Source organism: Cyanobium sp. CH-040 (assembly GCF_024346135.1).
In the GTDB taxonomy this organism is placed as follows: domain Bacteria; phylum Cyanobacteriota; class Cyanobacteriia; order PCC-6307; family Cyanobiaceae; genus NIES-981.
Window position 1 is genome coordinate 1 of the sequence record NZ_JAGQCJ010000017.1, and the last position, 53,763, is coordinate 53,763.

Here is a 53,763-nt window from a genome sequence, read left to right on the forward strand (position 1 = left end):
CCTTCTGCTGCGCCGTGAACCGGCGCCGGGTTCTGGTGGGGTTGGTCATCGATGGACAGTCTGGTGGTCATGGCGTGACCCCTATGGACCTGTCCTCATAATTGGGGGAACCCCACTCCTCTAGATCTGCGCACAGCCAGCGTTCACTCCCGGCAGCCGCTGCCTATCAAAGTCCCGCTGGGCGAGAAAGACGTCCCGCTGGAAGAGAAAAGTGAGCACTCCCCGCACTACGGTCTATTGCGAACGATTCCTATTTGCAGATGGAACCGGGACGTGTGCTGAGTGGTTCTTCCGGAGTGCTGTCGAAGACGCGGATGTTCAGATTGTTGATGGCGGCTGGACTGCTGGGCGCGGTCGCGGCGGTTCCGGTCCATGCGCGAACCGATGAAGCAACAGCGCAGGTGCCGGAGGACGGGGTCCGGGCCCCAGGAGTCGCCTGGACGCGGAAGGATTGGCTGGCTCAGAACGAAACCGCAAGAGCTGTCATCACTGGCGTGCAGGTGAGTGAAACCCCTGAGGGGTTGACGGTTGAGCTGGTGAGCGATCGCACCCTGACGGCAGGCCCGACGCGGGTCGAGGGCAACGCTCTGGTCACTGATATCCCCAATGCAGTGCTGAACCTCGACAATCAGGATGCCGCAGAGCAGTTTGCTCCTGCCGAGGGCATTGCGTTGGTGCAAGTCACCGGCATGCCGGATGGAAGTGTGCGGCTCTCCATTACCGGAACCGAAGGACCACCCACAGCCCAAGTCATCTCAACAGCAGGAAATCTGGTCCTGAGCCTGCGACCAGGCATGGCCCAGGCGAGCAGGGATGAAGACGCCATCCAGATTGGTGTAACTGGCCAAGGAGATGACGGCTATCAGGTACCAGACGCCAGTGTGGGTAGCAGGACTCCTACACCGCTCCGAAATCTGCCCTTTTCTGTGCAGGTCGTACCCCAACGACTTCTGCAGGATCGGGATGTTCAAGGCCTCAATGAAGCCCTTCGTACAGTTGTCGGTGTCATACCTGACAATTCCTCACAGTCCGCATTTCAGAGCTTCACGATCCGCGGATTTTCGGGACGAGACATCCTGCGCAATGGGTTGCGCGATGACACAAACATTACCACTCGCAGTCCCATACCCAATATTGAGCGCATTGAGGTGTTGCAAGGGCCTGCCGGAGCGTTATTCGGCCAGGGATCCCCGGGCGGAACCGTTAACATCATCACCAAGAAGCCGCTAGCGACCCCACACTATATTGTAGAAGGGACAATTGGTAACTTCGAAACATACGAAGGGTCAATCGATTTCACTGGACCCATTGATCGCGATGGGAACCTGCTGTATCGCTTTATCGCTGGGGCACGGACTTCCGATACATTCATCGACTTCTTTGATACCCGCAGCTACCTGATCGCTCCCTCGATCTCTTGGCAGATCAGCCCCAATACCCGCCTCACGGTTGAGGGTGAATATTCAGTCGCTGAGTCACCGAACGACCGCGGCTTACCCGCCGCGGGTACGGTTCTACCTAACGTGAATGGACGGCTTCCCCGTAGCCGCTTTATTGGCGAACCTGATGACAAGCTTGACAAAAACAATCGCGACAATCTTCGTCTCGGCTACATCCTTGACCACCAGTTCAACTCTGACTGGAAGTTTCAAAACTCCTTTCGCGTCAGCTTTTTGAACTCACCGCAGAATTCTCTTTTTCCTACCAACCTGTTGGATGATCAGCGCACGCTAGAACGCGGTCTCTTCAGTACCAGCGACCAGTCCCAGGATAACTGGGCGATCGATACAAATGTGGTCGGTCGCTTCAAGACAGGCAGCGTTGGTCATCGAGTGCTGCTGGGACTTGATTATAACCGCGACTTTTACTCGGCCAGCAGCAGGGAATTCACACTCGACCCTATTGATATTTTTGATCCAGTGTATGGGCAGACACGACGCAGACTAGTTGAGAGCTTTCCGAAGGATACTTTTCTCACCGAGAACATTGGTGTGTACTTGCAAGATCAGATTGACTTGCTACCCCAGCTCAAACTGCTGATCGGTGGTCGAGTGGATTGGGCCAGGCAGCGATTCGAGTTTGGCGACGGGTCAAATGAATCACAGGAAGACGTAGCCTTTAGCCCTAGGCTGGGAGTGGTATACCAACCCAGTGATGTGCATGCGTTTTATGCCAGCTACAGCCGCTCATTTTTACAAAATGTAGGCTCGACATTTGATGATTCCACTTTTGAACCCGAGCGAGGAACTCAATACGAGGTTGGGGTTAAGTCAGACTGGATCAAAGGACGCCTTTCCACAACCTTAGCCTTATATGAAATTACCCGCTCGAACGTGCTTACTGAGGATCCTCTGAATCCGAACTTTTCTGTACAGACCGGAGAACAGCGCAGTCGGGGAGTCGAGCTCACTGCAACAGGAACCATTCTGCCTGGTTGGAACATTGTAGCAGGCTATGCCTACACCGATGCCGAAGTTAGCGACGACAACACGATCCGGGTCGGCAATCAGCTCAACAACGTTCCAGAGAACGCCGCTAGTCTGTGGACAACCTATGAAATACAGGAGGGATCGCTCCAGGGCCTGGGCTTTGGACTCGGCCTATTTTATGTGGGTGAACGGCAGGGCGACTTGGAGAATTCCTTCCAGCTGCCCGGGTATACCCGCACGGATATTTCACTTTTCTACAAGCGAGAGCAGTTCCGAATTGGCCTGAACATTGAGAATATCTTTGATACTAGATACTTTGAGTCCAGCCAGAGTGATCTCCGCGTTTCCTACGGTGCCCCGCTAACAGTCAGAGCTACGGTCTCTTGGAAGTTCTAGGTGCATAAGACCTAAAGGTTATGGACTTCTTGCCCTCGATCTGTAAATCACGGGGCCAACAGATCTTCTGCGTGTTGGTCGGTGCTCTGATAGCAGCCTTGATTCAGAGCTGTATTAGTTCAATCGACAGAACAACTGCAACGCCAGCAGCACTGGACCCCAATTGTCGCATGGTTCGTCACGCGCTTGGAGTGACCTGCGTGCCGACTCAACCGCAGCGTGTCATTACTCTCAGCGTGCCCAGTCTGGGAAATGCACTCGCCTTGGGCGTCACACCCGTCGCCAGCATTATCTACTCCGACAACCCGCCAGAATACCTCGCACAGCATCTAGATTCTATCCAGATACTAGGCAATCAAGAACAGCCGAGCCTGGAAAAGATCGCCTCTCTAAAGCCTGATCTAATCATCGGCCTTAAGTATTCCATTCAACCCATATACAGTCAGCTCACCCGTATTGCACCCACTGTCGCCGACCATTGGACCGGTTATTCTTCCTGGCGAAGACATTTTGACTTCGTAACTATTGTGTTGGGCAGGACAGACTTAGCCCAGCAAGTCTGGAGGCGATATTATCAACGCATTGAGTCTCTAAAGGCGACCCTCCAAAAGAGTGGGCATTATCCAGAAGTCTCCTTTGCCCACACTTGTTGTGGAACGATTGACGTTGATGTTGTCAATTCATTTAATGGCAGTATCATGGCTGATGTAGGTATCCGCCGACCAACGCTACAAGCTGTCCCTGTTGATGGGGGTTTGGTCAGGCTATCTCGGGAGCGGTTGATGGACATTGATGGCGACGTGTTGTTTGTTGCCGCCAATGGACCTGAAGCGGCGCAGACCATCACCAAACTGAAGCACAATCCCTTATGGCAGGAGCTGAGGGCTGTTCAAAGTGGTCATGTTTACCCCGTGCATTATCCCACCTGGAGAGGCGGCAATCCCCTGGCAGCTGACGCGGTAATCGATGATTTATTCACCTATCTCACTAATCCCGAATCACCGTCGTGATCGACTTCCTCAGCGACCACTAAGCACTTCCTGGCATTCACAATGCAATCAGGCTGGTTCCTTTGGCAATTGAGATTAGTGATTGCAGGTGTTGCGGCGTGCGTTCTGATATCAGCATGTATGTCGCCAAACCCCCCAAGTCAATCTCTTCAAGCAACTCTATACATGGGTGATTGTCGGGACGTGCAGCATGAACTGGGAACCACGGAAATCTGTGGTCATCCTCAGAGAATTGCAGTGCTCAGCCCGCACACCCTTGATGTTGTTCTGTCCTTGGGAGCACAACCTGCTGCTTATGCGGAGAGCAAAGCCCTGAGTGTTGGCCGGTTTGAGAATCCAGGAGAGCAAATACCTTACCTGGGGAATCGCATCACAACACGGCCTGTCAACCTTGGTGACCGAAAAAGTCCTTCGCTTGAAAAGCTGATTCTGCTCCAGCCTGATCTCATTCTCGGTGAGGACTGGTTGGCGGGCCATAACTATAAGCTATTGTCAAGTATCGCTCCCACCTTGCTATTCAGCGATTATCGAAACGGGATTCAGCATTGGCGCAACACTATCGAGGGTATTGCCAACGCCCTGGGACGCGATCAGGCCATTGACGAAGTGAATGCTGAGCTTGCACAAGAGTTTGAAGCAACCCGTCAATCACTCGCCCCAGTGGTCGAGGAGTTCCCCAGAGTCCTGATTCTGTCCGTCAACACCGCCATGACTGACCTGGCTATCGCTGCCGATAGCACTGTTGGGACTTTGCTGGAACAGATCGGTTTTGAGCTCGTCTTCCCGCAGACGACGCTCAATGCCGGATCGCGATGGCTGCAATCGTCGGTTGAAGTCTTGCCAACTCTCGAAGCTGACATCGCCATCATCATAGGCTGGCATCCCTCAGAGTTCTTCAGTCCGCTGGCAGAACTGAAAAGAAACTGGAGCAAGAATCCACTATTGAAGAACATTCCTGCCGCCAAGGAAAATCGTCTGTTCTTTGTGGACTATCAGCTCTGGGGCAGCAACATCCGGGGCCCAATCACCGATCAGCTGATTCTGCAGAGACTGCCTGAACTCTTCTCCCCCCTCATTCCTGGTTGACCGAAACCATGTCAAAAGCCACTCTCCTGATCTGTCGTTCATGCCATGGAGCGGAACAACGACTTCCTGAGCAAGCCGCCGACGGTGCTGCATTGTGCGAGCGGATCCAGAACCTGTACCACACCCGGATGGGCCAGCATGAACTGGAGATTCGCGGCGTGAATTGCCTGTGGACTTGCGCCCATCCCTGCTCCATGGCGTTGATGGCAGACGGAAAGCCAAGCTATCTGCTGGCCAAAGTGATCATCCAAGATGGCACCCTTGATGACGTTGCCGACGCCGCTCTGCAATTGAGCGCGTTCTTTCTCGACAGCAAAAGCGGCAACATTCCCTGGCAGCAGTTTCCAGACCTATTAACGACTGATTCTGTTGCGCGCATTCCGACTTCAGACTGGAACAGCGCAGACGACGATTCCTGAGGCAGTCGACTAAGCCTGTGCGTACGTTTACCGTGATCTGGTTTGGTCAGCTCGTCTCGACCATCGGCAGCTACATGACGGATTTTGTGCTGACCCTCTGGGCCTGGGATGCCACAGGTTCGGCAACGTCCCTGGCAATGATGGGATTCTATTCTCAAATGCCTCGCATTCCCATCACGTTGTTTGCGGGCCTCATTGTCGATCGCTTCAACCGCAAGCATCTGATGTTGGCAGGAGATTCAGTTGCTGCCCTTGTTGCCATTGCGATTGGCTGGCTTTACTTCGCCAAATGTCTTTCCATGTGGCACCTTTACGGTGCGGTGATGCTCAGCGGCAGCTTCGGTCAGATTCAGAGTCTGGCCTACGAAACCTCACTCTCCGGCCTCGTGCCGCCAGACAAGCTCACGCGGGCAAACAGCATGAACTCAGCTGTCCACTACGGTGCCGCCATCGTTGCGCCAGCCCTGGCAGGCTTGCTCCATCCGCACATCGGCCTGCTGGGGATCCTGGGATTGGATCTTGTGAGCTTTGGCGTTGCAGTCGCTACCCTGCTGGTCCGATTCATCCCCCAGCCTTCTACAGCAGCCGGCAGGAACCGTGACCCCCTGATGGCCAAACTGGCCTTTGGCTTTCGCGAAGTCTGGCGACAGCCCACGTTACGTGCCTTGCTTCTGATCAGCACCCTGTTCTGTTTTTTCCACGACATGGGCGGTGCCATCTATGAGCCAATGATTCTGGCCCGCTCCACCGGCTGTGCCCTGGTGCTGGCCAGCACCGCCACGGCAGCGGGCATCGGCGGCGTGGCTGGGGCCATCCTGCTCAGCGTCTGGGGTGGCCCCAGCCGAAAGGTCAACGGCATGCTGGCCGGATTCATCGGAGCAGGGCTGAGCAAGACCGTATTCGGCATGGGTGTATCGCCCCAGGTCTGGGTCCCGGCCCAGTTTTGTTCGTCGCTCCACTTTCCTCTGTTGGGCAGCTCTGAAAGCGCAATCTGGATGACCCAGATCCACCCAGCTCAGCAGGGACGAGTCTTTGCCGCCAACGCCCTTGTGTTACAGGTCGTGAGCGCTGGAGCCGCTTTGATTGCTGGCCCCCTGGCCGAGCGAGTTCTTGACCCAGCCCTGCTTCCCAGCAGTCCATTAGCCAACCTGCTCGGTGGCATGGCAGGCACTGGGCCTGGTGCTGGCATGGCGCTTCTCTTTGTCCTTGCTGCCCTGTCCATGGCGGGTATTGGCCTGGGTGGCTATTCGTTGGTATCTCTGAAGCAGCTCAAATCTTAGTTGTCTGGGTTTCAGTTCCATCCCATCAGCATCAATGAGTAGCTTATGGACGATTGGCCAGCACGTATCGCCGAGACTACAGATCTTCTGGCACAACTCTGTCCCGCGGGAGGGCCCAATCTGAGCGGGCTCGGAGGCGACAGATGACACTGTGCATCCCAAGCCACTTACGCACGGCCCGCCGCCTCGAGGCGAGGCCGATCAGGCCTTGATGGCGGCGCGGGAGATGCGCTGCGCCGCTTCCCGGCCGCCGAACAGGTTGCGCGCGGCCGGACCCAGCTGCAACGCGGCTAGGCCCCCCATCAGGTGCACGTTGGTCCCCGGCCAGCGCAGGTCACCGCGCAGCACGGGCCAGTCCTCCACCAGTTCGATCGGACGCTGACGGTGCAGCTGACGGAGCAGCAGCTGGTGGCTCACGCCCAGCCGGTGGCCGGTCGCCAGCCAGATCCGATTCACCTCCAGACGGCTGCCATCGCTGCAGTCCAGCGCCCACTGGCGGCCACACCAGCGTGCCTCCCGTACCTCACAGTGCTCATGAATCTGCAGCCGGCCCCGCTCCCGTTCCTGCCGCAGGGCCATGGCCAGCTGCGGGGTGATCGAGCCCCCGCCGCGAGCCTCCAGCACCTGCTGCCGGCGCCGCTGCCAGCAGGGTTCGAGGCGGAAGGCCTTGAGGTGTTTCGGACCCAGCCAGCCCGGATCGGCGTCAAAGAGCTTGCTGCGCAGCTCGCCCCGGCACAGCAGGCTCACGCGGGCACCTCGACGGATCGCGCCCAGAGCCAGATGGGCACTGGTGAGGCCGCCGCCCACCAGCAGGATGTGCTGCCCCTGGAGCCCCCGGCAGGCGGCCAGATCGATCGCGTGGCTGTGCTGCAGAGCCTCCGCGGGGTAGGCCCCCGTGATCCGCTGCACCCAGGTGGGCAGCGCGGGCTCACCCGGCCCCGTGGCGATAACCAGCCGCCTGGCCTGGATCCGTGATCCGTCGCTCAGGCCCAGCCGCAGCGATCCGGGACGACGGTCCGCGTCCAGGTGGATCTCCTCCACCGAAACCGGCTGCACCTGCCCGGCGAGCTGAAAGTCCTCCACCACGGTGTGGCAGAACGCGCCGAACAGGGCCGTGTGCGGCAGACCGTAGGGCTCCTCCAGCTCGCGGCTGCGCTGCCGTTGCTGGGCAAAGCGGCGCAGGGCATCGGGGTTGGGATGGGGATGGTGCGGCGACGGCGAGCGCAGGCAGGCGATCTCCAGGCGCTGCATCTGCCGGTGCCAGCGGTTCATCCAGCCGCCGCTGGGATCGAGGATCCGCAGACGCTGGCGCCAGCGGGGTCGCTTCTGCAGCAGCAGGCAGGCCAGGCTCAGGGCCTGGGGCCCGGCCCCGGCGATCACCAGCTCAGCCATGGGCTGGCGGCTCTGGGCGTGGTGACGGGGACCTGCGTCATGGATCGGGCGACCGGAGAGGGGGTGATCGGGGAGGGGCGACCGGGCCCTGCAGGGCAAGCACCCGGAGACACTACCAAGAACGGTTCTCATTCCGAATCATCCCCTGGCTGCTGCCGGCGCCCGTCATCCGGGAGGAGGTGTCCGCCTCCTCCATCGGTGAGCTCAGCAGCCAGAGATCAAGGGCGGCGGCGGTGGTGACGGCTTCCGTCGCCATCGCCGATCGCCTCACCCTGCGGCATCACCATGACTGGATCGAGGCGTTTCCGGTGCAGCGCCAGACCGTGGCGTAGTCCCAGGCCGTGGCGCAGTCACAGACGTCCCCATGCGCTGGGCGCCATCGACGGGTCCGGCCATGCTTCAGGCTCCGACCCCGCCTGCCGTGCCCCGTCACCTGGGCAGTGCCGCTCTGGCTGCTGCTCTGATCAGCCGTGCCATGTCCCCGCCGGTCCTGGCCGCTCCGTGGAAAGACTGCGCCTTCAACGACCAGCCGATCCGCTGCCGCGACAGCCACGCCGCCGATGGCACGGTGCGCATCGTCTGGGAGGACGGCAGGGCCACGACCTACACGCTGGTGAAGGAAGGCTCCCCCGTCTCGATCCTGCGGGATTCCCTGGGCGGCATCTGGGAGCGGGAGGCGCTGATCCAGGGCAACGCCGTGTTCACCAACCCCGCCAACGGCAACCGGATCTTCGTGCCGCTGCGCTGATGCGGCGATGCCCCAGCCCCTGCTGGTACGGGTGTACGCATGGTTCCGCCGCCACAGCGGCGTCAGCTGCATCCCCCCTGCTCACCCACCGCTGCCGGGGCTTCACTGCAACAGCAGCAGCAGGCGGTTTCCCTCCGGATCGAGCAACCAGGCTTCCGCCCCGAAGGAGTCCCGGCGAGCCGGGTCCAGCAGCGTTGCCCCCAGGCCCAGCGCCTGCGAGATCCAGTCCTCCAGAGCCCTTATGGGGTCGGCTCCAGCCGAGGTTCGCTGCAGGCAGAGCGCCAGCCGCCCCTGCTGCCGGGGCTGGGGCCTGCTGCGGGCGGGGGCATAGAGCTCCAGGACCCCACCGGCCGGCCAGGGCAGCCGCCAGTGGGCGGAACTCAACCCAGGCTGGGGGTCCACCTCGAGTAGAGCGCCATAGAACCGGGCCAGAGCCCCCGGATCGTCCGCGGCCAGCACGATCGAGCCCGTCATCGCCATCGCCGCCACCAGGGCCTGCGGGACGGCTCGCCATGGCGGCTGGGCGGCTCCGGGCCAGCAACGGGGGGATGGGGATCCGGCATCAGGATCAGCACTCCCGTTGGGGCCTGATCCCAGTCTGGGCTGTCCCGGCCACACCGCGCAGGTGGGCGGTGCATCGGCTTGAACGTGGACCACGGCCTCGCGCATGCACGCAGCTGGCTCGGTTTTCCATGTCGCTTGATATCGTCGCTTGACATCCGGCTCCATCTCCGGGCTGCCCTGAGCTCTGCGGGGGCGTCGTGGCTGTCCTGGTTAACGTCCAGGGGGCCGATGCAGGAGCAAGGGGCATGAGGGTCATGCCCCTGCGACTCAGACCCGGCGACGACCTGCGTCTGGCGCTCGAGGACTGGATGGGCCGGCGGCCCGAGCAGGCCGGCTGCCTGATCAGCGGCATCGGCAGCCTCTCGGTGGCCCGGCTGCGGCTGGCCGGCCGGCAGAAGAGCACCACCCTGAGCGGGGAGCTGGAGATCCTGAACCTGGCCGGCACACTCTCGCCGGATGGGGCCCACCTGCACATCGCCGTCGCCGACCACGCCGGAGCGGTGACCGGCGGCCATCTCTGCGCCGGTTCGCGGGTGCGCACCACCGCCGAGCTGGTGGTGGGCCTGCTGCCGGAGTGGGAGTTCCGGCGCGTGCTGGATCCAGCCACCGGCTGCGCCGAACTGCAGATCCGCCCGGCACCGGACGGCGGCGGCCGGGGGGAGAACCGCTGATGCCGGAGAGGCGCTGGCCGCCCCATCGCCCGTACCCGCTCGACAGCGGCGATGACGAGCCCCTGGTGGACCCCGGCCGCAGCCTGGTGCTGCGCCTGCTGGCCCTGCTGGGGGCGTTCTCCTTTCTGATGATCGGCCTCAGCAGCCTGGTGCCGTTGCTCCGGCCACCCCCGCCCCCGCCCCTGCCCGATCAGCGCGATGGCCCGGTCGTCTGACAGCGCGTCACCGTCTTCGGCACCTCACGGGTGCGCGCCGGCGGCGGAGCCGGGCCGGAGGAGGTGGAGGAGGACCTGGCTGAGCAGCCCACATGAAGCAACGACCCAGCCATCAGCCCAGGCTGCCGACGCTGCGGCGGAACCGGGCCAGGGCGATCAGAAAGAACAGGCTGCCGATCGACAGCAGGATCAGGAACTCCGGCCAGAGCGTCGCCAGCCCGGCACCGCGGTAGAGGATTCCCTGGCCGAGCATCACGTAGTGGGTGTTGGGAGCCAGGAGCATCAGCAATTGCACCCACGCCGGCATGCTCTCGCGCGGCGTGATCGAGCCCGAGAGCATCTGCAGCGGCAGCAACACCATCAGCAGCAACAGGCCGAACTGAGGCATCGAGCGCGCCAGGGTGGCGATCAGGATGCCCATCGAGGTGGTGGCGAACAGGTGCACTCCGGTGCCCAGCAGGAACAGGGGCAGCGAACCGGCCAGCGGCACCTGCAGCACGCCCTGCACCACCACCACCAGGGAGCCGGCGGCGGCCAGCAGCACCACCAGCCCCATCGACCAGGCCTTGGCCAGCATGATCTCGAGCGGCGTCACGGGCATGGCCAGCAGATGTTCGAGGGTGCCCCGGTCGCGCTCCCGCACCAGGGCGGCGCCACTGAGCACCAGCGACAGCATCGTGACCTGGTTGATCACCTGCATGATCGAGCCGAACCACACCTTGCTCAGCCCGGGGTTGAAGCGGGCCCGGCTCACCAGCTGCACCGCCGCCGCCGGCGGATCCTGCTCGCCACCGAGGAACCTGCGCACCTCCCGCTGCACGATCGCCTGCACGTAGGTGCTGCCGCTGAAGGCCTGGCCGATCCTGGTGGCATCCACGTTGAGCTGCACCACGGGCTGCCGGCCGGCCAGCACATCGCGCTGGAACTGGGGCGGGATGTCGAGTCCGAAGGTGTCCTGGCCCAGTTCCAGACGCCGCTCCATCCCGGCTGCATCCACCAGCTGAGGCGCCTGGAAGTAGGGCGGCAGGAAGGCCCCGGCGATCCGCATCGACAGCGGCGACCGGTCTTCATCCACGATCGCGATCGGCGTGTGGCGCAGGGTTTCGGGTGAGGCCCGCGTCCCCGCCACCACGGACACCGTGAAGGCGATCAGGATCAGCACCAGCAGGAACCGCTCGCGCAGCAGGCTGCGCAGCTCCTTGAGCCCCAGGTCGCGCACATGAGCAAGGCGCAGGGGCAGCCGGATCATGCGCTCCGCTCCGTCTGCGGCAGCGCCAGCACTGCCAGGATCTGCAGCAGCGGCCCGGCGATCAGCAGCGGCAGCATGGCCGGCCACAGGTCCGCCAGGCCCAGGCCCTTGCTGAAGATCCCCTGGCAGAGGATCAGAAAGTGGCTGGTGGGGTACACCCGCCCGATCACTGCCCCCAGACCGGTGAGCGAGCTCACCGGATCGATCAGACCGGAGAACGACACCGCCGGCAGGAAGGTGAGCAGGGTGGTGCCGAAGATCGCCGCCAGCTGACTGCCCATGAAGGAGGAGATCAGCATCCCGAACGCCGTGGAGGCGTTGACGTAGAGCAGGGCCCCGAGGCAGGCGCCCAGGAGGCTGCCGCGCAGTGGCACCGCCAGCACGGTGGTGGCCACCAGGGTGAGCAGCAGGAAGTTGGCCACCCCCAGGGCCAGGTAAGGCAGCTGCTTGCCGAGCAGAAACTCCAGCCGGGTGAGCGGGGTCACCGTGAGGTTCACCAGCGTGCCCTGCTCCTTCTCCCGCACCACCGAGAGACTGGTGAGCATCGCCGGGATCAGCATCAGCAGCAGCGGGATCATCGCCGGCACCATGGCCGTGATGCTGCGCAGTTCGGGGTTGTAGAGGAAGCGGGTCTCGACCCTGACGGCTTCGGCGTCCGCCGTCGGCAGCGGCTGCTGCAGCGCCTGCTCGGCCAGCCAGCGGGCGTGCAGGCCCTCCATGTAACTCCGGGCCGTCTCCGCCCGCTGGGGCATGGCGCCATCGAGCACCATCCCCAGGCTGGCCGACTCGCCGCGCTTGAGGGAACGGCCGAAGTGGGGGGGGATCTCCAGCGCCAGGCTGAGCCGGCCGCTGGTCAGACGGCGGTCCAGATCGCTGGGAGAGGTGATCGGCGGCTGTTGATGGAAGTAACGGGAGCCGGCGATGGCGGCCACGTAGTCGCGGCTCAGGCTGGTGCGATCGCGGTCGAGCACCGCGAAGGGCAGGTTCTCCACGTCGAAGCTGATGCCGGCGCCCATCACCACCATCAGCAGCACGCTGCCCAGCAGGGCCAGCACGGCGCGCAGGGAATCCCGGCGCAGTTCCAGCACCTCCCGCCGGGCGGTCCAGCCCAGCCGCCGAAGGCTGAACGGCGCCGGCGCCGGCAGGGTGGACGCCAGCGGCGGCAGGGCGAGCCTGGCTGCAGCAGACGTGCGGGCCGGCTCCACCGCCTCTTCCAGCACCGCGATGAAGGCCTCTTCCAGCGTGCGACAGCCCCGGCGGCGGATCAGGTCCAGCGGCGGGGCGGTGACCAGCACCCGGCCGGCGTGCATCAGCGAGACGCGGTCACAGCGGGCCGCTTCCTGGATCGCGTGGGTGGAGAGGAAGATGGTGACCTCCTCCTGGCGTGACAGGCGGATCAGCTCGCTCCAGAAGGCATCCCGGGCCAGCGGATCCACCCCAGCCGTGGGCTCATCGAGGATCAGAACCTCCGGCCGGTGGATCAGGGCCACGGCCAGCGACAGCCGCTGCCGCAGGCCCAGCGGCAGGGTCTCGGGCAGGCGGTCGGCCACCGCCTCCAGCCCGAAGCGCTGCTGAAGCTCGGCCACGCGGCGGCTGAGCTCCTGCGGCGGCACGCCGAACAGGCGGCCATGCAGCCGCAGGTTCTGCCCCACCGTGAGCTCCTGGTAGAGCGAGAAGCTCTGCGCCATGTAGCCCACCCGGCGGCGGGCTGTGAGATCGCGCTCATCCACCGGCCGGCCGAACAGCCGGGCCTGTCCCGCCGTGGGCGGCAGCAGGCCGGTGAGCATCTTCATGGTGGTGGTCTTGCCGCAGCCGTTCGAGCCCAGGAAGCCGAAGATCTCACCGCGCTGGATGCGCAGATCGACGCCGTCCACGGCCGTGAACCCGTCGAAGCGCCGCGTCAGCCCCTGCGCCTCGATCACCGCCTCGGCCGCCGCTGCCAGCGGCGGCGGGGCGGCCACCGGCCGATGACGGGCCTGTCGGCCGGCGGACAGCAGGGCCACGAAGGCTTGCTCCAGGCTTGTGCTGCCCGTGCTGTCCAGCAACTCGGCAGGCCGTCCGGCCGCGAGCAGGCGGCCGCCGTCCAGGGCCACGAGCTGCTCGAAGCCGGCCGCCTCCTCCAGGTCGGCGCTGGCCGCCAGCACGGTGAGATCCGGCCGCCCCCGGCGGATGGCCGCGATCAGCTGCCAGAACTGCCGGCGGGAGATCGGATCCACGCCGCTGGTGGGCTCATCGAGCAGCAGCAGATCGGGCTCGTGGATCAGGGCGCAGCAGAGCCCCAGCTTCTGCTTCATGCCGCCTGAGAGCTGGCCTGCCAGCCGATCGGCGAACGGCGCCAGGCCCACCGATTGCAGCAGAGCCTCGCGGCGTCGCCGCCGATCCTGGCCACCGACGCCGAACAGTCCCGCGAAGCCGTCGATGGTCTCGGCCACCGAGAGGCTGGGATAGAGGTTGCGGCCGAGCCCCTGGGGCAGATAGGCGATCCGGGTGCAGACCCTCCGGCGCTGGTGAGGGTCGGCCATGTCGGCGCCCAGCACCCGCAGCGCCCCGCCCTGCAGCCAGCGGGCGCCTGCGATCAGGGCCAGCAGGCTCGACTTGCCCACACCGTCGGGCCCGATCAGGCCCACCAGGCGTCCGGAGGGGATGCGCAGGCTGATCCCATCGAGGGCGCACACCGGTCCGTAGCGCAGCTGCAGGTCGCGGCTCTCGATCACCGCTGTCATGGCAGCTGCGGTCATGGCTGGAGCGGTCATGGCTGCGCAGGCAGGCGCACCTGCAGCCGATCGGGCCAGGGCTCGGCCGGATCGAGACGCACCCAGGCCACACCGGGCATGCCGATCTTGGCGCCCCGCTCGTAGCGCTGCACGAGCTGCGGATCGAGGCTGGCCTTGATGCGGAACATCAGCGTCTGGCGCTCGGCGCGGGTCTCCACCGTCTTGGGGGTGAACTGGGCCTGGCTGGCCACGTAGGTGACGCGGGCCGGGATCACCAGATCCGGAGCGGCATCCAGAACCAGCCGGGCCTCATCTCCCAGGCGCAGGCGACCGGCCTCGGGAGCAGGCAGGTAGAAGGTCATGAACACATCGCTGAGATCCAGAAGGTTCAGCACCTTGCCGCCGCTTGGCAGCACCTCCCCGGGTTCGGCGATGCGGATCTGAACCCTGGCGTCGGTGGGAGCCCGCAGGAGGGTTTCCTCGAGATCGGCCTCGATCCGTTCGATGCGGGCCATGGCCGCATCACGGGCAGCGCTGGCGGCACGCAGATCGGCCGCGGCGCTGGTGATGGCCTCCTGGGCGGTGGCGGCGTCATTCCGGGCCTTGACCAGAGCAGCCTCGGCCGTCTGGAGACGCGCACGGTCCGTGTCGAAGGTTTCCTGGGTGATGGCACCACTGGCCAGCAGACGGCTGGACCGCTCGTGACGCTTGCGAGCGAGGGTGAGCTCTGCCTGCTGCTGGGCGATCACGCTGCGGGTCGCCGCCGCCTGGCTGTTGCTCTGCGCCAGACGGCTGCGTGCGCTTGCGATGGCGGCATCCGCGCTGGCCAGCTCGGCCCGGCCCTGGCGCAGTTCGGCCTCGAGGACGGCGGTATCCATGCGGGCCAGCACCTGTCCGGCTCGCACCCGATCGCCCTCACGGACCTCCACGCCCAGCAATCGGCCCGCTGTTCGGGCTGCCACGTCCACATCCACAGCCTCCAGCCGGCCGTTGCCGCTGGCGAACGCTGCAGAACCCTGACGATGCAGCTGACGCACCACGACGACCGCCGCCAGGGCGAGACCGGAAGCGAGCGCGATCGGCAGCCAGATTCGCCTCACACAACCTCACCCCATGCAGGTGGTGGCGACACCTGCTTCCATCCTGATGGCCCGCGGCATGGCGAACGCGGCCCTACCGACCCACCAATGCCGGCGCTGATGGGCCATGACAAAGCCCGCTGGCGAGGCCAGCGGGCTTGCGGTTGATCGAGGTGGGGGCGGAGCTGCTGACGCTGGCGCCTGGGGCCAGGGGTCCAGTGGGGTCTCCCGTGGGGTCCGGGGCACCTGGGGCGGTGCAGTGGACGGCGACGGCGTCACACGCCTGGGAAACCAGAGATCGGGTGAGGATGTTGGAGCAGGAGCCGGATCGTCAGCACACTCCCGGGTGCTGCTGCGGTGGGTTGTCGTCCATCGCTGGTGCCTCCCGGGAGCGATGCCATCACCATCGGTCCGGCGCCGTGATCCGGCAATGGGCACCCAGGCAATCGAGAACAGCCGTTACCTGCCGACAAGGCTGTTCATGAACACAGCTTTGCGATCTCTGGAAATCATTCTGGCGGCCCCTGGTTTCGGCAGCCGAGGTGGGTGGCGATGCCCCGCCTCGGAGCCCTTGCCGCAGTGCCCTGGTTCTGAAGCCTGGTTCTGAAGCCAAGGGCCTCAGGCATCACCCGTGCCCAAACGGTGCGGGAACGACACATCCAGCACCACACAGCCCTCCTCACTGCGAAAAGGGCCGTGCACCTCCCCGGGCGGCCGGCTGGCGTAATGGCCGCACTCGAGCCATGCCCCGAAGGCCTCATCCCACAGCCGGCCACTCACGATCAGGATCTCCTCGGGAAAGTCGTGCACCGTCGCCCCGAAGGCGCTGGTGTCGGCACCGGGGTGGAAGCGGGTGAGGCGGGTGAATTCGCCGGTGGCCGGATCCTGGCTGAGGATCAGCGCCTCCACCTGCCCCTCGAGCCCCTCCAGCCAGCGCCAGTGGTGTTCCTGCCCCCCGGCCAGGGGATTCCAGTACCTGCAGGTGGTCTTGCTCATGGGGGTTTGAGGGGCTGGGGGTGGCTGAGGTGTCGATCGATCAGCGGGGCAATCACGTCCGCCCGCTCCGCCGCCAGATCATGGGTGCCGCCGGGGATCACCACCAGTTGCGCAGCGGGCAGCCGTGAGGCCAGGCGCTCACCCACCCTCACCGGGCTGATCGGATCGGCATCTCCCCAGAGCAGCAGGGAGGGAACCGCAGCGGATGGCAGCTGGTCGGTGAGGTCCACCTCGGCGGTGGTGAACCAGTCCGGCAACCGGGGATGGGCAAGACGGAAGGCCTCGCGCCAGTCCTCGGCTCCGTGTTCCGCCATCGGCAGACCGCCGGAGGTGACGGCCAGCACCAGGTGGGTGATCCGCCCGGGTGCGGCGAGAGCGGCCTGCAGGGCCAGCACGCCGCCCATCGACTGGGCGATCAGGGCGGTGGGGCGATCCAGGCGGGCAAGCACCAGCCCCAGCAGGTCGTCGAATCCCCGCACCGATGGATCCGGCGGTGTCTCCCCGAAACCGGGCCAGCCCAGATGGAGCCGCCCAGCGTCGTGCACCAGCCGCTCGGCCACGGGCCGCCAGTGGGCGGTGTTGCCGGAGGCGCCGGGGAGGAACAGCAGCTGAGTGGGACGATCCAACGCCGGCACAGCCCTGCGATCCCATGGCACGTCGCTTCCACCTTGCCCTCCGCGTGGCTGATCTGACGGCAGTGGCGATGGAACGTCCGGTGGATGTCAACCGAGTTCCCTGGGAGCGGGTCTCCTGTCGCCGCCAGCGGGCACCGGGTGATCAGGAGACAATCCGCAGGGCAATGCTGGGAACCAGGAAGAACAGCAGGATGCCGATCTTGTAGGGCCGAGCAGGAGAAAGACCTGCTCATCCACCTCGGCCTTGCGCAAGCCAAAGAGGCGCTTGATCAGGCCTCCGTACCAGCGCCGGTGCCGCCTGTAGGCGATGAACCAGATGGTCGCCACCGAATAGTGCAGCACGGTCGACCACTCCAGGGCTTTCCGCAGGGTGTCGATCGTCATCGTTTGCACCTCCACCCCGTTGCCTTCACCGTAGGGATGCAGGCTCCGGGGCCGGATCCAGGACCAGCCATGGGCCGCTCCTACCCTTGGCCTGGCGTTTCCCGAGCGATGCGACGCGCTGAACTGCTGGCCCTGGCTCCGACGATCCGCGCGATCGCTGAGGCCCATGGCGCCACGAACCTGGCCGCGTTCGGCTCGGTGGCCCGTGATCAGGCCGGCCCCGCCAGCGATCTCGATCTGCTGGTCGATTTGCCGCCCCGCACCGGGCTGCTCGAGCGGCTGGCCCTCAAGCATGAACTCGAGGACGCCCTGCACTGCCGGGTGGATCTGATCCGCCGCCGCAACCTCCGCCCGGAAGCGCTGGCGGAGGCTGAGCGGGATGCCGTGCCCCTGGGATGACCTCCCGGGATCGCACCGCCCTGAAGGACATCCTCAGGACCATCCACCGGATCGAGGGGTTCCCCATCCCGGACCAGCAGACCTTCTCCGCTACGGACTACCTGCAGGATGCAGTGATTCGCTCCCTGCAGGTGATCGGGGAGGCCACCAAGCGCCTCTCACGCGATCTGCGCGCCCAGAATCCGGACATCCCCTGGCGGGAGATGGCCGGCATGCGGGATGTGCTGGTCCACGCCTACGACCGGGTGGATCTCGAGGAGATCTGGATCACCCTCAAGGAGCAGCTCCCCCGCCTGAAGGAGCAGATCGAGACCCTGCTGGAGGAGTGAGGCACCTGCCCCTCCCGGCCAGGTCAGCCCAGCTGCCCAGATCAGAATCGTGGCCATGCACCTTCATGCCGACCTCAGCCAGCGCGCGTTGCTCGACACCAGCACCCTGGCCTGGATGCCCTCGCCGAGGGCGGGTGTGGAGCGGCGCCTGCTGGATCGCCGCGGCGAGGAGGTGGCCCGGGCCACCTCGATCGTGCGCTATGCGCCGGGGAGCAGCTTTGAGCGCCATGTCCATGGCGGTGGCGAGGAGATCCTGGTGCTGGAGGGCATCTTCTCCGACGAGCAGGGCGACTATCCCGCCGGCACCTACCTGCGCAATCCCGTCGGCTCCAGCCATGCTCCCTTCAGCGAGTCGGGCTGCACGATCCTGGTGAAGCTCCAGCAGATGCACCCAGGCGATCAGCAGCGGCTGGTGATCGACACCCACCGCGGAAGCTGGAGGCCTGGCCTGGTGGATGGGCTGGAGGTGATGCCGCTGCACGCCTTCGGCTCGGAGCACGTGGCCCTGGTGCGCTGGGCGCCGGGCACGCGATTTCAGCCCCACGCCCATCCCGGCGGCGAGGAGATCCTTGTGCTCGATGGCGTGTTCCAGGACGAGCAGGGCAGCTATGCGGCCGGGTGCTGGCTGCGCAATCCGCCGGGCAGTGTGCATCGGCCCTGGAGTGAGGCGGGTTGCACGATCTGGGTCAAGACCGGCCACCTGCCCGCCACCCTGGGGCCGGATGGATCAGAAGCCTGAGCCAGGGGTCTGCAGGAAGGCCAGTTCCTCGGCGCTCGACACCCGGCCCAGGGCGGCATTGCGGTGGGGGAAGCGCCCAAAGCGGGCGATCACGTCACGGTGCCGCCGGGCGAACACCTCACTGTGCATCTGGGACATCAGCCAGAGCTGCCGCCGCGCCTGCTCCGGCTCAGCCGCCACCCAGCCGCGCTCCACCGCCCCCAGGCTCAGGGCCAGGGCCGAGCTGTCGCCAGCAAAGGCCATGGCGCTGCCGCGCCAGATCTGGCGCGGGAACTGATCCAGCAGCAGCACCAGCGCCAGGCCGCTCCGGGGCTCGCTGGCCCAGCCGCTCAGCTCACCCTGGATCGCCTGCCGGGTGAGGCCGCTGAAGCGCTCCCGCACCTGAGCGTCAAAGGCCGGATCCTTGCTGAACCAATGCCGCGGCTCGCTCTGCTCGAACCAGAAGCGCAGCAGCTCGGCAGCAGAGATGGGGGCGACGGCGACCAAGGGTGAAGGGTTGAAGATCGTCACCCTGGCTGGCGAACCGCTGGACATGATGGTTCCGGCGCCGATCGTCACGGACAGAGCGGAAGGAAGGACCGCTCAGCCGTTCACGCCAGCCGGCGCCTTGCCGCTGCCAACAGCGTGGCCTCCCGCACCGCCTCGATGCAGCGGTGGGCACGGCGTTTGGCATCGTCCTGGCTGCGGGCGCTGCCGATGTAATCCGCCATGGCCTCCGGCGTTTCGATCAGCGCCAGCTGGCCGGCCACACGGCCGCCCAGGGAACCATTGGCCAGCAGCCGGCTCACCGTGCCTTCCTCCCAGAGCCGCTGACCGGGCGTTCCCGGGCCGAACACCTCGCTCTGCAGCACCTCGAGCACGCTGCCCTTGAAGTCCTCCAACTGGCCGGGCCGCAGCCGGCGGCTGTTGGGCAGCCCCGCCGCAGGCCCAGCGGGGGCCTCCACGCTCCAGCTCAGGCCGGTGCCCGGCAGGCCCACCGTGGTGCGAGCCCGGCCCGGCCGCGCTACCGGGATGTTGAACGACGCTCCCCGGCCGCCCACCGAGATTGAGCTCAGGCCGCTCCTGGCGAAGTTGAACCGCAGAGGTCCCACGCGGGCGGTCTTTCTAAAGCGGAAGCTCATGGCGCTCAGGTCCTCGTCAGGCAGTCGGCGCCGAACAGAGCACCGCTGAGCATCGGAGCACACCAGAAGACGCGCAAGCCCGATCCCGCCACAATGGCCGTCCCGCCTCTGGGGGGTTGAGGCTGATGCCCACCAACGTGCAGATGAAGCGCTGCATCGCCCGTGAGCGCGGGGCGCTGGTGTTCTGGTCGCCCGATGCCGCCCAGCGCCGGCCTGGTGCCCGGATGCAGATCCTCGATGTGTTCTCCCTGCAGGTGGCCACCGGCTACACCCGTGATCCCCAGGGTCGGCTGCTGCTGGAGGCGCAGCCCTCATTGGCCGCCGGTCGCAGCTGGAGCCTGGCCAAGGCGGCGCAGCTGATCCGCAACGATGTGCGCCCCCACCGGTGGGTGGCGTTGCAGCAGGACCGGCGGGCCTGGGGGCTGTTCTGGGCCGGCGGCGGGCTGCAGCACTGCCGCGAGCTGCTGGCGGCCCAGGCCAGTGGGGCTGAACCCTCCTCAGCGCTTAAGTCCTCGGCCCTGGTGCCGGTGACGCCGGAGGCCCTCCTGCGGGTGCTGCTGGATCTGGAGGCCGAGCAACCCGGCGCAGGTCGCGGTTCAAGCGCCCCCAGGTCATGGCGGCCGGGACGGGCGGCCAACCCCTGGAAGCTGGTGGCCGGGACCTCGCTCGCCTGGATGGTCGTGCTGGGCATCACCGTGGCGGGATTCCTGGCGGTGCTTGAGCGTCAGGACCGTCAGCTGGAGTTGCTGCTGGAGCGCAGCGCGCCGGCTTCTCAGGCGCCTTGATCCGTTTGGAGCGGCGCTGGCTTCTGCCCCTTGTCGGGCTTGCGTGTCTACTGCTGCTGCCAACTGTGGTGGTGGGGTATGGATCGGCGGGCAGGGTGGTCTCGATCGGCGATGGTGACACCATCCGCGTCCGTCAGCAGGACCGGGCCATCACCGTGCGGCTGGCCTGCATCGACGCCCCGGAGATGGCCCAGCAACCCCATGGCCAGCGCGCCCGTGACTATCTGCGGATGCGGCTACCAATCGGTTCCACGGTGCGGCTGGATGTGAACACCACCGACCGCTATGGCCGCACCGTGGCTGAGGTGATCGGCGAGATCAACATTGGCCTGGCACTGGTGGAGGACGGCCAGGCCTTTGCCTACCGGCAGTACCTCAGCGGCTGCAATGCCCGGGAGTACCTGGATGCCGAAGTCAGGGCCAGTCGGCGACGCGCTGGTGTCTGGCAAGTGAATGGAGGCATCACCCGGCCCTGGGACTTCCGCCGTTCACCGCGGGGGCGCAACATCCCTGACGGCACCACCCCCGGTGGCAGGCGCTACACCTGCAGGCAGATCGGCTCCTCTGCACGCGCCCAGCAGCTCCTTCGTCAGGGCCACACCTACCTCGATGGGGATGGCGATGGGGAGGCCTGTGAATCCCTTCCCCGCTGAAGACGGTCGGCATTCTCCCCTTCACGGCCACGGTTCTTGGCAGCCTGGCCAGTAAGGTGTAGAGACCAATCAACGTTTTGGGGACATGCTCAGCGGATCCGATCTGCTCGCCAAGGTCAAGGAACTGGGCGATGCCAGCAAGTCCGAACTGGTGCGCGAGTGCGGCTACGTCAGCACCAAGAAGGACGGCACCGAGCGGCTGAACTTCACCGCCTTCTACGAGGCCCTGCTGGAAGCCAAGGGTGTGACCCTCGGTGAATCGGGGCAGGGCCGCGGCAAGGCCGGCCGCAAGCTCAGCTACGAAACCAAGGTGCAGTTCAACGGCAATCTGCTGGTGGGCAAGGCCTACACCGCCCAGCTGGGCCTGCAGCCCGGCGATGAGTTCGAGATCAAGCTCGGCCGCAAGCAGATCAAGCTGCTGCCCATTGGCGGCAGTGACGAGGACGAGTGATCCGCCATCGGTAGAAGCACCGACCGGCTTGCCGCACTGACACTCGCCCAGGGCGGGTGTATCCATAGGTCAGAGGCCACGGCCCGGGCGGTGCGAGTCCAAAACCCGGCAACCGGCCCAAAGGCGCCCGAAACGGGGCGCCTTTTTCATGGCTTTGTCTCACCAATGGCAAAGCCCGATGGCGAGGCCACCGGGCTTGCGGTTGAACGAGGTGGGGGCGGAGCTGCTGACCCTGGCGCCTGGGGGCAGGGGTCCAGTGGGCTCTCCCGTGGGGTCCGGGGCACCTGGGGCGGTGCAGTGGACGGCGACGGCGTCACACGCCTGGAAGACCGGTGATCGGGTGAGGATGTTGGAGCAGGGGCCGGATCGTCAGCGCGCTCTCCGGAGCGATGCCATCACCCTCGGACCGGGACGGTAATGCGCCAACGCAGGTGGCGCCGGCTGTGACCGCTCGTGATCTGCCGAAACGGCTCTTCATCAAGAACCCGTTGCGATCGCGAACAGGGCCCCCCGTCCGGTCAGGCTTGCTGAATGCCACAACGTTGTCGATGCCACGCCATCTCCTGCCGCTCTCCCTGGTGCTCGCCACCGCCGGCCTGCTTGTGCTTGGGGCGCCGGCGCCGGTGCTGGCCCATGCGGAAGCCGGGCACGCCGGTGGCTTTCTCTCCGGACTGCTCCATCCCGTCTCGGGCCTCGATCACGTGGTGGCGATGGTGGCCGTGGGCCTGTGGGGGGTGGTGCTCGGTCCACCGGCGCTCTGGCTGCTGCCGGTGGCGTTCCCGCTGGTGATGGCCCTCGGGGGTCTGCTGGGCATGCTGGGCGTGCCGATCCCCGGCGTGGAGATCGGCATCGCCGTCTCCGGGCTGGCGATGGGCCTGATGGTGCTGTTCGAGATCCGGGCGCCACTGGCTCTGGCGGCGCTGGTCGTCGCGGCATTTGCGGTGTTCCACGGCCATGCCCATGGTGCCGAACTGCCGAGCGGCGGCGATGCCCTGCTCTACAGCCTGGGCTTCGTGATCGCCACCGGCCTTCTGCACCTGACCGGGATCCTGATCGGTGAGGCCCGCCGCTGGAGAGGAGGCCGTGCTCTCGCCCGCGGCGCCGGCGCGGTCATCGCCCTGGTGGGGCTGCTGTTCCTGCAGAAGGCTCTGGCATGATCCGGCCCCCCGGATGGTGCTGGTGTCTGCCCCTGGCCCATGCGCCGGTCACCGGCCTGGGGGCCTGGGCCGATGGTGCCGCCCGGCTGCTGCTGGAGCCCACCGACCTGCTGCTGGCGATCGCGCTGGTGCTGCTGGCGCTGCAGCACGGCCCCCGGACCCTGGAGCGGTTGTGGTGGCGGGTGCCGGCAGGCTGGCTGGCCGGCGCTCTGGTCGGTGTGGCCCTGCCGCGGGAGCTGCTGGTGGCCCCCCTCCTCAGCGCCGCACTCACGGCCCTCGCACTGCTGGTGAGCTTCCGGATCCCTCTGCCTCCCCGGGCGCTCCTCGCCCTGCTGCCGCTGGGCGCCGCCGGCTTCGCTGTGGTGAGCGGCTCGGCGATGGCCGGCCACAGCGGCGGCCTGGCCGTGGTGCTCGCCGAGGCCCTCACCCTGGGGCTGGTGACGGGGCTGCTCGCCAGCGCTCTTGCGCTGCTGCGCGTCGGCTGGGGGCCGATCGCCATCCAGGTGGCCGGCAGCTGGATCGCAGCCACCGCCCTGCTGCTGCTGGGGTGGCAGCTGCGCCATCCCAGCTGACCAGTACCGAGCCGCTCAGGGGCGGGAGGTGTGGATCACTGGATGGAGAGATCCAGGTTGAAGGCCACCCTCTTGCCGGCGTCCTTGTCGTTGCCCATCAGATACACCCGGATCGTGTAGGTGCCGGTAGCGGGCAGGGTCACCAGGGCCGACCTGTCGCTGTCCTGGCTGCCGATGTAGATGGCCTCCCCCGTGCTGCCGGGCGGCAGGATGTTGAAGTACACCGTCCCATTGCCGTTGGTGCTGCTCACGGCGATCTCGGCGGCCATCTTCTGGCCTTTCCTTGCGCTGAGCTTGTAGTCGATGTATTCCCGGCCGGTGATGGTGCCGCTCACCATCGTGCCGTAGTTGCCGGGCTTGAACTGCACCTGCGACGAGCGCTGGGCCCAGGCGGCATCCATCGGCGCGAAGGAGGCCAGGGCGAGCAGGCATCCGGCGGCGATCAGGGCTTTCTTCACGGTTTCGGTCCTTGCGTCAATTCCCTTCGCTTCTAACCTCGGCCGCTGCTGCCTGCCAGCGCCGCAGCCCAGGACAGAAACTGCGCCAAGGCTCAGGCCTGTTGGGCCTGTGGCGGAGCACCATCGCCCAGCCGGCCGGCCATCGCCCCCTCCAGCGAGATCAGCCCGGCAGCGAGTCCCTTCACGGCAGCCTGGGTCCGGTTTTCGACCGCCAGCTTCTGGAAGATGTGCTTCACGTGGGTCTTCACGGTCTCCGGGGTCACGAACAGCCGTTCGCCGATCCGCCGGTCCGTGAGCCCGAGCATCAGCCCCTCGAGCACCTCCAGCTCCCGCTCGGTGAGAGCATCGGCCGGAGGGCTGTCGCCCCGGCGGCGCAGCACGCCCGCCACCTCCCTGGGGTAGTAGACGCCTCCACCCGCCACCACCTTCAGGGCGGGCATGAAGCGCTCGGACTGAAAGCAGATCCCGTCACAGCCGCGGGCCAGCGCCTCGCGCACCAGCACCTCGTTGGCATCATCGGCCACCAGCAGGGTCTTGATCGAGCGGTCGCGGCGTTCGCTGCGGGCAACGAGCGACAGACCCGTGCCGCTCTCGAGGTGCTGGCTCACGATCAGCAGGCTGGGGTTGTGCCTCTGCACCAGGGCATCGCCCTCGGCCTCGGTGGTTGCGGCACCCACCAGGCTCTTGTGTACCGCTGGGATGCACATGAACGCCCCCAGCCATTTCATGGTCTCCAGGCAGGCCACGGTGGTGTGCGGGGCCAGAAGAGCATCGAGCTCCTCCAGCAGAGCCGGAATCTCAGGCAGCAGCCTGGTGAGGTCCATCGAGAGAGCGGGCTTGCTTGCTGCTGACCCCGAGCCTATCGATGGCCGGCCCAACAGGCGCTCATGCGCCCCACACGTGCTGGAGGGCCGCAACATCCGAGCTGGTCAGACCAAACCAACCCTGTTCGTTGTAGGACATCACCGTATCCCGGGTGGAGTAGGCCGGGTTGTACCCATCACCGAAGGGATGGCTCAAGCCGAGGGTGTGCAGCAGTTCATGGGCGATTGTTGTCTTCTCGACGCTCGTCAGCCGGCTGCCGCCTTCATCTTCCCAGAGGATCCTGGCCCCGAAACGGGTCTGGACGGCCCGCCCGATCACACGTCCTTTGAGATTGGGAACGCAGTAGACATCCAGATCGCTACTGCGAAAACCCGTTGCTTTGAAGGTGATGCCGGTCAGCCTGTCGATCTGACGGAACAGCCTGGTGCTGAAACGCTGCTCAGCGCGAGACATGTAGCTGGTATCCAGCCAGTAGTTGATGATTCCATCGCGCCCTGATTGCTCATGGAGGTGACGTGCAAATCCGAGGCTGCCCCGGTCGATCAGCCCGCTCAGGGGAATGGCCATCAGCTTCTCCTCAGCCGCGTCGCTGCCCCCAGTGTGGGGATGGCAGCTGCTGCGGGCCGCCGGAGATGCCGGAGCCGATCACCAGCCCGCCTCCAAGACCGACAACCAGGGCCAGCAGCGCGGCCAGCGCCGCCTTGCGTCGGGCACTGTGGCAACGGCGTTGAATCCGCTGCAGCAGCCGGGTGATGGCCTGGGCGTTGTGCGCCAGGCGGTCGTCGCGCTCATGGAGCTGATCCTGCAGGCGCTGGATGTCCGCGAGCAGGGCGTCGCGGTGCTGGGTGCTGCGCTCCAGCTCTGCGCGGGCAACGTCCAGATGGCGCGTGATGGCGGCCTTCTCGCTCAGCACCTCCTGCACCACGGCGCGGCTGCCGATGGCCCGTGCGGTGACGACCACCGAGCGTGGACTCCTGCCGAAGCCGATCACCTGCTCACGGGGGCGCGAGCAGCGGCGGCCCCTGGTGCCCTCGGGTTGGTCGGCGGCGTCGGGATCGAGCGAACCCTTGCTGCAGCGCTGCACCTTGGCGGTGAACAGCACCGTGTCACCGGCCCGCACACCGGCCTCGCTCCAGATGTCGCGGAGAGGGAACCACCAGTGATCGGGTTGAACCGGCGCTGCCGATGCCTCCAGCCGCAGCGAACGGATGCAGATCGTGGGCACGGTCTGCTCGCCGCAGGCGAAGCTGCCGAAGCGATCCACGATGCCGCTGAAGCGATGAACCTCTCCGTGGAGAGCCGCCAGATCCATGCGGCGCAGGGGACCGCGGACCTGAGGGCGGGTACGGGGAGAAGCGAGGGTTGAGGCCATGTCAGTGAGTCGCGGATGCAGTCCCTTCGTTCCGGCAGCTCGGGGTTGATTCATCCCCCGCACCGGCCGGGAGGCTCTCAGGAGTAGGTGTGGCGGCGGCCGCTGAGGCTGGAGAAGATCGCCATCACCTCGGAGACGACGGTCTGCGGGCTCTTGTCAGCTGTTTCATGGCTGACCCGGTAGACGGGAAAGCCATGGATCAGCATCACGCGATCGAGATCACGGTCCTTCTGCCACTTCTCCCAGTTCACGATCGAACTGGGTTTGCGATCCTTTTTGAGTTTGACGACATGGCTGGAGTCGTCGATCTCGATGGCGATCATCCGGCCTGCCTCGATCACCAGCAGATCCGGTGTTTTCTTCACGGCGATCTCGGCCAGGGGGAAGAGGATCTCGGGCTCGATCACCACCGCGAAACCGCGCAGGGTGAGCAGCTCGGCGATGTGTGCCTCGATCTGGGAGCGGGCCTGCCGGCGGGCCAGGTCACGCCGCCGCACCTCGGCATCGTCGATGGCGCGGTTGACGGAAAAGAGTTCCTTCAGGATGTTGCCCCCCGAGGCCAGCTCCGGGAACACCTGATCGGGGGCCTCGAGACGGGACAGGTCGTCATGAAAGTACCAGCCTGACTCCACCTTGTCGGGTTCGGCAAACGGTGGTTCCCGCTCGTCTCCGGGCAGCAGAGCGGCCACCTCCCGGCGGAGGTGTTCCTGAGAGTAGATGTAGTCCCCGAACGACTCCTGCAGCCGGCGGGAGAGGATCTGCAGGAAGCGCGCCCAGTCGCTCGAACAGCGGTTGCACTCGGCAGTGAATCGCTGCTGGTTGTCTCCAGGGCCATTCTCGTCAACTGCGATCAGCAGGCGATAGCCATAGTCCGTTACATCCTTGACCTGGCACTTGTACTGGATGGGGTCGGAGGGATCAGCATCGGATTCGTCATCGGAGCCGCAAAAGACGGTCTCATAGCTGTCTCTGGGGAAAAGTTCGCCCTCGTGCTTATCCCAGCCAACGACAACCACCTGATCGACGGAACCCCGTCGCTTGATCGCATCGAGCTCACCGTCTCCGTAGTCAGGGTCAAAGCACCACTTCAGTGAGGTGGCGTGGGTCCTGAGGGCATAGGGCTCAAGGCCGACCAGCAGGGTGTGCTTGATCCACCAGTCCAGATCCAGAGGCTCCGCCTCAGGAAGCTCCAGCCGGCCGAGGTGGAACTCGAAGAGACTGCTGGACCAGACAGCCGCCAGGCGGATCCGGCCCTCCCTGGACTGCAGGCCTTTGCAGCTCCTGTGGAGATGGGTGGTGGAGAGATCGATCGCCTGCTGAAAGCAGTCCTGCTTCTTGAAGTCGCAGGCGATCTGCAGCTGTGGGCTGGCATCAGCAACGGCCGGCCAGGTTGAAGGGTCCTCGGGGTTGAACATCGTGGTGGAAGTGGAGAGTGCGGTGAGACGCGCTGGGCTCAGTTGAGCGAGGGTTCGAGGTTGGGCAGCACGGTGACGCTGCCCTCGTTGCTGGTGATCGCCACGCCATCCCGGAACGGCTCGAAGGTCCCCAGGTGGGTATCGGGCTGTCCGGCACCGCCCTTGCTGAGGATCTCCACGTCGCCATCGCGCCAGAACACGTAGGAGCTGCGGTAGCCATCGGCCCAGGCCACGTCGTAGACGGTGTGGCCGTTGCTGTTGCGGCGGGTGCTGACGCTGCAGCCGATCTCCTCGGCCTGGGGCGTCTTGTAGCTCTGGAACACGCAGCGGCTGCTGGCGGCCTCGGGGCCGGAGCCGATGCCGTAGCCGCTCGGGGGTGAGGCGGGAGCCGGGGTGCGGGCGCTGCTGGAGGCGGCCAGGAAGGGGTTGATCAGCTGGCTGGAGAGGGCGAAGTTCAGGCCCTGCGAATCGCGCAGGATGAAGGTGGCCATGCCCACCACGCAGCCCAGCTCATCGAGCAACGGTCCGCCGGAGTTGCCGCCATTGATGGCGGCATCGGTCTGCACGAGGTCGCCATCGGCGCGCAGCTGGCTCACCACCCCGCGGCTGAGGCTGAACTCCAGGCCCTTAGGGGCACCGATGGCGAACACGTTCTGCCCCACCTCCGGCAGCCCCGACGCCAGAGCCAGCGGGGTGCCCCGGCTGCCGCTCACCTCCAGCAGGGCCAGATCGGTGCTGGGATCGCTGCCACCGGCATCGGCCACCACGGCGGCCTGATCGCTGCTGCCATCGCTCCAGCGGAGCTGCACCTGGCTGTAGGGCCCCACCACATGGGAGTTGGTGAGCAGCAGGGTGCGGCCGCCGCCATGGCTCACCACGAAGGCGCTGCCCTGGCTGTCGGGCGTGTGCACCACGGCGATGGAGCCGCGGGAGGCGGCAAAGATCTCCTGGGCGCTGCGGGTTGAACCGCTGCAGGCGGCAGGCTCTGTGCCGGGTGATGCCGCTGGCGCTTCTGGCCGGGCCGGCTGGGATGCCGGCTGCCGCCAGCCCGACGGCTCCTCCGCCGGGGCGCGGCTGTCGCCGGCGACGATCAGGCAGCCGTTGAGGGCCAGCGCCACCAGGCCGGTGGCCGCCAGGGAAGCCAGCGAGCGGGTTGTCATGGCGGGTGTCTCTCTGGTTTCAGCTTCTGCGGCGCGGCGGCGGCTGCCATCCCCCATCCCGGGGAGTGGTGGTGCATCAGCCCATCGCCGCCGCCGGCCGCCAGCCCCAGGGCGCGCGCGCGTCGGCCACATTGGCCTCGCTGAAGCGCTCATGGCGCGGCACGGCCTTGTAGTTCAGCCGCCGGTAGACCGTCTCGGGGAAATCGAGGTCGGTGAACACATCCAGCAGCCGCAAGGCCAGCCCCAGGCAGGCGTCGGTCTGGCGCCACACCTGGGCCTCGCTGAGGCGCAGCACGGGGATGCCGAGCCGGGCGGCATCGGCGTCCTTGGCATCGTCCTTGCGCTTCTGCTCCGGGGTGGTGTGGTAGCTCTCGGTGTTGTGGATGTCGCAGGGCTCGTCGATCTCGATCGCCAGGATCTGGCTCGCCTTGCCCGCCACCACCACGATGTCGTAGCCGGAGGCATCGGTGGGATTGCTGCCGCGCCGCACCCAGTTCCTGTGGGCCTCGGTGCCGTGGAACATCACTTCCCGGTAGACCTGGCTGTGGGGCCCCACCAGACGGGCTAGGAGTTCAGCCAGCGCCTGGCTGAAGTTCGGCACGGTGCGGCCATGGCGGGTGCCCAGGAACTCCTGGGTGAACACCCGCTGGGAGGCCGCGAAGGTGCGGGCCGGATCCCAGCCGTTGGCGATGTTGAGCGCCTCGGCGATCTGGCCGCCGCTGGCGCCCACCAGGGCGCTGAGATCGAAGCCCACCAGACCGGCCTGCTCGAACAGTTCGGCGATGCCGCCCAGGAAGGCGCTGGTGGCGAAGGCCCCGAGGAACTGTGCGCCCAGATCGGGTTGCTGCTGAGCAGCGGCGGCGATGGCCGGGTTTTCCATCACCCAGGCGATCGAGGCGTGGTTGCCCCGGGGCGGGGTGATGAGGGGATAGGTGGAACGGGTCATGGTGCTCTCCTCAGCTGTAGAGGTCGTGGAGTTCATCGCGGCCGGCGGCATTGCTGTTCACCGAAGCGCGGGTCTGCTCCTGCACGCGCCGGTCAGCGGCCTCGCCCTCCTGCTGGCGGTTGATCTCGCCGCCGAGCACATGGCCGCCGGCGATGGCGGCAGCATCAGCGGCGACGGCGACGGCACCGGCGCCTGGGATCACCGTCGAGAGGGCGACACCGCCGGTCTTGACCAGGGTGCCCTCGGGATGGCGCTCGAACTCATCGACGTAGGCGGCGACGCCGGTGGAGGCAGCCCCGAAGGGCGTCCAGAGGACCTTGCCGATGGCCTCGAGCGGATCCCTGGACTCGGTGATCCACTGGCCGTGGTCACGCATCCAGTTCTCCCAGATGGAGCCGGATGCCTTTCCGAAGGTGGACATGGTGAAAAAGGTGAAGGTGGGGGGTGGGGGAGGAGGCCACCCACGGGATGGCCGTGCGCTCCGTTCGTTCTGGATGCAGGCGGGTGATTCAGACCGCCAGGGCCCGGGGCTCAAAGCGTGAGATCACCGCTCCACCGGGGCAGGGGCCCTGCGCCCCAAAGAAATCGCTCACGTAGTCGATGAGCTGATCGGGATCAGTGAGGAGCGAACGGAGCTGCTGCTGTTCGTTCTGAAGCCGCAGCACCTGGTTGCGAAGAACCTCCTGCCGGCCGAGAGCCTCATGGAGGGTCTGCTCGAGGTTGCAGGCATAGGTGTGGAGCCTGATCGGTGCCTCCGGCCCGAAGCGCTCCAGCACCTGCAAGGACGCATCGCTGATGTTGTCGAGGAAGGGATCGGTGGACAGGGCCATGGGAGTGCGGAACAGAAAGAAGGGGAGGCGCCTGCCTCCGGTGCTCTCCCCTCGTTCCGGCCTGATGGCGGTGATTCGCTGACTGTCAGGCCTCTCTGGTTGGGCTCAGATCGGTCACGGTCGACGCAGCAAAGCCGCCAGCGGCCCGAGCCAGCTGGCGGCGGATGCCGATTCGTCGTCGTGCTCCAGTTCAGCCTCAGCCCGGGCTGAGTCTCCTGGCACCGCCCTGCTGATTGGCCTTGCCGTACGCCGAAGCGATCGAGAGGCCCGCCAGCCCCAGCCAGCCCACGGGGCCGGCGCACACCAGGACTGTGGCGAGGGCGCCTTTGCCCACCACCTCCAGGCTCTTCTGGTTGTATTCCGCCTCGCTGAGCTGATCCTTCTGGGTGAGCAGCATCACGGCATCCGGGGCCACCAGGCCGATACCGGCCGTGAGCGGGTTGGCGCCCAGCACCGCCTGGGTCACGGCAACAGCGGTGCCGCGAACGGCGCCGTTCACCGCACCGTGAGCAGCGTCCTGAACCATCAGCGCCTCGGCCTGTTCGGCCAGGTCGTGGCGCCCGGCATCGCGATACCCCTGGGCCTGGGCCCAGCGATGGGCCACGGCGATGCCGCCGCCCATCACACCGCCGAGGCCGCCGGTTTCGAGGGTGTCGCCCACCACTTCGGTGAGATCACCGGTGACGCCAGGCGTGGCCGCTTCTGCCACCTCCAGGGTGTAGGCCTCGGCTTCTGCGATCTCGGTGTCACGCATCGTGCGATTACCGATGCGTGAATTGAGCCCCTCCGGGCCGTAGACGAGGTTGGAGGCATCAGCAGAGGCGCCGTGGGCATGGGGCTCGATGTGCATCGCATCGATGCTTGGGTCATTGACCACGGCGTCGACGCCATCGATGGAGCCTCTGGCTTCTGCGTTGACGCCCTGCTCGAACAGCTCGCGTGCTTCTGCATCCGAGCGGCTGGGGCCACCGTGGGTTCCGTCGGTGCGGAGCTGCTCTTTGAGGTGCGAGGGGAGGTCGTCGTAGCTCACGCGCCGGTAGGCCTCCACACCGCCGAAGGCGTTGGCGACTGTGGCAGCGGGAATGGCAACCCCAGCCGGGATGGCCTCGAGCGACTGCCTGATGAGGTGCCCGGCTTCGTCTTTGGTGTAGCGATAGAGGGTCATGGCTGGAGAACGGGGAAAGGGCGCTGGGCTGGTCCCTGCCCCCTCGTTCCGGGGGCTGCGGACTGATTGCAGTCCGTCATTTCTGGGACTTGGGTGCCTTGGGGCTGCCCAGCTTGAGCTGGTCGCAGACCACACCGGAGAGCAGGTGGCATGCGCCATAGGACAGTGAAAGCCCGCCTGTGAAAGGGGCGAGAACGACGCCAAGGCCCATGGCCAGGAGGCCCTGTTGCGTGAAGCTCATCGTGCCCGCGCGGGCGGTTTGAGGGTTGGGCATGTCGGAAGCGAGCGGTGGGGATGGGGAGGCAGGTCTGCTGCCCTTGCACACCTTTCGTTCCAGCCCCTACTGGCTGATTCCAGCCCGACCCATCAGCAGCGGCCGAGGCCTCAGAGCCCCTGAACGGGCCTCCAGTCGCCCACCAGCTGCCAGGCGGCCCAGTAGTAGTGCTCGCTCCAGTCTTCTCCTTGCTTTCTGCTGCTGATCACGCCGCTGCGGAAGTCCGCCTGCGTGTCCGCCAGTGCATCGGCGCGGCCGACACCAGCCTTGAGGCGCTTGTAGAAGGCCTCCATGAAGGAGGCGGTGGCGCGGTCATCCACCTTCCACAGCGACAGCAAGGTAGTGCGGGCTCCGGCGACCGTCAGCGCCCGCTGCAGGCCGTAGAGACCCTCACCGCTCTGGATGTCGCCGGCGCCGGTGGAGCAGGCCGAGAGCACCACCAGCTCGGTGCCATCGAGCTGCAGGGCGGTGGCCTCCAGGGCCGTGAGCAGGCCGTCGTCGTTGGGATCGAGACTGGGGTTGTTGGCACCGGCCAGCACGATGCCGCTGCGCAGCAGCGGGTCTTCGCCCTGAAAGCGCGCCACCTGGCCGCCGCCGGCAATCAGGGCGCTGCGGGGATCGTCGGGCTGAATCTCCTGATCCGCCACGAAGAACCCATGGCTGGCAATGTGCAGCACCTTCGGGCCGGCGGACCGCTGCAGCAGGCTCACCGTGGCGGCATCACCGCTGATGGGCTGGGTGCCGAGCAACGAGGCGATCTGCTCCCCTTCCCGTGCCGTGGCCGGCAGTGGGGCCCATTTCGCATTGTCCAGCTCAGCCCACCGCTGCTTCGGGTGCGCCGTGGCGATCAGGGTGGAAGGGCTGCTGCGGCCGCGGTCGTAGTTGGGGTTGGCGATCACCAGCGGCGCCTTGCCTGCCTGGGGGGGCTTCTGAAAGCGCACCAGATCGCGGCCGGTGGTGAGCAGGCGGAGCTGCACCGAGCGGGCCAACACTTCACCCGGCTGGGATGGAGAAGGGAGAGCCGCAAACGGCACCCGGTGCAGTTCGCCGTCGGGAGAGAGGAACAACTGCCGGCTGCCGGCCAGATGGGGCGCCAGGGGTTTGAGCACCAGGTCGGACACCTCCGCAAGGCGAGCCGTGGCATCGAGTTCATTGCCGGCGGAAGCGGTGAAGGCAGCGGCGATCGCCTTCTCGATGGGTTCTGCCTCGCCCAGCTGCACCACATCAACTGTCCCGTTCGGCCTGAGTATCAGTGCTTGGTATCGTTTGGAACCTAGAAGTTTCCAGGGATTGGATCCACCCACCCAAGGTCTGTATGCCTGAAACTCAACTAGCAATCCGTTCTTAGGCAGAGCAGCCGCAGCCTCCACAGCACTTACAATTGGAATGCGAAGTTCAGGCAAGATTTGATAGAGCAACTTCTCTTTATCCTCGGCTATTCGCCTTAGGCGAATTCGTTCATCGGCTTTTACAGCGACATTGGCCAGGCGCGAGTAAATGCTTGAAATATCATGCGAGATGTCCTTTGCCTCCTGTGAGGCTGACGCGAGCAATGATTGAAGCCTATGCACCTCAAGCCCAAGAGCATGAGATGAAATTCTATAATCGATAGCAAGTGTCAGGTCTTCCGGCGCCCCATCCGATATTGCCAAGCTAAATGCCGATTCAAATTCATTTCTCCATGAGCGTTCTCTCTGCCCCAGAGAAAGCTGAGCTGACTCTCTTGAAATGTTCAACAGATTTGCCGTCAATAAACGCCGTAGATATAGAGCCCTCGCCGCATGATCGCCTACCGCATGACTGGCTACTGCAAGCAGATACAAAGAATTAATATTTCTTCTGCTATGCACATCAACCGAGGCCGAGCGGATTCTTTCGGCATCTCTAAGCGCGGTCAATGCTTGATTAGGTTGACCTAGCATTAGGTCAATGACTCCTATAGACTCGTGTAAAATGGCGACTTCTGGATGAGCAGCTCCTAGCAGTCTGGCACGAATACTTAGCGCGTCTGCATAATATTCTTTAGCCTTCTCCGGCTTGCTTGCCAATAGACTGGCTTCTCCAAGCATGAATAGCAATCCGGCGTTATCAAGGCTGTCAAGCTTGCCTTCTTTAGTATAATGCTTGCCTAGTTCTTCCGCAGTGCGAATAAAGGCAGATTGCACTCTCCATGCCGTCTCGCCTAGGTCATCTTTGCGCTCAAGATAAGATTCTCGGTAAGCTATTAGCATGCGACTGTAATCCCGAAGTAAACGAATTTCATTTGCATAGCGGCTGTTCTGGCTGTAAAGTTTATCTGCAACCACCACGGCCTTTGAAAAAGCAGACTCTGCCTCACGATGGAGCGAAATCTGAGTACGAATAAATCCGACATTGACGAGTGCTTCGATGTAATTCTTATTCTCTGCATTTACTGACTCAGCCTTTTGTAGCATATCACTATAAATCAGTTCTGCCTCAGCTAATAATCCTCTGCCAGTCAGAGACTTTGCAAGATTAGCCATCATTCCGAGACTATCTTTAAGGTCGATCTCCGGAGAAGCTCTCAAGCTCAGCATCTCTTTGTAGGCTTTTATTGATTCCTGGTAATCACCAGCCCGAAGCAAGTAATCTGCCTGCATTTCAAATAACCTGTCGCTAAACTCAACATCTTCTGCGGAGCCATCCTGGAGAACGGGTATAGACTTTCCCAGAAGCTGTATCGCCTCTTGAAGGTTTCCTAGATTTTGCTCTGCCAATGCCAGCATCGCCATAGCGCGCGCTGTCATGGAATGGTTTACGCCGAAGTTACGGGCCCGAATTGCTAATGCTTTACTTAGTAGTTCCGCTGCCGCCTCATCGTTTCTGCGTAGATAGTAAGTTCCTAGTGCGTGGAACTGATCTCCAGTAAGCGAGTGATTGTCTCCATATTTCTCGCGGGATAAACTAAGGTTTTGCAGAAGGAGAGATTCGGCTTCTTGATCCCTTCCTTGTTCCTTGTATTGCGTAGCCAGTATAAAACGGAGATTCAGAGTCTCAGGGCTATCGGCTCCAATGTTCTTCTCGCTTATCTCCAAAGCATGAGACAGAAATGCAACTAGAGCCGGATTGCTTTCATCGATACCGTGAATTTCCAGAAGGAGGCCGATGATAGCGGAAATCAGGGCTGTATCGCTCCCCGGCGTTTCCTCGGTTATGGCTAGAGCTCGCTCTAGAAGTGGCTGAGCTTTACTGGGAAGATTTTGGTGAATGTATATTGACGCCAGGAGCGTTTGGCTTTGGGCAACTTGAAGGTGATTGGGACCTAATTTTTTAATACGAATCGAAAGGGCCTGTTCTAAATGGATTTCGGCTTGGCTGAAAAGACCCTGTCTGCTATAGAGCATGCCTAGATTGTCGATGCTGGTGACGGTATCAGGATGATCGGGGCCCAGTGCCTTCTCTCTGATCGCCAGGGCCCGCTTGTAGAGTGGTTCAGCCTGGCTGTAAAGAGCTCGCATGGTGTAAGTAAAAGCCAACCTGCTGGCGATTGAGGCTATGAGCGCATTTCCAGAGTCCAACTCTTGTTCGGCATCGATTAACAGCCTCTCCCATATCACTCCAGCCGCCTCATAATTACCTCCTGCCTCCAGCCCGTCGGCTTCCTTGACGAGTTCAATGATCTGATCTTCTGCGCTCAGCGCTTCTGCTTTCACCTGGCCCTCTTGTGCTGGGTTGAACAGTCGACTGCTCTGAGCTCTTGTAGCCAATGGCTCCATGCACTGCAGAAAGCCGTAGATCACCAGGGCGGCAAGCCGCGCAGCCTGTCGCATGCGATCTGGTCCCTTGCGCCCCATACCCGCTGACCCTGGCCGCTCGCCTATTCATTCAGGCTATGGACGCCTGCAGCAACGGGTTTTCCTGTAACGCAACAGAAACCGACCCGCACCAAGGCCCGCCAAGGTTGGCATCGTGTGGACACCCGCAGACGGGAGTGACCAGCAGCAGCTACCGGGAGCTGAGGGCCCTGATCTCGGCCCGAGGCTCTAGTCAGGGCATCACTATCGGCAGCCTGCACCCCCCCCAGGCCGCCGCTGCCGCCGAGGACTATGGGGTCGATGCCCCCAGCGCAGCGGGCGACCGGCTGCTGCTGGCCGCCTGCGATGCCCCCGAGGACCGCGAGGGCGCCTTCCTCTGCCTGCGCTGCCATGTCAGCCACCCCCTCGAGCAGAAGATCTGCGGTCTGTATGGCCAGTTCGGCGACTACTACGGGCTGGATGAGATCGAGCTGGCCAGCTTCGCCCTCGATGACGACGGCCGCCCGCTCGATCCCGCCCGCCTGCGCGGCCAGCCCACCGCTGCGATCACCCCCTTCACCGCGCAGGTGATCTGCAGCTACGACCCCTCGCGCGGTGCCGGCCTGCCGCACTGGGCGCGCACCAGGCTCCAGGCCCATAACGACCTCAAGGTCTACCTCAAGGAGCACGGCCTGCTGCTCATCTCCGACTGGGCGCTGCTGGCCGACACCAGCTCCCGCCGCATCCGCGGCGCCTGGGAGGTCTTCGGGGGAGGGTCGCTGACGGCCGATCGCGCCGTCCGCCTCCACGGCGCCTACCTGGCGGCCTACCCGGCGGCCAAGGCCGAGCACCGCCGCCGCAGCCGCCGCAGTTCCGGCTGGCAGCCCGATGCCGCCTTTCTGCACGCCATCGCCCCCGAGCAGCCAGCGGCCACCACCAGCGAGCAGCTGGAGGCCATGGCCCGCACCGTCCGCCTTGTGCTCACCCAGCAGTGGCAGCGCAGCCGCCAGGCCGATGGCGAGCAGGCCGATGCACTGGAGGTGCCCGATCCCCGCACCCTCCAGGACCTGAGCGAACAGCCCGAGCACTCCCCAGCCGACCAGCTGACCCTCATCCACGCCGCCCTGGAGCGCGCCCTCGAGGCGGTGATGCCCGCCGTGCTGGCCCCCGCCGCCAGCGACCCCCAGCTCCACTGCCTCTGGCAGGGCTATGGCGAGGGCCTCACCAACACCCCCCTGGCCGAGCGCTGCGGCTGTTCCCGCGGCACCGTGAGCAAGAAGCTCCGCCCCGAGCAGCACGCCTCCACCATCGCCCGCCAGGCCGCCGGCGAACTGCTGCGCCAGCCGGCGTTCTCGGCCCTGGGCGGCTCAGTGGAGGATCTCGAGCGCATGGTGGAGGCGCTGCGGAATCACCTGCTCATTCCGGAACGAGAAGGAGACATCGCCCCCCTGCGCCGCTGGGTGCACCAGCATCTGCCCGTGTCATGACCACCTCCCCCGCCAGCCCCGTGCCTATCGAGCCGCTCGAGGCCTTTCCCCTTCCGCCCGGCGCCATCGTGCTGCCACCCCCGCTCTGGCAGCAGGTGCAGGAGGACGGTGAAAGGGAGCTGCGGCGGCTGGCGCTGGCGGCGCTGCGGCAGGCCATGGACGAGCGCGAGCTCCACCTGCCCCTCGGCCCTGAAACCGACCCCACCGATCCGTCGCGCCTGCTGGCGCTCAACCGCTTCGCCGTGCAGCTGGCCGTCACCGGCATGCTCAGCGACGAGGTGGCCGTGCCGGCAGCGCCCTGGCGTGACGCCGCCACGGCTCCCCAGCTGCTGCTGGTGGCCGCCATCGATCCGGAGAACGGCGTCGTAGGTGTCCCCGGCGTGCTCACCGCCAGCGAAGTGATCGCCGCAGTGGGGGATGGCGATCAACGGGCGGAGCGGCTGGTGCTGCCCATCTCCGCGTTCAAGGGTGGCATCGAGCGGCTGTTCACCCTCACCGCTCTGCTGGATCCCGCTGCCCTGCCCCGCCAGGCCCTGCGCCAGCAGCCCGCCCGCCCTGCCGTGCGCGTGCGTGACTGGCTGGAGGGCCTGCTGCCACCCGCGCTGGGGGATCTGGGCGCCGAACTGGTGCCCGTCACCGCCGGTGCCTTCCGCCAGGGCGGTGCCACTGCCGATTCCCTCGCCCCCGGCGCCCTGGCCGTGCTCTCAATTCCCCTCGGCCTCACCACCGCCGGCACTTTGGTGACGGGAGACGCCGCCCAGGCCTGCCTGGAACGGTTCCGTCTGCTGCTGATCCCCACCGCCCAGCCCCCATCGGCCGCCACTGCCCCCGCCACCGACGCTGCCGAGCGGCTCACGCTGCAGCTGGTGGGTGAGCTGGAGGGGGATCTGCTGCCCGATGGCCTGCTGCTCAGCGCCAGCCAGGGCAGCAGGCGCTCCAGCGTCAGCTCCGCCAATTCCACCCAGCTCGAGCTGGAACTGCCCGCGGCCCCGGATCTGATCGAGGTCACCCTCACGCCACCGGACGGCACGCCCCTGGTGCTGCCGCCCCTGCAGTTGCCGGCCGGGTGAGATGGCCAGCATCGACCTGACCCTTCAGCCCGCCCTGGCCCCCGATCAGCTGACGGCCTTTCTGGTCAGCCCCGCTGGCAACGAGGTCTTCACCGTGACGGTCCCGCCGGATCTGGCCCACCGGCACCAGCTCTGGCTGCGGCGGTTCATGGCCCATCACGATCCGGCTCTGCCGGCGCTGCCGGCAGCGGTGCTGCAGGACTACGGCAACAAGCTGGGGGCCGCCATGAACGCCTGGCTGCAGCAGAGCGACTGGGAGCCATTGCGCCGCGTGCTGGCCCGCCTGCCGGCCCTGCCGCTGCGCCTGCGCTGCCAGGGCACACCAGAGCTGATCGAGCGTCTGCCCTGGGAGGTGCTGGAGCTGGAGCTGGAGCGGCCGATCTGGCGTCTCGGCGACCCCGGCCACTTCCCCAGCGCTGCACACGCCCGGTGTGGTGTGCGCTCTCCCCGCCTGCTGCTGCTGGTGGGCCGTGAGGAGGGGCTCGACCTGGAAGCCGACATCGCCGAGCTGCAGCGTCTCGATCGCCAGGGCCGCATCGCCCTGCACACCCTGCGCGGGCCGGACTCCTGCCTCAGCCGCCTGCGCGCCGCACTCGGCGACAAGCGCGGCTGGGATGTGCTGGTGTTCCTGGGCCATTCCGCCGGTGATCCCCAGGGCGGCGGCCGCCTGCAGCTCGGCGATGGCCACTGGCTCGGCGGCAACGCCCTCGCCCAGGAGTTCCAGCAGGCCAAGGGCCACGGCCTCTCGCTGGTGCTGCTCAACAGCTGCTCGGGGATGGACCTGGCCCACTGCTGCACCGCCGCCGGCATCCCCTGGGCCCTCTGCTTCCGCGAGGCCGTTCCCACCACCGCCGCCTCCCTGGCGTTTTCGCAACTGCTGGGGGCGATGGAGCACGGCCGCAGCTTCCCCGCCGCCCTGCAGCACACCCGCCAGGCTCTGCAGGAGAGCGGTCCGGCCGGCTGTCACCTGCTGCTCAGCGGCATGTGCGCCGGAGGCGCCCCTGAGCTGCATCTGCCCCTCAGTGCCCGCCGCCGCTTCCGCCTGCGGCTCGCCAGCAGCACGCGCCGCCAGGCCATCGCCGCTCTGGCGCTGCTGGCAGCGGCTGCCACCGCTGAGCTGCTGCCGGCCAATCCCCTCAGCACCTATCTGCTCGATCGCCGCCTCTATGTGCAGCGCCTCTGGCGAGAGGCCACCGGCCAGCCCGGCCCCCTCAGCCCCTCCCTGCCGGTGCTGCTGCTGGATGAGCGCCGCGCCTACAAGGAGCTGCAGGTGGAGGCCACACCGGGGCGGGTGGCTCGCGCCGCCCTGGCGGAGGTGCTGCGGCGCACACCGCCTGGGGCCGTGCCGGTGGTGGGGCTGGATGTGGTGCTCGACGAGCCCGCTCCCCACACTGCCGAGCTGGCCGCCGTGATCCGCCGCCAGCGCCGGCAGCAGGTGCTGGCCGGCTGGCTGGGAGCCGGCGCCGGGGCCAGAGCGGCCGGCGTGCGCTCCCAGCCCCTGGAGGAACTGCGGCAGGCAGGGTTGCACGCCCGCGATCTGGGCGTCGGCACCACCGCCGGCCAGGCCGATCGCCAGCCGATGCCCCTGCAGCTGCTCTGGGAGGTGAACAGCCGCAACTTCGCCTCGGCTCTCAGCGCTGCTCCCCAGGTGCGCATGCCCCCCGAGGCGGTGATCGACTGGTCGATCGACTGGACACCGCTGGTTCGGCCCATCGGCGTGGCCGAGCTGAGCGAGCTGCGGGCCCCGGCGCTGGTGGTGGGCACCGACGGCACGATCGATCGCGACCAGAGCGATCTATTCCATGCCCCCGCCGCCATCCGCCCCGCCCTGGCCGTCTGGGGCGGCCCCAGCGACGTCATCCCCGGCGCGCTGGTGCAGGCGGTGCTGGCCCAGAGCCTGGCGCTGCGCCACTGGCTCACGCCGGTCTCGCTCAGCGGCTGCACGGCCCTGGCGGCGGGCCTGGGGGTGCTCACGGCGGCCGCACTGCCAGAACGGCGGCATCGTGGGGTGGCTCTGGGCGCCGCAGCCCTGCTCACCATTCCCCTCAGCCTGCAGCTGGCCACGGCCCGTCTTGTCCTGGTGCCGATCGTGCTGCCCGTGGCTGCCCTCTCCGCCACATCCCTGCTGCGCCGCGACTGAGATGCCCAGCCGTCATCCCGTCTTCCACCCCGCCTCCCTGGCCGCCAGCACCGCCCTGGCCGTGCTGGTGGCCCTCACCCTCGCCGGCAGCCCCAGCGCAGCGCTGGGCGAGGGGCAGCCGACCGTGCTGCAGCAGCTGCGCGAACTGATCGGCTACAACCCCCGCCAGGCCGTCGGCGGCAGCCGCAGCGGCAGCGCGGTCACGGTGTGTCTGATCACCCCGCGCTTTGCCGAAAGCGTCGATGGCATCCCGCAAGCGTTGGTCTCGCTGCCCAGTCCCACCCTGCTGGCGGCGGGTGCCCTGAGCGAGGTGCGGCTCGAGCAGGACGAGCGGATCCTCTGGCAGCGGCGTGGGTCGTCCAGCGAGCCCATCGAGGGGCCGATCCCCTGGCCACTGCCTCCCCTGCAACCCGGTGAAAGCGTGCTGCTGCGCCTGCGGCCCCGCGGCGCCGCCGGCGCCGACTTCGCCGACATCCGGCTGGTGGCCGCAGGCGAGGCCGAACAGCAACGCGCCCTCGCCCTGCTCGCCGATCCCCCCTCCCGCCTGGCGGTGATCGAGCGCGAGGCCCGCGCCGGCCGTGCCGCGCTGGCGTCCGAGCTGCTCTTCTCGCCGGTGGAGCAGCCCTCTGAGGCCCTCACCGAGCTCCAGCAGCTGCTGATCGCCGGCGCCTGCGGAATCACCCCAGCGGCGCCCTAACGAGAGGAGGGCAGAGTTTCAGGACTCTGTCCATGATCGACAGCCTCTTTCACATCACCCATCTTGACAACGTGCCCGGCATCCTCAGTGAGGGACTGCTGTGCCGCAACCGCATCGAGGAAATCAACCTCCCCTACCTCGACCTCTCCGACGCCGCCTGCCAGGCACGCCGCAGTTGCCGCTATTTCGACGGCCACAGCATCGACCTCCATGACTACGTGCCGCTGTTCATCGAGCCCCGCAACGCCATGCTCTACCGCCTCCAGAAGACCCTGACGGAAGCAGGCACAGCTGACCAGCTGGCGATTCTCGAGGTGAGCCCCGACCCGATCCGCTGGCGCGCCAGTCTGCTCGCCGATGGCATCGCCTCCAGTCCGTCCACCTCCCTGTTCCATGCCAGGGATCCCGAGGCCTGGGATGCTCTCGACTGGGACGCCATCGACTGCCGCAGCTGGATGGATCAGCCCGACCCCCAGGCTGCCAAACGCCACAAGATGGCGGAGGTGATGGTGGACGACCTGCTGGCGCGCCACCACATCCGCAAGGTCTGGCTCAGGACGCCCTCCGCCGCCACGTCGCTTCGCGCCAAGCTGGGGGAGGACAAGCTCCCCGAGATGGTGGTGGATCAGGACCGCAGCCTGTTCTTCTCATGATCCGCGACACCGCCGCCTCGGTGTTCAACACCGCCGCCGAGGTCGTCACCAACACCGTCAACTGCCAGGGGGTGATGGGCGCCGGCTTGGCCCTGGAGTTCGCCCTGCGCCACCCCGATCTCGATGCCGACTACCGGCAGCGCTGTGGGGCCGGCACGGTGCAGATCGGTCGGCCCTATCTCCATCCCGTGGCCTCTGCCGGCTACCGGGCCGTGCTCAACTTCCCCACCAAACAGCACTGGCGCTTCCCCTCACGACTCGCCTGGATCGATCAGGGCCTGGCCTACATCGCCGCCCACTACCGTCAGGCCACACCACCGATCACCTCCCTGGCCCTGCCGCGGCTCGGCTGCGACAAAGGCGGGCTGGACTGGCTGCAGGTGCGCCCCCTGATTGAGCGCCACCTGGCCGATCTCCCGGACCTCACCGTCTATCTGTGCAGCGATACCGCCCCGGCAGACGGCATGGAGGCGGCCATGCTCACGGCCTACAGCCGCGATCAACAGAGCGGTGAGCTGCCGGCTTTCCTCAAGGGCAGAGCCCGCAGTGCCCTGCTGGATGCCCCGCTGCCTGAGCGGTTCCGCCATCTCGCTGCCACAGAGGGAGTGGGCAAGCAGAGCTATGCCCGCCTGTTTCAGCACTACTACCGCCTGGGCGGCGCCGCCCAGCTCAACCTGCTCTCCACTGCCGGCGAACGCTGAGGCCAGGTTTCCTTCATCGGCTCAGCGTTGCGCTTCTGAATCACGCCCCTCAGCCCGGAACGAGGGGAGGGTGTTCCGCAGTGGACCCCACCCATGAACCAGCTCACCCTCGATCGTCTTGCCGGTGACGATCCTCACCTCCAGCAGACACCGGAGTTCGTGCTGATCGGCGCCAGGAACGATCCCAGCCACGCCGAGCGGCGCTGCCAGCAGCGCGGCATCTCCCTCACCAAGATCCGCATCGCCCTCGCCTACGGCCGCCATGACCACCACCACGGCTGGGAGCGCTGGACCCTCGTCTCCCGCCGGCTGCGCCGCACCCCCTACGAGCGCTTCGAGCACGACCTCAACGGCCTGCAACTCGTCGGTCGCCGCCTCAGCAACAGCTCCGACGGCGGTGCGCTGGTGCAGCTGAAGACCTGCAAGTGGAGCTATCGCCTTCGGCGTCATTGATCCCGACCTGTGCCCCCTGCGACTGCACCCTCACCTCTTCCGGCGGCCGATGGGCGCCGCCCACAACGCCCTGGTGGATGTGGAGACCTGCGCGCGCTGTTTCTTTGAACTACGGCGCTGCGGTGTGATCGCCTGAATCACCCACCCGCGGCCGGAACGAGAGGAGGGCAACCTCCTCACCTTGCGATGGCCACCTACCGCTACGCCCGCCCTGAACCAGACGCCTCATCCGCCACTCCCCAGCCTGCAGAAGCCGCCGATGTCGCCCCCATGCCGGTTGCCACCGGCAGCGCCATGGCCTTCTTGCGCTGGCTGGAGAGCGCTGGTAATGCCCAGAGCCTGCGCGTCGAAGCCGGTCAGCATCTGTTCAATCAACCCACCACTCCCCAGCCGCGGGCCCATCTCCTGCGCCGCGCTGCTGCTGCCAGCGGCCTGTGGGTGTTCGCAGATGAGCTGCACGGCAACCAGGCCGTCGCCCAGGACCTCCGCCAGCGCTCCATCGCTGCCTCCGTTCTCCTGTCGGGCAGTTCGCTGATCGACTACATCAGCTCCCTGGGCCTGTTCGCCTTCATCTTCCGCCTCGCTCCAGCCGGGCCCGTTCCCTACACCCTGGGGCTCTCCACCCTGCTGCTGCTGTTCGGCAACTGGAGCGGCCGGGCGATGGTCGACCGCCACAAGGGCCAGGCGATTCCCAACATCTCCCTCTCGATCTTCATCGCCCTCTCGCTCTTCCAGTCCCTCACCGCCGGCATCGGCGTGTTTCTCTTCAACGGGCAGGCGCGGGTGGTGGAGGCCAGGGCCGAGGCCCTGATCGAGCAGGACGTGGAGGAACGCCGCCGCCGCATCGCCGAGCTGCTCAACCCCGCCCATCCCGCCATCGCCAACGACCAGGAGGCCTGTAACGCCAACCGTCTCCAGCTCGGCCAGATCGGCGCCGACAACACCGCCTACCAGCAGCTCTCGGTGGAGACCTTCGGGCGCTGGGAGGACCGCCGCGTGCCGCCCAGCGGCCGGCCACGCTGGGAACTGGCGAGCTGGCCCCTGGCCCAGTGGCCCCTCTGCCCCCGCGTCGAGCAGCAGCGCGGGCTGCTCCAGCAGCAGGCCGAGCAGCAGCGCACCGAGCTGGCGGCACTGGAGGCCCAGGTCCGGCAGGCACCCAGCAAGGCCGATTTCCTTGCGAGCAGCCGGCCCCAGGTCTTCCAGCAGGTGTTCCTCCGCACAGGTGACGGCCGCATCGAACTCAAGGACGGCGTGCAGGCGTTCGGGGCGGCGTGGGAGTTCTTCTGGAACCCGCCGGCCGAGTACCGCAGCGATCTGATCCTGAGCTGGGTGTACATGGCCGTCTCGGTCATCACCTCCGCCGGTGCCGTCGCGCTCCTCTACTGGCAGTCCCGGGCCGACAACACCCGCATGTCGTTTGCGGTGCCCTGCGGCCAGTACCGCTTCAAGTTGCTGAGCGAACTGCGCGACCGGCTGCCGGCCGAGATCCAGCAGTTCTTCCTCGAGCGCCAGCGCCAGCGCCTTGAGCAGCGCATCCCACCGGCCAGCGGTGTGGCGATCGAGGACATCTCCAACCTCAACCCCGACTTCCAGACCCTCGCCTACCTGATGCAGCGCGGTGATGAAACCACCCAGCAGGAGGCGCAGCGCCAGTACTGGCAGCACCTGATCAACCTCTACATCAACGACACCAGCAGCACTGGCGACATTGATTACGACTACCTCTACAACAACGTGATCGGCTTCTGGCGCAACCTCAAATCCGCCCACAACGTGCAGGCCGCCCCCGCCCGCTTCATCGATCCTCCGGCCAGCAGCTGAGTTCTGCCTGCCTCCTCCCCCATCCACCGTCACCCCAGCCGTCTTGACCCAAGCCCTCCAGCGCCGCCTCCTGGCCCACCTCGAGCAGCTCGCCCGGCCCCGCCACGCCCAGTGGGACCGGCTGGGACTGATGAGCGTGCGCGCCTACCTGCACGAGCAGCTCGCCGCCCTGGGCCAGGTGGAGGAGCACCACTTCCAGGAGGGCATCGAGGCCGGCACCAACCTGATCCTCAGGCTCCCCGGCGAGCACCCCGGCCTCGATCCGCTGCTGGTGGGCGCCCATTACGACGGGCCCCTGCACTCCATCGGCGCCGACGATAACGCCACCGGCGTCGCCGCCCTGCTGGAGCTCGCCCGCCGCTGGCGGCAGTCACCGCCCCGGCGGCCGGTGTGGATCGTGGCGTTCGATCAGGAGGAGTGGGGGATGCTGGGCAGCAAAGCCCTGGCCCGTGAACTCCGCCAGGGCGGCCAGAGGCTGCGGCTGATGGCGAGCCTGGAGATGCTCGGGTTCACCAGCACCAGCCAGGACTACCTGCTGCCGGCGATGCGCCGGATCTACGGCGAGGTGGGCGACTTCATCGCCGTGGTGGGGAACGCCGGGGCCGCCCTCACCCTCCCGCAGCTGGCGCGGCCTATGGGCCAGCACGTGAAAACCAAAGTGCTGCCGGTGCCCAATGGCGGCCGCGCCCTTCCCGATGTGCGCCTCTCGGATCACAGCCCCTTCTGGGATGCGGGCTACGACGCGGTGATGGTCACCGACACCTCGTTCCTGCGCAACCCGCACTACCACCGGATGAGCGACACGATCGACACCCTCAATCTGCCCTTCCTGGCGGCCGTCACCGAGGGGCTCGATGCCGCGCTGAGGGGGCTGTGAGGACGGTCAGCGCCGCAGCTGATCCAGGAGCGGGTCGGATTCAGCAGCCAGCGGATTCACCACGCGAACCCCACGCCAGCTGAAGCCTGGATGAAGGTCTTCCGTGAGCAGCAGCCGGGCACCGCCCTCGGCGGCCACGTTGAGCACCAGCGCATCCCAACTGGAAAGCTGATGGGCCACGCAGAGATCCATGGCTCCGCGCCAGGCGGCAGCACTGCTCTCCAGCACCGGGAAGGCATCCATCCAGCTCAGCACCGCTTCCTGTGCCTGCTGTGCGCTGCGTCCGGCCTTGCCGGTGAGCACCCGGAACAATTCCCCCAGGCACTGCAACGGCACCACCAGGTCGGCATCCGCCAGCTGCCGCAGCAGCTCCCGGGTGGCGTTCACCCTCTCCCCATCTCCGAACCCCTCCGCGTAGACCAGCAGGTTGGTGTCGAGTGCTGCCCGCATCAGTCGTAGAGCGCATCGCGCTGCCAGGTGCGGGGTTCGCCGCTGGCGGGCTGAGCGGCCAGCCGAGCCAGCAGTGCGCGGCGCGCCTGGCCAAAGGACTGCCTGCCGGCCTGGACCGGAGCGAGGGTGGCGACGGGGCGCCCGTGGGACTGCACCGTGAAGCTCTGCCCCTGGGCCACCTGACGCAGCAGAGCGGAGAAGGAGCGATTGGCCTCGGAGGCACTGACTACAACGGGTTCCGCCTCAGCCACGGCCAGGGATGTAGTGAGTTTCACTACAGTAATGCCATCAGGTAGCGGCGGCGACACGGGAAGACCGGCGCAAGACTCCGCACCATGAGCGAGAAACCACCAGCCCACAGCCCCCGTTACATCGAGGCCCTGCAGTGGGCCGCCGAGCTCCACGGCCGCCAGCGCCGCAAGGGCAAGGAGGTGCCCTACATCTCCCACCTGATCGCCGTCAGCGCCCTGGTGTGGGAGGACGGCGGCGATGAGGAACAGGCGATCGCGGCCCTGTTGCACGACGCCATCGAAGATGCGGGCGTGAGCGCCGAGCAGATCGCCGAGCGCTTCGGGGAGCGGGTGGCGCAGATCGTGGAGGACTGCACCGATACCAACGGTCCTGTGACTGCCGGCGGCGAGAAGGAACCGTGGCTGGTGCGCAAGCGGCGCTATGTGGAGCACCTGCTGCATGTACCCCTGGATTCGCTGCTGGTGAGCGCGGCTGACAAGGCCCACAACGCCCGCGACCAGATGCTCGATGCCCGCCGGGACCCCAGCAGCTGGAGCCGCTTCAACGCCGGCATCGACGGCACCGCCTGGTATCAGCTGCGCATCCACCACACACTCAAGCGTCGGCTTCCGGACAGCCGCTCCACCGAACTTCTCGGAGAGGCCCTGCAGGAGCTGCTCGACAGCCAGGCCTACCGGCAGGTCGTGCCCCAGGGCATCGCGCCCTCGGTGTGGGCCGCGGGTTACGCAAAGCGGCAGGAGCCCGGGCCCTGAGTGATGAGCCGCTACGGGGGGCAGGCGCAGGGGTGAGCCTGTCCAGGCACTGGATCCGCCCGCCCAGGCTGCACCCGTTTCCGATCAGATCCCCGCCCTGCAGCGAGCCCGCAACCAGGACACGATCAGCAGTGATGTGGATGTATGGGGGGAGTTGGATCCCCTCACCTTTTTCGCCACGGTGCACCTCAATCGGGAGCTGGAGGAGCTGCTGCAGCGCCCGGTCGTTCAGTGCGTCTGCGAGCGCAGGCCGATCAGGTCGCTGCTGCCCTTGTCGAGCCGGAACCACACGAGGCGCCCCCTGCCGCAGGCCATACCTTCTGTTGCAGGGCGGGGCTACTCACTCGTAGTGACTCCAGAGGCGCAGCACCTTCACGATCCGCTCGTCCTCCAGCACCTGGTAGACGAGGCGGTGCTGGATGTTGATCCGCCGTGAGCAGGCCCCGCGCAGATGGCCCACCAGGGCCTCGTAGGGCGGGGGCTGCTGGTAGGGATCAATGGCCAGGATGTCGAGCAGAGCCTGGGCTTTCTGCTTGAGGGCCGGGGATGCCGACGCGAGCTTGCGGGCGTCCTTCTGCGCCTGCCTGGTGAACAGAACCGTCCAGCTCACCAGCCGGGTTCGCTGCTCAGCTCAGAGACATCGGTTGCCATGCCTTCGAGGATCGACTCGCGCATGCCGGGGATCGAGACCAGATGCAGGGTCTCCTGGATGGCGCGCCAGTCATCCTGGGAGAGCAGCACGGCATTGCCCCGCTTGCCGGTGATCTGCACCGGCTCGTGGGACTGCCCCACCTCGTCGATCAGGGCGTAGAGCCGCTTGCGGGCTTCTGTGGCGGACACGGTGGTCATGGCATGGCTCTTGCCCGTACGTCAAAGCGTACTGGCCCTGGTTGTGCTGCGTCGGCGGTGTGGCCGCGATCCGCTCCCTGGAAGAACGCAGCGGATCCCGTGGAACCCCAACCGATCAGACTTGCGCCATGAGCCTCCCCCTCGCCCAGAGCCAGCTCGATGCCATCACCGCCGCCTGCCAGCGGCACCACGTGGCGCGTCTGCACGCCTTCGGGTCGGCCCTGCGGCCCGACTACCGGCCCGGTGAGAGCGACATCGACCTGCTGGTGGAGTTTCAGGCCCTGGAACCAGGAGAACTGGCCCAGGCGTACTTCGGCCTTGAGCAGCAACCGGCCCGCCTTCAGCTCAACTGGTGACTGTCAGCCTTGCCCAAGGCTCCCGAGCCTTGGAAGCAACAATCCAGAGCGCTCTCGATAGGCTTCAAAATTGTCATAGCGAGACAGCGACTCATCCTTTCGGCGCATATTGGGGAGGAAGATCGCAAAGAAAAAGCCTGCCAATACGACAAAGGGCTGCCAGTGCATAGAGAGCAGGGCAAAGGATCCATAGATCAGCAGCTCACCAAGGTAGTTGGTGTTGCGAGAGCGCGCGAACAGCCCCTCATCAATCAGGCCTTTGTGATATCGCAAGGTGTAATACTTCTGGGCATCACCGACGTAATGCAGAAACACCCCGAAGATGTTCAGTGCCACGGCCCCCGCCACAATCGGCGCCGCGACCTCAACTCCCGAGGAGATCAGCAGGAACGGCGCCAGCCAATAGAGACCCAGCACCAGCCATCCAGCGAAGGCCATACCCCAGCCAACGGGTTGCTGCCATTGCCGGTCTGGATAGATCCAGTCCTTCAGGAGCCAGAGCACCCCGTAGGTGCCGTGAAGCGCCAGGTACACCCACGCCGCCACCGAGCCATTGCCATAGATCCACATCAGCGCTCCCACCACCACAGCCGTGGCACCTTTGTGCAGGTTGATGACGTGACGCAACTGCATGACGAACCCTCAGGCGAGGTGGTGATGTCGCTGAATCCTATGCAGGGCAGGCTTCACACAGCATCTGATGGATCAGCGCAGGAGGGCGTCCGCCTGCACGACCCAATGAGCGTCCATGTGGAGACCGCAACCTGGCTCCCTGAGGAATCGCCACTGCTCAAGTTCATACTTGCTTGGAGTAAGGCCCGCCATGTCCACCTGGATGGGGCTGTGGTGAGCAGCTACTACCTCTGGCCCAACAGCCTCGCTCTCGGCGCCCATGTGGCCAATGCCGGCTATGTCGTGGCGGAGCACTGCCGCCGGCAGGGGATCGGCAGCCGCCTCTGCCAGCACTCCCTGCAGGCGGCCCGGCGGCTGGGCTTCCTGGCGATGCAGTTCAACCTGGTGGTGAGCACCAACACCGCCGGCCTGCGCTGCTGGCAGCAGAACGGCTTCCGGGTCGTCGACACCCTGCCGGGAGCGTTCCGCCACAAGCGGTTGGGCTACGTCGATGCGTTGGTGATGATCCAGTCCCTGGTTGAGGGTCCCGTCCCATGAAGGTCGTGCCCCTGCGGCTCAGACCCGGCGATGACCTGCGCCTGGCGCTCGAAGACTGGATGGGCCGGCAGCCAGAGCAGGCCGGCTGTGTGATCAGCGGCATCGGCAGCCTCTCGGTGGTCTGGCTGCGGCTGGCCGGCCGGCAGGAGATCACCAACCTGAGCGGCGATCTGGAGATCCTCAGCCTGGCCGGCACCCTCTCGCCGGATGGCGCCCACCTTCACATTGCTGTGGCGGACAGCACCGGAGCGGTGACCGGCGGCCATCTCTGCGCGGGCTCGCTGGTGCGCACCACGGCCGAGCTGGTGGTGGGCCTGCTGCTGGAGTGGCGCTTCAGCCGGGAGCTGGATCCGGGCACCAGCTTCGCCGAGCTGCGGGTCAGTCCTCAGGATCCGGGCTGAGAGGCGGCAGCCGTCGCTCCACCTGCAGAAACACCAGCCAGGCCACGCCGGCGCTGATCCCGCCGGTCCAGTCGTTGCGCAGCAGCTCCACCACCGCCACCGTGCTCGCGCCGATGCGCAGGCCCCGCAGCAGGAAGCGGCCCAGCTTCTCCAGCGTTTCCCGGTTCACCGCCATGGCCTGGCAGCCAGCACTGAGCTGATTCAGGTTGGCGGAAGCGCCGATGGTGCGCTCGCCAGCTGGGCGATCGCCTCAGGAGGCACGCCCACCTGCTGGGCGATCAGCAGCACCAGCTGCTCCAGCCGATCGAGGCGCTGCTCCAGGGCCTGCAGCTCGGCGGCACCAGCCTTGGCAGCGGTCTGAGCGGTGCTCGTCCTGCCCTTGCTGGCCTTGGTGGCCTCGAGCGGCAGGGCGCTGCGCAGGGGTGGACCGCCGGGATGGTTGAGCAGGGCCTCCACCTGTTGATCCTTGGGCCCACTGCTGAGCCGCTTGATACCCCGCTGCTTGCACAGTCCCCAGAGCACCTTGATCGAGAGGCTTTCCAGGTCAGCCCGGCTGGCCCGGGCTTCGGGGGCGGGCTCGATCAGCGTCGGCCCAGCCGCAGGCTCCCCCGGAACGTCGCGCAGTTCCTGCTCCAGCCCCCGGTAGAGGCGGGCATCGGACTGGGCCAGCTCCCGCAGCGTGGCCCGCAGCGTGTCAGTGATCTGGCCCATCGTTCTCGGCCGCGGCGGTCTCCGGGCTCTCGATGGTGAGCTGCTGGATCGAGTCACCCGGGACTGACTGATTGACCGGGCCCTGGTGGCCGTTGCCGCCCAGGGCGAGGGGAGGCAGATCCTGGGTCTTGTCGAGGAAGGCCTGGCGCTTCTGGTCCAGCTCCACCACCCGCTCCTTGGTGCGGGTCCAGCGGCTGATGAAGCGGATCACCGCCTGCATCAGGCCGCTGAGGTAGGAACCGCCCTGGAAGGTCTTGCGGCCCAGCCGGTAGCGGCCGAACTCGTTGACCAGGTCATCGCCGGCATCCTCGATGTCGCCGGCCAGGGCGGTGACGATCTCGAGCATCTCGTAGACGTCCTTGCGCACCGATGCCTCGCGCCGCGCCAGATCGAGGAGACGCTGCTTGAGGATCGCGGCCTCCTCGCGGGCCTTGCTGGCCAGGGTGCGGTGCTGGCCGCGGCTGCGCATCAGGCTGCTGTAGCAGCCGCGCAGCTGGAGGTAGGTGCTGTCGAGATCCTCGCGGCTGAGCAGGGTGGGATCCGGTGGGAAGTCTCTGGTGGAGGGCAGGTAGACCACACGGCACATACGGCTGTTCCAATCCTGCCCATCAGGGCCTGCCGAAGCCGCCGACCTGTTCGGAACATCGATGCAGCTGCTGCATGGATTCGTACAGCGATGGCCGAAAGCCGCTGGCTCCTGGGGGACAACTGGCCCCAGTCGACATAGCGCCGGCGGAAAGAATCTTCACAGTCAGCATCGGCAGACCCTGACGAATCGCCCGACTTCAGTGGAGCATGGCTGCCAACTGGGACGGCTGCAGCCACACTGAGGACAGACCCCTCCAAGACTCGAGCGCCCTGCGGCCAGTGCTTCTCGGCACTGCGGCGCAACAAGGCAATCTTGGTCTTTCGCACAAGATCTGATCACTGCCAGTGATCTGGCGCTGATGCTTGGGAATGACCTCAACCGAGGCCCGGCTGGGCCCTGATCCCATGATTGACGTTGTATTGCTGGCTGAGCTGATTGTGGCGCTGCTGATTGTGGCCACTCTCAATCCGGATAAGCCACCTGCTGTCAAGCGACCCAGTCCTCCGGTCAACACGATCACTCCTACCTGGAGTCCTGACACGGATCTGCATGCGCTGCGGGTGCTCAGGCTGGAGCACATGCACCAGCTGGATCAGCCCACAGCATGATCAAGTCGGAGGCCATCTCAATGCTTGATGGTGATAGCCAGATGGCTCTCTCCGACGACTGGCACGATCGGGTTCACATCAGGAACCTCAAGCTGATCGGCGCCAGGGAGCATGGACTCGGCGAGGTGTTGCTGATTCCAGCCTGCTCAGCTGGGTAGGACGCAGAGCAGCGGGCACACCAGCAGGCTCGGAAGCCGGCAGGTGCGCCATTCACCGTTGCCCGTGCGCACCTCGACGCCGATCAAGGAGCACTGGGGATCCGAATCGATTCCATCCTCAATCCAGGCCACGGCGTCGCCGATCGCGTCGTCCAGGCTGGAGTAGGCGCTGTCCAGCTGCTGGTGAGGTTCACAGCAGCTGTCGATCAACCGATAGATCCGCTGTGTGGTGGTGTGCTGAAGCCCAACCTGAATCATTCGCCTGCCCTCGGAAGGTCAGCCTGAGTCCCCGCCGGAGAAACCATTGTGTCCTGCCACACCGTTGGCCAGCAGAGGGGTGCAGCCGAGGTGTCACTGGTCAGAAGCTCAATCAGGCCTCACTCCTCTCCTGGAGCTGAACCCACCAACCTGGCTCTCACCGGTGCCATTCACCTCCACCGCCTCCCGACACCGCTCCACCAGCTCCTGCCGCAGGGCATCCGGCCTCTCGATCCGGATCCCACCCCCAAAGGCAAACAGCCAGCTGCGCAAGTCCACATCGGCGGCCACGGTGAAGCTGGGCAGGCCCAGCTCCACCGGGTAGGGGTGGCTGCTGCCGGCCGGTCCCGGCTCCAGCTCGTGGGGCGCCTTGGGGTGGTGCCACCAGGTGTCTCCGGGGAGGGGTTTGGAGAAGCGGCTGTGCTCGATCGGATAGCGCTGCAGCCCCTCGCGGATGAAGGCGAACGCCCAGGGTGCGCAGCAGAAGCGCAGGGTCACCAGCGCCTGGCTGCGGCGCTGGGCGGAGGGGCTGGACACCGCCAGCTGCTCATCAAGATCGGTCCCGAAGTAGATGCCGCCGCTGTGGTGCAGCAGCCGCTCCAGCCGGGCCAGGGCGGCGGTGTGCTCCTCGCTGCTGCGGCGCAGGTCTCCGCTGTTGCGGCGCAGGGCGAGGCGATCGAGCCGTTCGCTGCGGATCAGGCCCTGCTCGTGGCCCACCTGGTCCTCCTCGAAGAGCAGGTACCAGCCCACGTTGTGGAAGATCAGCTGCAGCGGCCACACCCGCAGCTCACCGGCGGGGCTGTCGGCGAAGCTGCCCACCCCCGGGAAGCGCTCCAGCAGCACCCGGCGGTGGGCCACGATTGCCGCCTCGATCGCCTCGGCCCGCCGGGGTGCGGCCAGCGACTCGCGCCGCACCAGGGCCGTGTCCACGAGCGCATGGCGGGCATAGCTGCGCACCGGCGGCAGGTCGTCAGCACTGATGCCGGCCCAACCCAGCCGTTCATCCAGTTCGGCCAGCAGGTCCTGGGCGGAGGGGTCGGCGAGCCGGCCGGCGGCCTGACGCACCACGTTGTGCAGCTCCCGCAGCCGCGGCGGTGACAGCACAGCGGTGCCGAGGCAGTAGCCGTGGCGCACGTTGTCGTGGCGGTTGCGGAAGCCGTAGGGGGTGAGGATCTTCTCGAGGTCCTTGCGGAGGGTGGCGGTTTCACCGGGCAGGTAGGCGCCGGGGATGGCCTCGGTGGCGGCGATCAGGTGCTGGTGCAGGGTGCTGCCGCGCGCCGCCGGCCGATCGAACGGCACCTGCAGCAGATGGCGCAGCAGCGTCATCACCCGCAGGAACACCGGCCCATCGCCCATCGGCGGCAACCTGCCAAGGAGAGCCGATCCGGTAACCCGCGGCGCGGGGACCAGCTGGATCGGCGCGTTCACCGGCACGGCGCTGCAGAAGCCGTTGGCCTCCAGCCAGGCCAGATCCCTGCGGATGGCGGCGGCATCGGCGTAGCACTCCCCGTGCAGCCGGCCCAGGAAGGCGGCGGCGCGATCGGCCAGGTCGCCCGCCGGCAGCGGCGAGAGGATCGCCTCCAGCTCCTCGGCGCTCACCGGATCGGTGGCCGTCAGATCGGGCCAGGTGCTCAGCA

The 53,763-nt window shown here is 66.2% G+C and carries 64 protein-coding genes (1 of these 64 only partly in view); 32 read left to right on the forward strand and 32 right to left on the reverse strand.

What is annotated here, in order from left to right:
• The first annotated feature begins 260 nt into the window (after positions 1 to 260).
• The 5 genes from KBY90_RS13035 (at position 261) to KBY90_RS13055 (ending at position 6,620) form a co-directional block, all read left to right on the forward strand.
• A complete protein-coding gene (locus KBY90_RS13035; RefSeq protein WP_254969086.1) occupies positions 261 to 2,825 on the forward strand; it encodes a TonB-dependent siderophore receptor in 2,565 nt (854 codons plus the stop codon).
• 74 nt (positions 2,826 to 2,899) lie between these two features.
• Positions 2,900 to 3,835: an iron-siderophore ABC transporter substrate-binding protein gene (locus KBY90_RS13040; protein ID WP_254969087.1), complete on the forward strand. Its 936-nt coding sequence runs from the start codon at positions 2,900 to 2,902 to the stop codon at positions 3,833 to 3,835.
• Between the two features lie 183 nt (positions 3,836 to 4,018).
• On the forward strand, positions 4,019 to 4,921 hold the full coding sequence (locus KBY90_RS13045) for an iron-siderophore ABC transporter substrate-binding protein (RefSeq protein ID WP_254969088.1): 903 nt from the start codon (positions 4,019 to 4,021) through the stop codon (positions 4,919 to 4,921).
• A complete protein-coding gene (locus KBY90_RS13050; RefSeq protein ID WP_254969089.1) occupies positions 4,918 to 5,340 on the forward strand; it encodes a DUF1636 family protein in 423 nt (140 codons plus the stop codon). Before KBY90_RS13045 ends, KBY90_RS13050 begins: the two co-directional genes overlap by 4 nt.
• 17 nt (positions 5,341 to 5,357) lie before the next feature.
• Positions 5,358 to 6,620, forward strand: a complete 1,263-nt coding sequence (locus tag KBY90_RS13055; RefSeq protein WP_254969090.1) for an MFS transporter — start codon at positions 5,358 to 5,360, stop codon at positions 6,618 to 6,620.
• 201 nt (positions 6,621 to 6,821) lie between these two features.
• On the opposite strand, the gene KBY90_RS13060 is transcribed toward KBY90_RS13055, so the two are convergent.
• Entirely contained in the window at positions 6,822 to 8,012 is a 1,191-nt protein-coding gene (locus KBY90_RS13060) for an FAD/NAD(P)-binding protein (protein WP_254969091.1), read from the reverse strand.
• Positions 8,013 to 8,191: 179 nt separating this feature from the next.
• Between KBY90_RS13060 and KBY90_RS13065 the strand changes: the two genes are divergently transcribed.
• The gene (locus tag KBY90_RS13065) at positions 8,192 to 8,344 is read left to right on the forward strand and encodes a hypothetical protein (protein ID WP_254969092.1); all 153 of its coding nucleotides are present in this window, start codon (positions 8,192 to 8,194) and stop codon (positions 8,342 to 8,344) included.
• Between the two features lie 143 nt (positions 8,345 to 8,487).
• Complete coding sequence (locus tag KBY90_RS13070; protein ID WP_254969093.1) at positions 8,488 to 8,760, forward strand: hypothetical protein; 273 nt, start codon at positions 8,488 to 8,490, stop codon at positions 8,758 to 8,760.
• 102 nt (positions 8,761 to 8,862) lie between these two features.
• Here KBY90_RS13070 and KBY90_RS13075 read toward each other — a convergent pair whose 3' ends face one another.
• On the reverse strand, positions 8,863 to 9,240 hold the full coding sequence (locus KBY90_RS13075; protein ID WP_254969094.1) for a VOC family protein: 378 nt from the start codon (positions 9,238 to 9,240) through the stop codon (positions 8,863 to 8,865).
• Between the two features lie 338 nt (positions 9,241 to 9,578).
• On the opposite strand from KBY90_RS13075, the gene KBY90_RS13080 reads away from it, so the two are divergent.
• Both KBY90_RS13080 and KBY90_RS13085 read left to right on the forward strand, forming a co-directional pair.
• Positions 9,579 to 9,995 (forward strand): PPC domain-containing DNA-binding protein, encoded by a 417-nt coding sequence (locus KBY90_RS13080; RefSeq protein ID WP_254969095.1) that lies wholly within the window; start codon positions 9,579 to 9,581, stop codon positions 9,993 to 9,995.
• Positions 9,995 to 10,210 (forward strand): hypothetical protein, encoded by a 216-nt coding sequence (locus KBY90_RS13085; RefSeq protein WP_254969096.1) that lies wholly within the window; start codon positions 9,995 to 9,997, stop codon positions 10,208 to 10,210. Before KBY90_RS13080 ends, KBY90_RS13085 begins: the two co-directional genes overlap by 1 nt.
• Positions 10,211 to 10,322: 112 nt before the next feature.
• Here the strand turns inward: KBY90_RS13085 and KBY90_RS13090 are convergent, their stop codons facing one another.
• The 6 genes from KBY90_RS13090 to KBY90_RS13115 all read right to left on the reverse strand — a co-directional run bounded on the left by KBY90_RS13090 (position 10,323) and on the right by KBY90_RS13115 (position 17,267).
• Positions 10,323 to 11,459, reverse strand: coding sequence for an ABC transporter permease (locus KBY90_RS13090; protein WP_254969097.1), 1,137 nt, complete (start codon positions 11,457 to 11,459; stop codon positions 10,323 to 10,325).
• Positions 11,456 to 14,197: a ribosome-associated ATPase/putative transporter RbbA gene (gene rbbA / locus KBY90_RS13095; RefSeq protein ID WP_254969098.1), complete on the reverse strand. Its 2,742-nt coding sequence runs from the start codon at positions 14,195 to 14,197 to the stop codon at positions 11,456 to 11,458. The genes KBY90_RS13090 and rbbA overlap by 4 nt, the downstream gene beginning before the upstream one ends.
• An 11-nt stretch (positions 14,198 to 14,208) precedes the next feature.
• The gene (locus tag KBY90_RS13100; RefSeq protein ID WP_254969099.1) at positions 14,209 to 15,273 is read right to left on the reverse strand and encodes an efflux RND transporter periplasmic adaptor subunit; all 1,065 of its coding nucleotides are present in this window, start codon (positions 15,271 to 15,273) and stop codon (positions 14,209 to 14,211) included.
• 597 nt (positions 15,274 to 15,870) lie between these two features.
• Positions 15,871 to 16,248, reverse strand: a complete 378-nt coding sequence (locus KBY90_RS13105; protein WP_254969100.1) for a cupin domain-containing protein — start codon at positions 16,246 to 16,248, stop codon at positions 15,871 to 15,873.
• Entirely contained in the window at positions 16,245 to 16,874 is a 630-nt protein-coding gene (locus KBY90_RS13110; RefSeq protein ID WP_254969101.1) for an alpha/beta fold hydrolase, read from the reverse strand. Before KBY90_RS13110 ends, KBY90_RS13105 begins: the two co-directional genes overlap by 4 nt.
• A 96-nt stretch (positions 16,875 to 16,970) precedes the next feature.
• Entirely contained in the window at positions 16,971 to 17,267 is a 297-nt protein-coding gene (locus tag KBY90_RS13115) for a DUF6868 family protein (RefSeq protein WP_254969102.1), read from the reverse strand.
• Positions 17,268 to 17,375: 108 nt separating this feature from the next.
• Between KBY90_RS13115 and KBY90_RS13120 the strand changes: the two genes are divergently transcribed.
• Genes KBY90_RS13120 through KBY90_RS13130 form a run of 3 tightly spaced genes read left to right on the forward strand, consistent with a single transcriptional unit; the run spans position 17,376 to position 18,734 of the window.
• A complete protein-coding gene (locus tag KBY90_RS13120; protein WP_254969103.1) occupies positions 17,376 to 17,666 on the forward strand; it encodes a nucleotidyltransferase family protein in 291 nt (96 codons plus the stop codon).
• Positions 17,663 to 17,995: a DUF86 domain-containing protein gene (locus tag KBY90_RS13125; protein ID WP_254969104.1), complete on the forward strand. Its 333-nt coding sequence runs from the start codon at positions 17,663 to 17,665 to the stop codon at positions 17,993 to 17,995. The genes KBY90_RS13120 and KBY90_RS13125 overlap by 4 nt, the downstream gene beginning before the upstream one ends.
• A gap of 55 nt (positions 17,996 to 18,050) precedes the next feature.
• Positions 18,051 to 18,734, forward strand: coding sequence for a cupin domain-containing protein (locus KBY90_RS13130; protein WP_254969105.1), 684 nt, complete (start codon positions 18,051 to 18,053; stop codon positions 18,732 to 18,734).
• Here KBY90_RS13130 and KBY90_RS13135 read toward each other — a convergent pair.
• Together KBY90_RS13135 and KBY90_RS13140 are read right to left on the reverse strand one after the other, a co-directional pair.
• Positions 18,723 to 19,220: a DUF924 family protein gene (locus tag KBY90_RS13135; protein WP_254969106.1), complete on the reverse strand. Its 498-nt coding sequence runs from the start codon at positions 19,218 to 19,220 to the stop codon at positions 18,723 to 18,725. The genes KBY90_RS13130 and KBY90_RS13135 overlap by 12 nt on opposite strands.
• Positions 19,221 to 19,324: 104 nt before the next feature.
• Complete coding sequence (locus KBY90_RS13140; RefSeq protein ID WP_254969107.1) at positions 19,325 to 19,855, reverse strand: DUF4236 domain-containing protein; 531 nt, start codon at positions 19,853 to 19,855, stop codon at positions 19,325 to 19,327.
• A gap of 125 nt (positions 19,856 to 19,980) precedes the next feature.
• Between KBY90_RS13140 and KBY90_RS13145 the strand changes: the two genes are divergently transcribed.
• The 5 genes from KBY90_RS13145 to KBY90_RS13165 all read left to right on the forward strand — a co-directional run bounded on the left by KBY90_RS13145 (position 19,981) and on the right by KBY90_RS13165 (position 23,473).
• Positions 19,981 to 20,640 (forward strand): hypothetical protein, encoded by a 660-nt coding sequence (locus KBY90_RS13145; protein WP_254969108.1) that lies wholly within the window; start codon positions 19,981 to 19,983, stop codon positions 20,638 to 20,640.
• A complete protein-coding gene (locus KBY90_RS13150; protein WP_254969109.1) occupies positions 20,637 to 21,293 on the forward strand; it encodes a thermonuclease family protein in 657 nt (218 codons plus the stop codon). The genes KBY90_RS13145 and KBY90_RS13150 overlap by 4 nt, the downstream gene beginning before the upstream one ends.
• Before the next feature lie 85 nt (positions 21,294 to 21,378).
• Positions 21,379 to 21,744: an AbrB family transcriptional regulator gene (locus KBY90_RS13155; protein ID WP_254969110.1), complete on the forward strand. Its 366-nt coding sequence runs from the start codon at positions 21,379 to 21,381 to the stop codon at positions 21,742 to 21,744.
• Between the two features lie 548 nt (positions 21,745 to 22,292).
• Complete coding sequence (locus tag KBY90_RS13160; RefSeq protein WP_254969111.1) at positions 22,293 to 22,901, forward strand: HupE/UreJ family protein; 609 nt, start codon at positions 22,293 to 22,295, stop codon at positions 22,899 to 22,901.
• Complete coding sequence (locus tag KBY90_RS13165; RefSeq protein WP_254969112.1) at positions 22,898 to 23,473, forward strand: hypothetical protein; 576 nt, start codon at positions 22,898 to 22,900, stop codon at positions 23,471 to 23,473. The genes KBY90_RS13160 and KBY90_RS13165 overlap by 4 nt, the downstream gene beginning before the upstream one ends.
• Positions 23,474 to 23,508: 35 nt before the next feature.
• Here KBY90_RS13165 and KBY90_RS13170 read toward each other — a convergent pair whose 3' ends face one another.
• The 5 genes from KBY90_RS13170 to KBY90_RS13190 form a co-directional block, all read right to left on the reverse strand.
• On the reverse strand, positions 23,509 to 23,931 hold the full coding sequence (locus KBY90_RS13170; RefSeq protein WP_254969113.1) for a hypothetical protein: 423 nt from the start codon (positions 23,929 to 23,931) through the stop codon (positions 23,509 to 23,511).
• 92 nt (positions 23,932 to 24,023) lie between these two features.
• Positions 24,024 to 24,755: a response regulator transcription factor gene (locus KBY90_RS13175; protein ID WP_254969114.1), complete on the reverse strand. Its 732-nt coding sequence runs from the start codon at positions 24,753 to 24,755 to the stop codon at positions 24,024 to 24,026.
• Positions 24,756 to 24,816: 61 nt separating this feature from the next.
• Positions 24,817 to 25,323: a hypothetical protein gene (locus KBY90_RS13180; RefSeq protein WP_254969115.1), complete on the reverse strand. Its 507-nt coding sequence runs from the start codon at positions 25,321 to 25,323 to the stop codon at positions 24,817 to 24,819.
• Between the two features lie 10 nt (positions 25,324 to 25,333).
• A complete protein-coding gene (locus KBY90_RS13185) occupies positions 25,334 to 26,128 on the reverse strand; it encodes a hypothetical protein (protein WP_254969116.1) in 795 nt (264 codons plus the stop codon).
• A gap of 77 nt (positions 26,129 to 26,205) precedes the next feature.
• A complete protein-coding gene (locus tag KBY90_RS13190) occupies positions 26,206 to 27,144 on the reverse strand; it encodes a hypothetical protein (RefSeq protein ID WP_254969117.1) in 939 nt (312 codons plus the stop codon).
• An 84-nt stretch (positions 27,145 to 27,228) separates the two neighbouring features.
• Between KBY90_RS13190 and KBY90_RS13195 the strand changes: the two genes are divergently transcribed.
• A complete protein-coding gene (locus KBY90_RS13195) occupies positions 27,229 to 27,522 on the forward strand; it encodes a hypothetical protein (protein ID WP_254969118.1) in 294 nt (97 codons plus the stop codon).
• Positions 27,523 to 27,581: 59 nt separating this feature from the next.
• Here KBY90_RS13195 and KBY90_RS13200 read toward each other — a convergent pair whose 3' ends face one another.
• The 7 genes from KBY90_RS13200 to KBY90_RS13230 all read right to left on the reverse strand — a co-directional run bounded on the left by KBY90_RS13200 (position 27,582) and on the right by KBY90_RS13230 (position 35,709).
• Entirely contained in the window at positions 27,582 to 28,703 is a 1,122-nt protein-coding gene (locus tag KBY90_RS13200; protein WP_254969119.1) for a S1C family serine protease, read from the reverse strand.
• Positions 28,704 to 28,779: 76 nt separating this feature from the next.
• Entirely contained in the window at positions 28,780 to 29,649 is an 870-nt protein-coding gene (locus KBY90_RS13205; protein ID WP_254969120.1) for a hypothetical protein, read from the reverse strand.
• Positions 29,650 to 29,659: 10 nt separating this feature from the next.
• Positions 29,660 to 30,070 carry a hypothetical protein gene (locus tag KBY90_RS13210; protein ID WP_254969121.1) on the reverse strand — a complete coding sequence of 137 codons (411 nt, stop codon included), beginning with the start codon at positions 30,068 to 30,070 and terminating at the stop codon, positions 29,660 to 29,662.
• A gap of 88 nt (positions 30,071 to 30,158) precedes the next feature.
• Positions 30,159 to 30,479 carry a hypothetical protein gene (locus tag KBY90_RS13215; RefSeq protein ID WP_254969122.1) on the reverse strand — a complete coding sequence of 107 codons (321 nt, stop codon included), beginning with the start codon at positions 30,477 to 30,479 and terminating at the stop codon, positions 30,159 to 30,161.
• A 196-nt stretch (positions 30,480 to 30,675) separates the two neighbouring features.
• Positions 30,676 to 31,644 (reverse strand): hypothetical protein, encoded by a 969-nt coding sequence (locus KBY90_RS13220; protein WP_254969123.1) that lies wholly within the window; start codon positions 31,642 to 31,644, stop codon positions 30,676 to 30,678.
• 76 nt (positions 31,645 to 31,720) lie between these two features.
• The gene (locus KBY90_RS13225) at positions 31,721 to 31,885 is read right to left on the reverse strand and encodes a hypothetical protein (protein ID WP_254969124.1); all 165 of its coding nucleotides are present in this window, start codon (positions 31,883 to 31,885) and stop codon (positions 31,721 to 31,723) included.
• Between the two features lie 143 nt (positions 31,886 to 32,028).
• On the reverse strand, positions 32,029 to 35,709 hold the full coding sequence (locus KBY90_RS13230) for a CHAT domain-containing protein (RefSeq protein ID WP_254969125.1): 3,681 nt from the start codon (positions 35,707 to 35,709) through the stop codon (positions 32,029 to 32,031).
• 161 nt (positions 35,710 to 35,870) lie between these two features.
• On the opposite strand from KBY90_RS13230, the gene KBY90_RS13235 reads away from it, so the two are divergent.
• From KBY90_RS13235 to KBY90_RS13275, 9 genes are all read left to right on the forward strand, one after another.
• The gene (locus tag KBY90_RS13235; RefSeq protein WP_254969126.1) at positions 35,871 to 37,160 is read left to right on the forward strand and encodes a hypothetical protein; all 1,290 of its coding nucleotides are present in this window, start codon (positions 35,871 to 35,873) and stop codon (positions 37,158 to 37,160) included.
• Positions 37,157 to 38,230 carry a hypothetical protein gene (locus KBY90_RS13240; protein WP_254969127.1) on the forward strand — a complete coding sequence of 358 codons (1,074 nt, stop codon included), beginning with the start codon at positions 37,157 to 37,159 and terminating at the stop codon, positions 38,228 to 38,230. Before KBY90_RS13235 ends, KBY90_RS13240 begins: the two co-directional genes overlap by 4 nt.
• Before the next feature lies 1 nt (position 38,231).
• Positions 38,232 to 40,370: a CHAT domain-containing protein gene (locus KBY90_RS13245; protein ID WP_254969128.1), complete on the forward strand. Its 2,139-nt coding sequence runs from the start codon at positions 38,232 to 38,234 to the stop codon at positions 40,368 to 40,370.
• Position 40,371: 1 nt separating this feature from the next.
• Positions 40,372 to 41,067 (forward strand): hypothetical protein, encoded by a 696-nt coding sequence (locus tag KBY90_RS13250; protein ID WP_254969129.1) that lies wholly within the window; start codon positions 40,372 to 40,374, stop codon positions 41,065 to 41,067.
• Positions 41,068 to 41,099: 32 nt separating this feature from the next.
• Positions 41,100 to 41,720: a DUF4433 domain-containing protein gene (locus KBY90_RS13255; protein ID WP_254969130.1), complete on the forward strand. Its 621-nt coding sequence runs from the start codon at positions 41,100 to 41,102 to the stop codon at positions 41,718 to 41,720.
• Positions 41,717 to 42,421 carry a macro domain-containing protein gene (locus tag KBY90_RS13260; RefSeq protein WP_254969131.1) on the forward strand — a complete coding sequence of 235 codons (705 nt, stop codon included), beginning with the start codon at positions 41,717 to 41,719 and terminating at the stop codon, positions 42,419 to 42,421. The genes KBY90_RS13255 and KBY90_RS13260 overlap by 4 nt, the downstream gene beginning before the upstream one ends.
• A 93-nt stretch (positions 42,422 to 42,514) precedes the next feature.
• Complete coding sequence (locus KBY90_RS13265) at positions 42,515 to 42,874, forward strand: DUF4258 domain-containing protein (protein WP_254969132.1); 360 nt, start codon at positions 42,515 to 42,517, stop codon at positions 42,872 to 42,874.
• A gap of 270 nt (positions 42,875 to 43,144) precedes the next feature.
• Positions 43,145 to 44,695, forward strand: a complete 1,551-nt coding sequence (locus KBY90_RS13270; RefSeq protein WP_254969133.1) for a hypothetical protein — start codon at positions 43,145 to 43,147, stop codon at positions 44,693 to 44,695.
• 43 nt (positions 44,696 to 44,738) lie between these two features.
• Entirely contained in the window at positions 44,739 to 45,572 is an 834-nt protein-coding gene (locus KBY90_RS13275) for a M20/M25/M40 family metallo-hydrolase (RefSeq protein WP_254969134.1), read from the forward strand.
• Positions 45,573 to 45,578: 6 nt separating this feature from the next.
• On the opposite strand, the gene KBY90_RS13280 is transcribed toward KBY90_RS13275, so the two are convergent.
• Both KBY90_RS13280 and KBY90_RS13285 read right to left on the reverse strand, forming a co-directional pair.
• A complete protein-coding gene (locus KBY90_RS13280) occupies positions 45,579 to 46,022 on the reverse strand; it encodes a PIN domain-containing protein (protein ID WP_254969135.1) in 444 nt (147 codons plus the stop codon).
• Positions 46,022 to 46,297 (reverse strand): type II toxin-antitoxin system Phd/YefM family antitoxin, encoded by a 276-nt coding sequence (locus tag KBY90_RS13285; RefSeq protein ID WP_254969136.1) that lies wholly within the window; start codon positions 46,295 to 46,297, stop codon positions 46,022 to 46,024. The genes KBY90_RS13280 and KBY90_RS13285 overlap by 1 nt, the downstream gene beginning before the upstream one ends.
• Before the next feature lie 60 nt (positions 46,298 to 46,357).
• Between KBY90_RS13285 and KBY90_RS13290 the strand changes: the two genes are divergently transcribed.
• A complete protein-coding gene (locus tag KBY90_RS13290; protein WP_254969137.1) occupies positions 46,358 to 47,026 on the forward strand; it encodes an HD domain-containing protein in 669 nt (222 codons plus the stop codon).
• Between the two features lie 340 nt (positions 47,027 to 47,366).
• Here KBY90_RS13290 and KBY90_RS13295 read toward each other — a convergent pair whose 3' ends face one another.
• Both KBY90_RS13295 and KBY90_RS13300 read right to left on the reverse strand, forming a co-directional pair.
• A complete protein-coding gene (locus KBY90_RS13295) occupies positions 47,367 to 47,636 on the reverse strand; it encodes a Txe/YoeB family addiction module toxin (protein WP_254969138.1) in 270 nt (89 codons plus the stop codon).
• A complete protein-coding gene (locus KBY90_RS13300) occupies positions 47,633 to 47,875 on the reverse strand; it encodes a type II toxin-antitoxin system Phd/YefM family antitoxin (protein WP_254969139.1) in 243 nt (80 codons plus the stop codon). Before KBY90_RS13300 ends, KBY90_RS13295 begins: the two co-directional genes overlap by 4 nt.
• Positions 47,876 to 48,003: 128 nt before the next feature.
• Here KBY90_RS13300 and KBY90_RS13305 point away from each other — a divergent pair, with 128 nt between their 5' ends.
• Complete coding sequence (locus KBY90_RS13305) at positions 48,004 to 48,231, forward strand: nucleotidyltransferase family protein (protein ID WP_254969140.1); 228 nt, start codon at positions 48,004 to 48,006, stop codon at positions 48,229 to 48,231.
• Between the two features lie 3 nt (positions 48,232 to 48,234).
• On the opposite strand, the gene KBY90_RS13310 is transcribed toward KBY90_RS13305, so the two are convergent.
• On the reverse strand, positions 48,235 to 48,864 hold the full coding sequence (locus KBY90_RS13310; protein WP_254969141.1) for a DUF1295 domain-containing protein: 630 nt from the start codon (positions 48,862 to 48,864) through the stop codon (positions 48,235 to 48,237).
• Positions 48,865 to 49,077: 213 nt separating this feature from the next.
• Between KBY90_RS13310 and KBY90_RS13315 the strand changes: the two genes are divergently transcribed.
• Positions 49,078 to 49,401 (forward strand): GNAT family N-acetyltransferase, encoded by a 324-nt coding sequence (locus KBY90_RS13315; protein WP_254969142.1) that lies wholly within the window; start codon positions 49,078 to 49,080, stop codon positions 49,399 to 49,401.
• The gene (locus tag KBY90_RS13320) at positions 49,398 to 49,802 is read left to right on the forward strand and encodes a PPC domain-containing DNA-binding protein (RefSeq protein WP_254969143.1); all 405 of its coding nucleotides are present in this window, start codon (positions 49,398 to 49,400) and stop codon (positions 49,800 to 49,802) included. Before KBY90_RS13315 ends, KBY90_RS13320 begins: the two co-directional genes overlap by 4 nt.
• On the opposite strand, the gene KBY90_RS13325 is transcribed toward KBY90_RS13320, so the two are convergent.
• From KBY90_RS13325 to KBY90_RS13335, 3 genes are read right to left on the reverse strand one after another with little or no spacing between them, the layout of a single operon-like run.
• Positions 49,780 to 49,977 (reverse strand): hypothetical protein, encoded by a 198-nt coding sequence (locus tag KBY90_RS13325; protein WP_254969144.1) that lies wholly within the window; start codon positions 49,975 to 49,977, stop codon positions 49,780 to 49,782. The two genes, KBY90_RS13320 and KBY90_RS13325, sit on opposite strands and share 23 nt — an antisense overlap.
• A gap of 26 nt (positions 49,978 to 50,003) precedes the next feature.
• Positions 50,004 to 50,513 carry a hypothetical protein gene (locus KBY90_RS13330; protein ID WP_254969145.1) on the reverse strand — a complete coding sequence of 170 codons (510 nt, stop codon included), beginning with the start codon at positions 50,511 to 50,513 and terminating at the stop codon, positions 50,004 to 50,006.
• Positions 50,497 to 51,090, reverse strand: coding sequence for a hypothetical protein (locus KBY90_RS13335; RefSeq protein ID WP_254969146.1), 594 nt, complete (start codon positions 51,088 to 51,090; stop codon positions 50,497 to 50,499). Before KBY90_RS13335 ends, KBY90_RS13330 begins: the two co-directional genes overlap by 17 nt.
• Positions 51,091 to 51,506: 416 nt before the next feature.
• On the opposite strand from KBY90_RS13335, the gene KBY90_RS13340 reads away from it, so the two are divergent.
• Entirely contained in the window at positions 51,507 to 51,710 is a 204-nt protein-coding gene (locus KBY90_RS13340) for a hypothetical protein (protein WP_254969147.1), read from the forward strand.
• A 146-nt stretch (positions 51,711 to 51,856) separates the two neighbouring features.
• Here KBY90_RS13340 and KBY90_RS13345 read toward each other — a convergent pair whose 3' ends face one another.
• Positions 51,857 to 52,126: a hypothetical protein gene (locus KBY90_RS13345; RefSeq protein WP_254969148.1), complete on the reverse strand. Its 270-nt coding sequence runs from the start codon at positions 52,124 to 52,126 to the stop codon at positions 51,857 to 51,859.
• Between the two features lie 108 nt (positions 52,127 to 52,234).
• Positions 52,235 to 53,763: the 3' portion of an AAA family ATPase gene (locus tag KBY90_RS13350; protein WP_254969149.1), read on the reverse strand. The gene runs 640 nt beyond the window's last position; 1,529 of the gene's 2,169 nt are visible here — the last part of the coding sequence; its start codon lies beyond the right edge, outside the window; its stop codon occupies positions 52,235 to 52,237.

Coding starts and splice junctions, on each gene's coding strand:
- KBY90_RS13035 (WP_254969086.1), top strand. CDS start 261: ATGGAACCGGGACGTGTGCTGAGTGGTTCTTCCGGAGTGCTGTCGAAG.
- KBY90_RS13060 (WP_254969091.1), bottom strand. CDS start 8,012: ATGGCTGAGCTGGTGATCGCCGGGGCCGGGCCCCAGGCCCTGAGCCTG.
- KBY90_RS13070 (WP_254969093.1), top strand. CDS start 8,488: ATGTCCCCGCCGGTCCTGGCCGCTCCGTGGAAAGACTGCGCCTTCAAC.
- KBY90_RS13075 (WP_254969094.1), bottom strand. CDS start 9,240: ATGGCGATGACGGGCTCGATCGTGCTGGCCGCGGACGATCCGGGGGCT.
- KBY90_RS13080 (WP_254969095.1), top strand. CDS start 9,579: ATGCCCCTGCGACTCAGACCCGGCGACGACCTGCGTCTGGCGCTCGAG.
- KBY90_RS13085 (WP_254969096.1), top strand. CDS start 9,995: ATGCCGGAGAGGCGCTGGCCGCCCCATCGCCCGTACCCGCTCGACAGC.
- KBY90_RS13090 (WP_254969097.1), bottom strand. CDS start 11,459: ATGATCCGGCTGCCCCTGCGCCTTGCTCATGTGCGCGACCTGGGGCTC.
- rbbA (WP_254969098.1), bottom strand. CDS start 14,197: ATGACCGCAGCTGCCATGACAGCGGTGATCGAGAGCCGCGACCTGCAG.
- KBY90_RS13105 (WP_254969100.1), bottom strand. CDS start 16,248: ATGAGCAAGACCACCTGCAGGTACTGGAATCCCCTGGCCGGGGGGCAG.
- KBY90_RS13115 (WP_254969102.1), bottom strand. CDS start 17,267: ATGACGATCGACACCCTGCGGAAAGCCCTGGAGTGGTCGACCGTGCTG.
- KBY90_RS13120 (WP_254969103.1), top strand. CDS start 17,376: ATGCGACGCGCTGAACTGCTGGCCCTGGCTCCGACGATCCGCGCGATC.
- KBY90_RS13125 (WP_254969104.1), top strand. CDS start 17,663: ATGACCTCCCGGGATCGCACCGCCCTGAAGGACATCCTCAGGACCATC.
- KBY90_RS13130 (WP_254969105.1), top strand. CDS start 18,051: ATGCACCTTCATGCCGACCTCAGCCAGCGCGCGTTGCTCGACACCAGC.
- KBY90_RS13140 (WP_254969107.1), bottom strand. CDS start 19,855: ATGAGCTTCCGCTTTAGAAAGACCGCCCGCGTGGGACCTCTGCGGTTC.
- KBY90_RS13145 (WP_254969108.1), top strand. CDS start 19,981: ATGCCCACCAACGTGCAGATGAAGCGCTGCATCGCCCGTGAGCGCGGG.
- KBY90_RS13155 (WP_254969110.1), top strand. CDS start 21,379: ATGCTCAGCGGATCCGATCTGCTCGCCAAGGTCAAGGAACTGGGCGAT.
- KBY90_RS13160 (WP_254969111.1), top strand. CDS start 22,293: ATGCCACGCCATCTCCTGCCGCTCTCCCTGGTGCTCGCCACCGCCGGC.
- KBY90_RS13165 (WP_254969112.1), top strand. CDS start 22,898: ATGATCCGGCCCCCCGGATGGTGCTGGTGTCTGCCCCTGGCCCATGCG.
- KBY90_RS13175 (WP_254969114.1), bottom strand. CDS start 24,755: ATGGACCTCACCAGGCTGCTGCCTGAGATTCCGGCTCTGCTGGAGGAG.
- KBY90_RS13180 (WP_254969115.1), bottom strand. CDS start 25,323: ATGGCCATTCCCCTGAGCGGGCTGATCGACCGGGGCAGCCTCGGATTT.
- KBY90_RS13185 (WP_254969116.1), bottom strand. CDS start 26,128: ATGGCCTCAACCCTCGCTTCTCCCCGTACCCGCCCTCAGGTCCGCGGT.
- KBY90_RS13200 (WP_254969119.1), bottom strand. CDS start 28,703: ATGACAACCCGCTCGCTGGCTTCCCTGGCGGCCACCGGCCTGGTGGCG.
- KBY90_RS13205 (WP_254969120.1), bottom strand. CDS start 29,649: ATGACCCGTTCCACCTATCCCCTCATCACCCCGCCCCGGGGCAACCAC.
- KBY90_RS13210 (WP_254969121.1), bottom strand. CDS start 30,070: ATGTCCACCTTCGGAAAGGCATCCGGCTCCATCTGGGAGAACTGGATG.
- KBY90_RS13215 (WP_254969122.1), bottom strand. CDS start 30,479: ATGGCCCTGTCCACCGATCCCTTCCTCGACAACATCAGCGATGCGTCC.
- KBY90_RS13220 (WP_254969123.1), bottom strand. CDS start 31,644: ATGACCCTCTATCGCTACACCAAAGACGAAGCCGGGCACCTCATCAGG.
- KBY90_RS13225 (WP_254969124.1), bottom strand. CDS start 31,885: ATGAGCTTCACGCAACAGGGCCTCCTGGCCATGGGCCTTGGCGTCGTT.
- KBY90_RS13230 (WP_254969125.1), bottom strand. CDS start 35,709: ATGCGACAGGCTGCGCGGCTTGCCGCCCTGGTGATCTACGGCTTTCTG.
- KBY90_RS13240 (WP_254969127.1), top strand. CDS start 37,157: ATGACCACCTCCCCCGCCAGCCCCGTGCCTATCGAGCCGCTCGAGGCC.
- KBY90_RS13245 (WP_254969128.1), top strand. CDS start 38,232: ATGGCCAGCATCGACCTGACCCTTCAGCCCGCCCTGGCCCCCGATCAG.
- KBY90_RS13250 (WP_254969129.1), top strand. CDS start 40,372: ATGCCCAGCCGTCATCCCGTCTTCCACCCCGCCTCCCTGGCCGCCAGC.
- KBY90_RS13255 (WP_254969130.1), top strand. CDS start 41,100: ATGATCGACAGCCTCTTTCACATCACCCATCTTGACAACGTGCCCGGC.
- KBY90_RS13260 (WP_254969131.1), top strand. CDS start 41,717: ATGATCCGCGACACCGCCGCCTCGGTGTTCAACACCGCCGCCGAGGTC.
- KBY90_RS13265 (WP_254969132.1), top strand. CDS start 42,515: ATGAACCAGCTCACCCTCGATCGTCTTGCCGGTGACGATCCTCACCTC.
- KBY90_RS13270 (WP_254969133.1), top strand. CDS start 43,145: ATGCCGGTTGCCACCGGCAGCGCCATGGCCTTCTTGCGCTGGCTGGAG.
- KBY90_RS13280 (WP_254969135.1), bottom strand. CDS start 46,022: ATGCGGGCAGCACTCGACACCAACCTGCTGGTCTACGCGGAGGGGTTC.
- KBY90_RS13290 (WP_254969137.1), top strand. CDS start 46,358: ATGAGCGAGAAACCACCAGCCCACAGCCCCCGTTACATCGAGGCCCTG.
- KBY90_RS13300 (WP_254969139.1), bottom strand. CDS start 47,875: ATGACCACCGTGTCCGCCACAGAAGCCCGCAAGCGGCTCTACGCCCTG.
- KBY90_RS13305 (WP_254969140.1), top strand. CDS start 48,004: ATGAGCCTCCCCCTCGCCCAGAGCCAGCTCGATGCCATCACCGCCGCC.
- KBY90_RS13310 (WP_254969141.1), bottom strand. CDS start 48,864: ATGCAGTTGCGTCACGTCATCAACCTGCACAAAGGTGCCACGGCTGTG.
- KBY90_RS13320 (WP_254969143.1), top strand. CDS start 49,398: ATGAAGGTCGTGCCCCTGCGGCTCAGACCCGGCGATGACCTGCGCCTG.
- KBY90_RS13325 (WP_254969144.1), bottom strand. CDS start 49,977: ATGGCGGTGAACCGGGAAACGCTGGAGAAGCTGGGCCGCTTCCTGCTG.
- KBY90_RS13330 (WP_254969145.1), bottom strand. CDS start 50,513: ATGGGCCAGATCACTGACACGCTGCGGGCCACGCTGCGGGAGCTGGCC.
- KBY90_RS13340 (WP_254969147.1), top strand. CDS start 51,507: ATGATTGACGTTGTATTGCTGGCTGAGCTGATTGTGGCGCTGCTGATT.
- KBY90_RS13345 (WP_254969148.1), bottom strand. CDS start 52,126: ATGATTCAGGTTGGGCTTCAGCACACCACCACACAGCGGATCTATCGG.